This is a genomic window from Enterobacter cloacae complex sp. Mu1197, from assembly GCF_040059225.1.
Taxonomy (GTDB): Bacteria; Pseudomonadota; Gammaproteobacteria; order Enterobacterales; family Enterobacteriaceae; genus Enterobacter; species Enterobacter quasiroggenkampii.
Window position 1 is genome coordinate 4,288,836 of record NZ_CP157375.1, and the last position, 55,579, is coordinate 4,344,414.

Annotated in this window: 59 protein-coding genes (2 of these 59 only partly in view); 19 read left to right on the top strand and 40 right to left on the bottom strand. The window is 57.3% G+C overall.

Translation table 11 applies throughout. From position 1 onward, the window contains the following. The 8 genes from fusA to fkpA all read right to left on the bottom strand — a co-directional run. On the bottom strand, window positions 1-432 hold the start of the coding sequence (gene fusA, locus ABFV38_RS20255) for an elongation factor G (RefSeq protein ID WP_008503004.1). It extends 1,683 nt beyond the left edge of the window; 432 of the gene's 2,115 nt are visible here — the first part of the coding sequence; the start codon lies at window positions 430-432; its stop codon lies off the left edge, out of view. Window positions 433-528: 96 nt separating this feature from the next. Beyond that, window positions 529-999 carry a 30S ribosomal protein S7 gene (gene rpsG, locus ABFV38_RS20260; RefSeq protein ID WP_004106370.1) on the bottom strand — a complete coding sequence of 157 codons (471 nt, stop codon included), beginning with the start codon at window positions 997-999 and terminating at the stop codon, window positions 529-531. A 96-nt stretch (window positions 1,000-1,095) separates the two neighbouring features. Then, complete coding sequence (gene rpsL, locus ABFV38_RS20265; RefSeq protein ID WP_000246815.1) at window positions 1,096-1,470, bottom strand: 30S ribosomal protein S12; 375 nt, start codon at window positions 1,468-1,470, stop codon at window positions 1,096-1,098. Between the two features lie 124 nt (window positions 1,471-1,594). Beyond that, entirely contained in the window at window positions 1,595-1,882 is a 288-nt protein-coding gene (tusB, locus tag ABFV38_RS20270; protein ID WP_045909310.1) for a sulfurtransferase complex subunit TusB, read from the bottom strand. A gap of 7 nt (window positions 1,883-1,889) precedes the next feature. Then, a complete protein-coding gene (tusC, locus tag ABFV38_RS20275; protein WP_235403451.1) occupies window positions 1,890-2,249 on the bottom strand; it encodes a sulfurtransferase complex subunit TusC in 360 nt (119 codons plus the stop codon). Beyond that, entirely contained in the window at window positions 2,249-2,635 is a 387-nt protein-coding gene (gene tusD / locus ABFV38_RS20280) for a sulfurtransferase complex subunit TusD (RefSeq protein ID WP_023294706.1), read from the bottom strand. Before tusD ends, tusC begins: the two co-directional genes overlap by 1 nt. Further along, window positions 2,635-3,357, bottom strand: coding sequence for a transcriptional regulator (locus ABFV38_RS20285; RefSeq protein ID WP_045330517.1), 723 nt, complete (start codon window positions 3,355-3,357; stop codon window positions 2,635-2,637). Before ABFV38_RS20285 ends, tusD begins: the two co-directional genes overlap by 1 nt. Window positions 3,358-3,523: 166 nt before the next feature. Beyond that, entirely contained in the window at window positions 3,524-4,342 is an 819-nt protein-coding gene (fkpA, locus tag ABFV38_RS20290) for an FKBP-type peptidyl-prolyl cis-trans isomerase (protein ID WP_008503008.1), read from the bottom strand. 238 nt (window positions 4,343-4,580) lie between these two features. Here fkpA and ABFV38_RS20295 point away from each other — a divergent pair, with 238 nt between their 5' ends. Next, window positions 4,581-4,799 (top strand): protein SlyX, encoded by a 219-nt coding sequence (locus ABFV38_RS20295; protein ID WP_008503009.1) that lies wholly within the window; start codon window positions 4,581-4,583, stop codon window positions 4,797-4,799. A 51-nt stretch (window positions 4,800-4,850) separates the two neighbouring features. On the opposite strand, the gene slyD is transcribed toward ABFV38_RS20295, so the two are convergent. From slyD to kefG, 4 genes are all read right to left on the bottom strand, one after another. Beyond that, entirely contained in the window at window positions 4,851-5,441 is a 591-nt protein-coding gene (gene slyD / locus ABFV38_RS20300; RefSeq protein WP_008503010.1) for a peptidylprolyl isomerase, read from the bottom strand. Between the two features lie 94 nt (window positions 5,442-5,535). Next, complete coding sequence (locus ABFV38_RS20305) at window positions 5,536-5,736, bottom strand: YheV family putative zinc ribbon protein (protein WP_010436300.1); 201 nt, start codon at window positions 5,734-5,736, stop codon at window positions 5,536-5,538. A 13-nt stretch (window positions 5,737-5,749) separates the two neighbouring features. Continuing rightward, on the bottom strand, window positions 5,750-7,555 hold the full coding sequence (gene kefB, locus ABFV38_RS20310) for a glutathione-regulated potassium-efflux system protein KefB (protein WP_348957909.1): 1,806 nt from the start codon (window positions 7,553-7,555) through the stop codon (window positions 5,750-5,752). After that, window positions 7,555-8,109: a glutathione-regulated potassium-efflux system ancillary protein KefG gene (gene kefG / locus ABFV38_RS20315; protein WP_021242220.1), complete on the bottom strand. Its 555-nt coding sequence runs from the start codon at window positions 8,107-8,109 to the stop codon at window positions 7,555-7,557. The genes kefB and kefG overlap by 1 nt, the downstream gene beginning before the upstream one ends. A gap of 135 nt (window positions 8,110-8,244) precedes the next feature. On the opposite strand from kefG, the gene ABFV38_RS20320 reads away from it, so the two are divergent. Both ABFV38_RS20320 and ABFV38_RS20325 read left to right on the top strand, forming a co-directional pair. Further along, a complete protein-coding gene (locus ABFV38_RS20320) occupies window positions 8,245-10,149 on the top strand; it encodes an ABC transporter ATP-binding protein (RefSeq protein WP_348957911.1) in 1,905 nt (634 codons plus the stop codon). Window positions 10,150-10,164: 15 nt separating this feature from the next. Next, window positions 10,165-11,097 carry a LysR family transcriptional regulator gene (locus ABFV38_RS20325; protein WP_348957913.1) on the top strand — a complete coding sequence of 311 codons (933 nt, stop codon included), beginning with the start codon at window positions 10,165-10,167 and terminating at the stop codon, window positions 11,095-11,097. A 93-nt stretch (window positions 11,098-11,190) separates the two neighbouring features. On the opposite strand, the gene mdcH is transcribed toward ABFV38_RS20325, so the two are convergent. The 8 genes from mdcH to mdcA form a co-directional block, all read right to left on the bottom strand. Continuing rightward, window positions 11,191-12,087, bottom strand: a complete 897-nt coding sequence (gene mdcH / locus ABFV38_RS20330) for a malonate decarboxylase subunit epsilon (protein WP_348957914.1) — start codon at window positions 12,085-12,087, stop codon at window positions 11,191-11,193. Next, window positions 12,087-12,704: a malonate decarboxylase holo-ACP synthase gene (locus ABFV38_RS20335; protein ID WP_069720580.1), complete on the bottom strand. Its 618-nt coding sequence runs from the start codon at window positions 12,702-12,704 to the stop codon at window positions 12,087-12,089. Before ABFV38_RS20335 ends, mdcH begins: the two co-directional genes overlap by 1 nt. 2 nt (window positions 12,705-12,706) lie before the next feature. Then, the gene (locus ABFV38_RS20340; protein ID WP_021242215.1) at window positions 12,707-13,666 is read right to left on the bottom strand and encodes an AEC family transporter; all 960 of its coding nucleotides are present in this window, start codon (window positions 13,664-13,666) and stop codon (window positions 12,707-12,709) included. A 122-nt stretch (window positions 13,667-13,788) separates the two neighbouring features. Next, entirely contained in the window at window positions 13,789-14,589 is an 801-nt protein-coding gene (gene mdcE / locus ABFV38_RS20345) for a biotin-independent malonate decarboxylase subunit gamma (RefSeq protein ID WP_348959438.1), read from the bottom strand. Beyond that, entirely contained in the window at window positions 14,589-15,422 is an 834-nt protein-coding gene (locus ABFV38_RS20350) for a biotin-independent malonate decarboxylase subunit beta (RefSeq protein ID WP_021242213.1), read from the bottom strand. Before ABFV38_RS20350 ends, mdcE begins: the two co-directional genes overlap by 1 nt. Next, on the bottom strand, window positions 15,415-15,714 hold the full coding sequence (gene mdcC, locus ABFV38_RS20355; protein ID WP_196353018.1) for a malonate decarboxylase acyl carrier protein: 300 nt from the start codon (window positions 15,712-15,714) through the stop codon (window positions 15,415-15,417). Before mdcC ends, ABFV38_RS20350 begins: the two co-directional genes overlap by 8 nt. Before the next feature lie 9 nt (window positions 15,715-15,723). Continuing rightward, entirely contained in the window at window positions 15,724-16,581 is an 858-nt protein-coding gene (locus tag ABFV38_RS20360; RefSeq protein WP_348957917.1) for a triphosphoribosyl-dephospho-CoA synthase, read from the bottom strand. After that, window positions 16,581-18,236 carry a malonate decarboxylase subunit alpha gene (gene mdcA, locus ABFV38_RS20365; RefSeq protein WP_348957919.1) on the bottom strand — a complete coding sequence of 552 codons (1,656 nt, stop codon included), beginning with the start codon at window positions 18,234-18,236 and terminating at the stop codon, window positions 16,581-16,583. Before mdcA ends, ABFV38_RS20360 begins: the two co-directional genes overlap by 1 nt. A gap of 228 nt (window positions 18,237-18,464) precedes the next feature. Between mdcA and ABFV38_RS20370 the strand changes: the two genes are divergently transcribed. From ABFV38_RS20370 to ABFV38_RS20380, 3 genes are read left to right on the top strand one after another with little or no spacing between them, the layout of a single operon-like run. Further along, window positions 18,465-19,487, top strand: coding sequence for a hydrolase (locus ABFV38_RS20370; RefSeq protein ID WP_348957921.1), 1,023 nt, complete (start codon window positions 18,465-18,467; stop codon window positions 19,485-19,487). After that, entirely contained in the window at window positions 19,484-19,702 is a 219-nt protein-coding gene (locus tag ABFV38_RS20375; protein WP_008503016.1) for a YheU family protein, read from the top strand. The genes ABFV38_RS20370 and ABFV38_RS20375 overlap by 4 nt, the downstream gene beginning before the upstream one ends. A 30-nt stretch (window positions 19,703-19,732) precedes the next feature. Continuing rightward, entirely contained in the window at window positions 19,733-20,602 is an 870-nt protein-coding gene (locus ABFV38_RS20380; RefSeq protein ID WP_008503017.1) for a phosphoribulokinase, read from the top strand. Window positions 20,603-20,688: 86 nt separating this feature from the next. Here ABFV38_RS20380 and ABFV38_RS20385 read toward each other — a convergent pair whose 3' ends face one another. Next, window positions 20,689-21,093, bottom strand: a complete 405-nt coding sequence (locus ABFV38_RS20385; protein ID WP_014885509.1) for an OsmC family protein — start codon at window positions 21,091-21,093, stop codon at window positions 20,689-20,691. A gap of 311 nt (window positions 21,094-21,404) precedes the next feature. Here ABFV38_RS20385 and crp point away from each other — a divergent pair, with 311 nt between their 5' ends. Continuing rightward, the gene (gene crp, locus ABFV38_RS20390; RefSeq protein ID WP_000242758.1) at window positions 21,405-22,037 is read left to right on the top strand and encodes a cAMP-activated global transcriptional regulator CRP; all 633 of its coding nucleotides are present in this window, start codon (window positions 21,405-21,407) and stop codon (window positions 22,035-22,037) included. Between the two features lie 57 nt (window positions 22,038-22,094). Next, a complete protein-coding gene (locus tag ABFV38_RS20395) occupies window positions 22,095-24,182 on the top strand; it encodes a YccS/YhfK family putative transporter (RefSeq protein WP_348959439.1) in 2,088 nt (695 codons plus the stop codon). Here ABFV38_RS20395 and ABFV38_RS20400 read toward each other — a convergent pair. The 4 genes from ABFV38_RS20400 to ppiA form a co-directional block, all read right to left on the bottom strand. After that, window positions 24,179-25,402 (bottom strand): aspartate aminotransferase family protein, encoded by a 1,224-nt coding sequence (locus ABFV38_RS20400; protein WP_348957923.1) that lies wholly within the window; start codon window positions 25,400-25,402, stop codon window positions 24,179-24,181. The genes ABFV38_RS20395 and ABFV38_RS20400 overlap by 4 nt on opposite strands. Window positions 25,403-25,488: 86 nt before the next feature. Then, window positions 25,489-26,052 (bottom strand): aminodeoxychorismate synthase component 2, encoded by a 564-nt coding sequence (gene pabA / locus ABFV38_RS20405; protein ID WP_045909324.1) that lies wholly within the window; start codon window positions 26,050-26,052, stop codon window positions 25,489-25,491. A 30-nt stretch (window positions 26,053-26,082) separates the two neighbouring features. After that, entirely contained in the window at window positions 26,083-26,667 is a 585-nt protein-coding gene (locus ABFV38_RS20410) for a putative adenosine monophosphate-protein transferase Fic (protein WP_048027677.1), read from the bottom strand. 106 nt (window positions 26,668-26,773) lie between these two features. Further along, on the bottom strand, window positions 26,774-27,346 hold the full coding sequence (ppiA, locus tag ABFV38_RS20415) for a peptidylprolyl isomerase A (protein ID WP_014885514.1): 573 nt from the start codon (window positions 27,344-27,346) through the stop codon (window positions 26,774-26,776). Between the two features lie 278 nt (window positions 27,347-27,624). Between ppiA and tsgA the strand changes: the two genes are divergently transcribed. Continuing rightward, complete coding sequence (gene tsgA, locus ABFV38_RS20420; protein WP_021242206.1) at window positions 27,625-28,809, top strand: MFS transporter TsgA; 1,185 nt, start codon at window positions 27,625-27,627, stop codon at window positions 28,807-28,809. An 18-nt stretch (window positions 28,810-28,827) separates the two neighbouring features. Here tsgA and ABFV38_RS20425 read toward each other — a convergent pair whose 3' ends face one another. Then, window positions 28,828-30,129 (bottom strand): cytosine deaminase, encoded by a 1,302-nt coding sequence (locus tag ABFV38_RS20425; RefSeq protein ID WP_348957926.1) that lies wholly within the window; start codon window positions 30,127-30,129, stop codon window positions 28,828-28,830. Between the two features lie 239 nt (window positions 30,130-30,368). Here ABFV38_RS20425 and nirB point away from each other — a divergent pair, with 239 nt between their 5' ends. The 4 genes from nirB (at window position 30,369) to ABFV38_RS20445 (ending at window position 35,045) form a co-directional block, all read left to right on the top strand. Beyond that, window positions 30,369-32,912, top strand: a complete 2,544-nt coding sequence (gene nirB, locus ABFV38_RS20430; RefSeq protein WP_233396107.1) for a nitrite reductase large subunit NirB — start codon at window positions 30,369-30,371, stop codon at window positions 32,910-32,912. Continuing rightward, window positions 32,909-33,235 (top strand): nitrite reductase small subunit NirD, encoded by a 327-nt coding sequence (gene nirD, locus ABFV38_RS20435; protein ID WP_045909328.1) that lies wholly within the window; start codon window positions 32,909-32,911, stop codon window positions 33,233-33,235. The genes nirB and nirD overlap by 4 nt, the downstream gene beginning before the upstream one ends. Before the next feature lie 134 nt (window positions 33,236-33,369). After that, window positions 33,370-34,737: a siroheme synthase CysG gene (cysG, locus tag ABFV38_RS20440; RefSeq protein WP_348957928.1), complete on the top strand. Its 1,368-nt coding sequence runs from the start codon at window positions 33,370-33,372 to the stop codon at window positions 34,735-34,737. Window positions 34,738-34,874: 137 nt separating this feature from the next. Then, window positions 34,875-35,045: a YhfL family protein gene (locus tag ABFV38_RS20445; protein WP_008503029.1), complete on the top strand. Its 171-nt coding sequence runs from the start codon at window positions 34,875-34,877 to the stop codon at window positions 35,043-35,045. Window positions 35,046-35,188: 143 nt separating this feature from the next. Here ABFV38_RS20445 and trpS read toward each other — a convergent pair whose 3' ends face one another. The 12 genes from trpS to pilM all read right to left on the bottom strand — a co-directional run bounded on the left by trpS (window position 35,189) and on the right by pilM (window position 45,157). Then, window positions 35,189-36,193 (bottom strand): tryptophan--tRNA ligase, encoded by a 1,005-nt coding sequence (gene trpS, locus ABFV38_RS20450; RefSeq protein ID WP_024907925.1) that lies wholly within the window; start codon window positions 36,191-36,193, stop codon window positions 35,189-35,191. Further along, entirely contained in the window at window positions 36,186-36,947 is a 762-nt protein-coding gene (gene gph / locus ABFV38_RS20455; RefSeq protein WP_167214943.1) for a phosphoglycolate phosphatase, read from the bottom strand. Before gph ends, trpS begins: the two co-directional genes overlap by 8 nt. Then, window positions 36,940-37,617 (bottom strand): ribulose-phosphate 3-epimerase, encoded by a 678-nt coding sequence (rpe, locus tag ABFV38_RS20460; protein ID WP_008503032.1) that lies wholly within the window; start codon window positions 37,615-37,617, stop codon window positions 36,940-36,942. The genes gph and rpe overlap by 8 nt, the downstream gene beginning before the upstream one ends. A 41-nt stretch (window positions 37,618-37,658) precedes the next feature. Then, the gene (gene dam, locus ABFV38_RS20465) at window positions 37,659-38,471 is read right to left on the bottom strand and encodes an adenine-specific DNA-methyltransferase (protein WP_045909331.1); all 813 of its coding nucleotides are present in this window, start codon (window positions 38,469-38,471) and stop codon (window positions 37,659-37,661) included. A 67-nt stretch (window positions 38,472-38,538) separates the two neighbouring features. Continuing rightward, window positions 38,539-39,840 (bottom strand): cell division protein DamX, encoded by a 1,302-nt coding sequence (damX, locus tag ABFV38_RS20470; protein WP_348957931.1) that lies wholly within the window; start codon window positions 39,838-39,840, stop codon window positions 38,539-38,541. 92 nt (window positions 39,841-39,932) lie between these two features. Beyond that, window positions 39,933-41,021, bottom strand: a complete 1,089-nt coding sequence (aroB, locus tag ABFV38_RS20475; protein WP_024907920.1) for a 3-dehydroquinate synthase — start codon at window positions 41,019-41,021, stop codon at window positions 39,933-39,935. A 57-nt stretch (window positions 41,022-41,078) separates the two neighbouring features. After that, a complete protein-coding gene (aroK, locus tag ABFV38_RS20480) occupies window positions 41,079-41,600 on the bottom strand; it encodes a shikimate kinase AroK (RefSeq protein ID WP_003861630.1) in 522 nt (173 codons plus the stop codon). 286 nt (window positions 41,601-41,886) lie between these two features. Further along, the gene (gene hofQ / locus ABFV38_RS20485; RefSeq protein ID WP_348957933.1) at window positions 41,887-43,125 is read right to left on the bottom strand and encodes a DNA uptake porin HofQ; all 1,239 of its coding nucleotides are present in this window, start codon (window positions 43,123-43,125) and stop codon (window positions 41,887-41,889) included. Continuing rightward, window positions 43,037-43,441 carry a HofP DNA utilization family protein gene (locus tag ABFV38_RS20490; protein ID WP_348957935.1) on the bottom strand — a complete coding sequence of 135 codons (405 nt, stop codon included), beginning with the start codon at window positions 43,439-43,441 and terminating at the stop codon, window positions 43,037-43,039. Before ABFV38_RS20490 ends, hofQ begins: the two co-directional genes overlap by 89 nt. Then, window positions 43,431-43,886, bottom strand: a complete 456-nt coding sequence (locus ABFV38_RS20495; RefSeq protein ID WP_348957937.1) for a HofO — start codon at window positions 43,884-43,886, stop codon at window positions 43,431-43,433. The genes ABFV38_RS20490 and ABFV38_RS20495 overlap by 11 nt, the downstream gene beginning before the upstream one ends. Before the next feature lie 3 nt (window positions 43,887-43,889). Then, window positions 43,890-44,384, bottom strand: coding sequence for a PilN domain-containing protein (locus ABFV38_RS20500; protein WP_348957939.1), 495 nt, complete (start codon window positions 44,382-44,384; stop codon window positions 43,890-43,892). Next, a complete protein-coding gene (pilM, locus tag ABFV38_RS20505; RefSeq protein WP_348957941.1) occupies window positions 44,381-45,157 on the bottom strand; it encodes a pilus assembly protein PilM in 777 nt (258 codons plus the stop codon). Before pilM ends, ABFV38_RS20500 begins: the two co-directional genes overlap by 4 nt. 120 nt (window positions 45,158-45,277) lie before the next feature. Here pilM and mrcA point away from each other — a divergent pair, with 120 nt between their 5' ends. Beyond that, complete coding sequence (mrcA, locus tag ABFV38_RS20510; RefSeq protein WP_045909338.1) at window positions 45,278-47,830, top strand: peptidoglycan glycosyltransferase/peptidoglycan DD-transpeptidase MrcA; 2,553 nt, start codon at window positions 45,278-45,280, stop codon at window positions 47,828-47,830. Window positions 47,831-47,910: 80 nt separating this feature from the next. Here the strand turns inward: mrcA and nudE are convergent, their stop codons facing one another. After that, entirely contained in the window at window positions 47,911-48,471 is a 561-nt protein-coding gene (gene nudE, locus ABFV38_RS20515; RefSeq protein WP_008503041.1) for an ADP compounds hydrolase NudE, read from the bottom strand. Between the two features lie 324 nt (window positions 48,472-48,795). On the opposite strand from nudE, the gene ABFV38_RS20520 reads away from it, so the two are divergent. The 5 genes from ABFV38_RS20520 to pckA all read left to right on the top strand — a co-directional run bounded on the left by ABFV38_RS20520 (window position 48,796) and on the right by pckA (window position 54,962). After that, window positions 48,796-50,931: an intracellular growth attenuator family protein gene (locus ABFV38_RS20520; RefSeq protein ID WP_045909339.1), complete on the top strand. Its 2,136-nt coding sequence runs from the start codon at window positions 48,796-48,798 to the stop codon at window positions 50,929-50,931. Window positions 50,932-50,997: 66 nt separating this feature from the next. Continuing rightward, on the top strand, window positions 50,998-51,681 hold the full coding sequence (gene yrfG / locus ABFV38_RS20525; protein ID WP_048226362.1) for a GMP/IMP nucleotidase: 684 nt from the start codon (window positions 50,998-51,000) through the stop codon (window positions 51,679-51,681). Continuing rightward, the gene (gene hslR / locus ABFV38_RS20530) at window positions 51,678-52,079 is read left to right on the top strand and encodes a ribosome-associated heat shock protein Hsp15 (protein ID WP_348957944.1); all 402 of its coding nucleotides are present in this window, start codon (window positions 51,678-51,680) and stop codon (window positions 52,077-52,079) included. The genes yrfG and hslR overlap by 4 nt, the downstream gene beginning before the upstream one ends. Window positions 52,080-52,103: 24 nt before the next feature. Beyond that, window positions 52,104-52,982 (top strand): Hsp33 family molecular chaperone HslO, encoded by an 879-nt coding sequence (hslO, locus tag ABFV38_RS20535; protein ID WP_023309492.1) that lies wholly within the window; start codon window positions 52,104-52,106, stop codon window positions 52,980-52,982. Between the two features lie 360 nt (window positions 52,983-53,342). Next, on the top strand, window positions 53,343-54,962 hold the full coding sequence (gene pckA / locus ABFV38_RS20540) for a phosphoenolpyruvate carboxykinase (ATP) (protein ID WP_196365619.1): 1,620 nt from the start codon (window positions 53,343-53,345) through the stop codon (window positions 54,960-54,962). A gap of 66 nt (window positions 54,963-55,028) precedes the next feature. Here pckA and envZ read toward each other — a convergent pair whose 3' ends face one another. Further along, a protein-coding gene (gene envZ, locus ABFV38_RS20545; RefSeq protein ID WP_008503047.1) for a two-component system sensor histidine kinase EnvZ crosses the window boundary here: on the bottom strand, window positions 55,029-55,579 show its end. Its footprint extends 796 nt past the window's final position; the window shows 551 of its 1,347 coding nt (coding positions 797-1,347); the start codon falls outside the window, past its right edge; its stop codon occupies window positions 55,029-55,031.

A 55,579-nucleotide genomic window follows, 5' to 3' on the forward strand; every position in this document is an offset into this window, starting at 1 on the left:
CATTTTGTTAACGAACGCGATGCGTGGAACTTTATATTTGTTCGCCTGACGCCATACGGTTTCAGACTGTGGCTGAACACCACCAACTGCGCAATAAACCATTACCGCGCCGTCAAGAACACGCATGGAACGTTCTACTTCGATGGTGAAGTCAACGTGCCCTGGGGTGTCGATGATGTTTACGCGATGCGGTTCGTACTGCTTAGCCATACCTGACCAGAATGCAGTAGTCGCTGCGGAGGTGATAGTGATACCACGCTCCTGCTCCTGTTCCATCCAGTCCATGGTGGCTGCGCCGTCATGAACTTCACCGATTTTGTGGTTTACACCGGTGTAGAACAGAATACGTTCGGTAGTAGTGGTTTTACCGGCGTCGATGTGCGCACTGATACCGATGTTACGGTAGCGTGCGATGGGTGTTGTACGAGCCATTTGATTCCTCGTTTATATCTTTAGGCGTTCAGTTAAGTTACCCAGAGCGGGCGGCTTCTCTGAAGCGCCCGCCTGGTGACTAAGACTCCGAAGGGATTACCAACGGTAGTGTGCGAACGCCTTGTTGGCTTCTGCCATACGGTGAACGTCTTCACGTTTCTTAACTGCAGTACCTTTGTTGTCTGCAGCATCAGAAAGTTCGTTCGCCAGACGCAGAGCCATGGATTTATCACCGCGTTTACGAGCAGCTTCAACGATCCAACGCATTGCCAGGGCATTACGACGAACCGGACGAACTTCAACTGGAACCTGATAAGTAGAACCACCAACGCGGCGGGACTTAACTTCTACAGTTGGGCGAACGTTGTCGAGAGCGACTTCGAAAGCTTCCAGTTCATTTTTACCAGAACGCTGAGCCAGGGTCTCAAGCGCGCTGTATACGATTGCTTCTGCAGTAGATTTTTTACCATCTACCATCAGGATATTGACAAATTTTGCCAGCAGTTCTGATCCGAATTTCGGATCTGGAAGAATTTTACGCTGACCAATGACGCGACGACGTGGCATGGGAATACTCCGTTGTTAATTCAGGATTGTCCAAAACTCAAAGAGTTTAGTGTGACATTAAGATAAATCAGTTTGGCCTTACTTAACGGAGAACCATTAAGCCTTAGGACGCTTCACGCCGTACTTGGAGCGAGCCTGCTTACGGTCTTTAACACCTGAGCAGTCCAGCGCACCACGAACGGTGTGGTAACGAACACCCGGAAGGTCTTTAACACGACCGCCACGGATCAGGATCACGGAGTGCTCCTGCAGGTTGTGACCTTCACCACCGATGTAGGAAGTCACTTCGAAACCGTTAGTCAAACGCACACGGCATACTTTACGCAGTGCGGAGTTTGGTTTTTTAGGAGTGGTGGTATATACACGAGTACATACACCACGTTTCTGCGGGCAGGCTTCCAGCGCAGGCACGTTGCTTTTCGCAACTTTGCGTGCACGTGGTTTGCGTACCAGCTGGTTAACTGTTGCCATTAAATAGCTCCTGGTTTTAGCTTTTGCTTCGTAAACACGTAATAAAACGACCTCATACAATATGAGGACGCGAAATTTTAGGGCTACGTCGAAAAGGTGTCAAGAAATATACAGCGATCTCAAATCACCAGTTCATTTGACTGGCGTGCGTCACAGTAAGATTGACGAAATCAGTATAGCCAACCACGTCAATTTTGGCTGAAATTTGACCAGAAAGACCCCGCGCATCCAGATCGTCTTTCAGCGCAGAGACTGTTATGGGGGCATTAGTGAGAATTTCAACGAAACGACTGCCTTCAAGTGCGGCAAGCACGCCGTCCTGAATCAGCAGCAGATCATCACCGTCGCGCAGCATACTCAGTAACGCGTCGATGTCACATTGCCATGGTGAATGGCTCAGAGTATGGAGCATGGCAGCCTCAGAAAGTCAGAACGGTGTCGTAGTGGGAAAAGTGTTCGCGCAATGCCGCAGAAGACAGGACGGTCACATCCAGCACGAAAGGCGTCTTCTCATCCAAACCGCGAGCGGCCAGCGAGTCGGCGCAGACATACAGGGTTTCAATGTCGTACAGCGGCAACACTTTGAAGGTCGCGATGTAATCCCGCGCCAGAATGGCCTGTGGCTGCTGACCCGCCAGAAGCTGAAACACCCCGTCCCCCAAAAAGAAGACGCCGATATCTTCGGTCAGCGCGGACGTCGCAAGTAACGCATCCAGCCCTTCGCGGCCGGAAGCGCTGCCGTGCGGCGCAGACGTAAACACAAATGCCACGCGCTTCATCAGAATTGCACCACTCTGTCGCAGGTTAACGCCGCCTGTGCCAGCGCACCCAGGCCACTTAACGAAAAACCGGGCTGCAGGTTAGAACCCGATAAACCAAGACGCGCGGCTTCGGTTGCATCTGTCACGCCGCGGCGCAGTGCTGCCGCGACGCAGATATGCAGTTCTACGCCCTGCTTTTCGTTTAGTGCCTGCCAGCCGCGCACCACGTCAAACTCATCGCTCGCCGGTGACGTAAACTGGTTCGCGTTATACACCCCTTCCCGATAGAAGAAGACACTCGCCAGCTCATGTCCGGCTGCCAGCAGCGCATGCGCAAACTGCAGCGCGCTGCTGGCCTGCTGAGTCCCGTACGCCGGGCCGGTCACCATTAACGCAAAACGCATTACTTGTCTTGTCCCAGGAAATCACCGCTTTTGAACTGGCGAATATAGAGATAGACCGTGTGCTTGGAGATGTTCAGACGATCGGCCACCTGGTTGATGGCGTCTTTAATATCAAAAATCCCTTTTTCATAGAGATTGAGCACGATCTGACGATTCTTGGCGTTGTTCGAGACGTTGCGGTCGGCATTCACCTCTTCAATAGTGAACTCCAGCGTCTGCGTCACAAGATCTTCGACGGAAGAGGCAAAGTTAACAGAAGAGCCAACATCCGGCGTTTCGGGTGGAACAAAGGTGCTCATGATCTGCGAGAATGGCACATCAAGGTTCATGTTGATGCACAGCAGCCCAATCACGCGATGCTCGCGGTTTCGAATCGCGATGGTTTCTGACTTCATCAGCACGCCGCTTTTGGCGCGGGTGAAATAGCATTTGGAGACGCTGCTGTCCGCGCCGGTCATGTCATGCAACATACGCAATGCAAGGTCGGTAATTGGCGAACCAATTTTACGGCCAGTATGCTCACCATTCGCAATGCGGATGGCGGAACACTTCAGATCTTGCAGGGAGTGCAATACGATTTCGCAGTGGGAGCCAATGAGCATCGCTAACCCGTCCACTACCGCTTCATAGGATTTCAGAATATCGAAGTCGGTCTGATCGAAAGGACGTTGATCCAGTAAATCAAGTTCACTGGTTTCGTTGGTTAAAAGCGACCTGGACATGAAAAAAACACTCCTTTTCAGGAGCCTGTCGTTAGGTTTTCAGGGCAGGCTCATTATCTACACGGACAACTAAATTAATACAGCGTGCCTAACGCTTTCCAGTGTTAATTATACCTGCCCCACAATAAAAAACCGCCGCCTTAAAGGCGGCGGTTTTTTTTCAGCATTACTTCTTAGCGGCAGCGGCTTTATCGTCAGCCGGTGCGTCTGCCTTGGCATCCGCTTTCGGTGCCGGTTTGATGTCCAGCAGCTCTACGTCAAAGACCAGGGTAGAGTTGGCAGGGATACCTGGAACGCCGGTTTTGCCATAGGCCAGATCCGGTGGAATAACCATCTTGATCTTGCCGCCTTTCTTGATGTTTTTCAGGCCTTCAGTCCAGCCCGGGATCACACCGTCCAGACGGAAGGAGAGTGGCTCACCACGGGTGTAAGAGTTATCAAACTCTTTACCGTCGATCAGCGTACCTTTGTAGTTCACGACAACGGTGTCGCTGTCTTTAGGCGCATCGCCGGTGCCTTCTTTCTCAACTTTGTACACCAGGCCAGTCGAAGAGGTTTTCACACCCTTCTCTTTAGCAAAGGCATCGCGGTAGGCTTTGCCTTTCGCTTCGTTGTCTTTAGCGTCCGCGTCCATCTTGGTCTGCGCGGCGCCCTTCACACGCGCTTCGAACGCCTGCAGAGTCTGTTCAATTTCCTGGTCAGACAGCTTGCTCTTATCGGCAAATGCGTCCTGAACGCCCGCGATCAGCTGAGCTTTATCCAGTTTGATGCCCAGTTTCTCTTGTTCTTTCAGAGAGTTTTCCATGTAACGACCCAGAGATGCGCCCAGTGCGTAGGCGGATTTCTGGTCGTCATTTTTGAACGCCGCTTTGCTGTCTGCAGTGGCAGCAGGCTTCGCAGCAGTATCAGCAGCGAATGACAGCGGCGCGTTCAGCGCAACAGCCATCGTCGTCGCCAGCAGCGTTACTTTAAACAGTGATTTCATCCATATCTCCAGGGCCTGGGGACTCTCACCCCAGCGTTAAACGTAAATGAGTGACGTACTATAAAACGTTGCAGAAGAAATCTACAGACAGACACGTCCAATTCTCGCCACTTTTCAGACTATTTTTGTTTAAATAAGTTTCTTGCCAGAGGGATGCGAACTGTACTTAAGGATAAACTCAGTTAAACTGCGCCGCCGCTGGGCCATTATGGCGAATCTGAAATAAACGAGGTGAATGATGAAGGATACAACGATAGAAGCGAGAATGGCTGAGCTTGAAAGCCGCCTGGCTTTTCAGGACATCACCATCGAAGAGCTAAACCAGACCGTGACCGCACATGAGCTCGAAATGGCGAAACTGCGGGATCATATGCGCCTGCTGACGGAAAAGCTGAAGGCTACGCAGCCGTCGAACATTGCCTCTCAGTCGGAAGAGACGCCACCTCCTCATTATTGAGGCGTAAAAAAAGCGGGATTATCCCGCTTTTTTATTTTCCGCATGACGGAATTAGTGGCAGCCGCAACCGCCGTTACCGCAACCACCTTTACCGTGGCCGTGGTCATGACCATGGTCGTGGCCGTGACCACCGCAGCAGCCATCGTGGCCGTGATCGTGGTCATGGTCATGACCGTGCGCACCGTGAACGTGGCCATGAGCCAGCTCTTCTTCGGTCGCTTCACGGATCGCAACAACTTCTACGTTGAACTTCAGGTTCTGGCCAGCCAGCATGTGGTTGCCGTCAACCACGACGTGGTCATCTTCCACTTCGGTGATTTCAACTGGAACCGGGCCCTGGTCGGTTTCTGCCAGGAAGCGCATGCCAACCTGCAGTTCGTCAACGCCCATGAACACGTCTTTAGGAACGCGCTGAACCAGGTTGTCGTCATACTGACCGTAAGCGTCGTTCGCGCCTACAGCAACGTCAAATTTGTCGCCAACTTCATGACCTTCCAGCGCGTTTTCCAGGCCGGAAATCAGGGAACCGTGACCATGCAGGTAGTCAAGCGGCGCACTCACCGGAGACTCATCAACCAACACACCGTCTTCTGTACGTACCTGATAGGCCAGGCTGACCACCAGGTCTTTTGCTACTTTCATGATATCTCCTGAGCGTGGGAAAATTGCTGGCGCAGATTGTAGCGGAAATCTGCACCTGTGTACCCTTTAGCTTAAAAAAACTCAGGGCATATCGCTAGTCCGGATGAAAAATCCCGATAACTTGCTCTTCTTTGCGAACGTGATCGCGGGCCTCTTTGTCGGCCTCACGCATCTGGTGACCGCACTTAACACACTCAACAACATCAATATTATTTTCCCGCCACATCGCCAGGGTATCTTGCGCCTGGCAGGTCGGGCATTTTGCACCCGCGATAAAGCGTTTACGTACAGCCATCTTTCGTTACCCTTTATTCAAATTCATCCCAGCCATCGAGCTGGCGTCGTTCCTGCTGCATCTCGCGCTGGAAGATCTCCTCCAGCTCGCGACGCGCTTCCCGCACGCGGGAGATCTGCGCCGTATCGGTATGTACCGGCATCAGCTCGCGCAGCATCCGCATATCCAGCCGGCGGAAGTGCATCTGAGCACGCTGCGCCTGATGCGGATGCATGCCAAGCGAGATCAGCGCCTTGCGCCCCAGCTCCAGCGCACTGGAGAACGTCTCACGGGAGAAGTGTTTCACACCCGCCTGCAATAATTCGTGAGCTTCAACACGTCCCCGCGCACGCGCCAGAATATGCAGATGCGGGAAATGCTGCTGGCAGAGATCTACCAGCTTCATCGTGTCTTCCGGATCGTTACAGGTAATGACGATGGACTCTGCCGCCTCTGCCCCCGCCGAGCGCAGTAGCTCGAGCTGGGTCGCATCGCCGTAGTAAACTTTGTAGCCGTATTTGCGCATCAGGTTGACCGCGCTGATATCCCGCTCCAGCACCGTAATGCGCATTTTGTTCGCCATCAGCAAACGTCCGATCACCTGTCCAAAGCGGCCAAAGCCCACCACGATCACCTGGGGCTTATCATCCTCCACCCACGGCGCTTCGTCTTCATCGTCTGTCGGATTCAGGCGGCGCGACAGCAGTTTATCCACCAACTTCATCAACAGCGGCGTGGTCATCATTGACAGCGTGACCGTCACCAGCAAAAGCGCCATCTGATCGTCTTTAAACAGCTTCTGGGACGAGGCGGTAGAGAACAGCACAAACGCGAACTCGCCTCCCTGACTCAACACGCTGGCAAACTGCATGCGTTCCGAACTGCGCAAGCCGTAAATGCGCGCCATGACGTACAGCACCAGCGTTTTCACCGCCACCAGGATGGCCACGCTCACCACAACCCACAGCAGATGGGTATAGAGCACGCCAAGGTTGAGCGCCATCCCCACCGAAATAAAGAACAGGCCTAACAGCAGCCCTTTAAAGGGATCGATGGCAATTTCCAGCTCGTGCCGGTATTCACTTTCCGCCAGCAGCACCCCGGCGATAAAGGTCCCAAGCGCCATCGACAGCCCCAGCGCGTCCATAAACAATGCCGACCCCAGCACCAGCAGCAGCGTCGCGGCGGTAAACACCTCGCGCACACCGGACGCGGCAATAAAGCGGAACACCGGACGTAACAGGAAACGTCCGCCAATCAGCATCCCCGCGAAGGCCAGCACCTTCATCGCGACTTTCGCCCAGTCGAAGTGGTCGTCGCCGGAGCCCGCCAGCAGCGGCACCAGCGCCAGCGCCGGGATGACCGCCAAATCCTGGAACAGCAGCACCGAAAAACCCAGCTGACCGGCTTCGTTGCGGTTCATCCCCTTGTCGCGCATCAGCTGCAGGGCCATCGCCGTCGACGACATCGCAAGGCCTATCCCGCCTATCACCGCCGCCTGCCAGGAGAAATTCGTCAGCATTAACAGGCCCCCCAGAATCGCGGCGCTGAACACCACCTGCGCGGCACCCACGCCAAAGATGGAGCGTCGGAGCTGCCACAATTTAGAAGGGTTGAGCTCAAGGCCGATGATGAACATCAGGAACACCACGCCCAGTTCGGAGAAATGAAGAATTTCATCTACATCGCTGATGAATCCCAGTCCCCAGGGGCCAATCGCGATCCCCGCCAGCAGATACCCCAGTACCGCACCGATACCAATACGCGCAGCAAGCGGCACCGCGACGACGGCCGCAAATAAAAACAGCACCCCGGCGAGGAGCAAATTCGATCCTTCCATTAACGACCTCCTGCCGGAATCGGTGACGCCAGCCATTCACCATAGGCTCTGGCGTGGCTGGCCAGTTCTTTCGGATCCTGACGTCGGGCCCAGTAGACAATAATCGGGCTCATCCAGTGCATACGGCACATTGCCGCCGTCAGTTCGAAAGGCCGCAGAATGTCGCTCATCGGATAGCGGTTCAGCCCGTCGTGGCGGTAAGCGCTTTCGGGTTCACCGGTCGTAATCACGCTACGCCAGTACTTTCCCGCCAGCTGGTTGCCCCCCACCCCACTGGAGAAGCCCCGGCTCAGCACGCGGTCCAGCCACTCTTTGAGCAGCGCCGGACAGCTGTAGGTATAAAGCGGATGCTGGAACACAATCACGTCATGCTGACGCAGCAGTTCCTGCTCGTAAGGAATATCAATAAAGAAATCAGGATAGTGCGCGTAGAGATCGTGCACCGTCACGTTACTGAGCTGTGTGGCCGGCTTAAGCAGCACCCGGTTTGCCACCGAGTCCTGAGATTCCGGATGGGCATACAGCAGCAGCACTTTTGCTGTCTGAGACATCATTCCCCTCCCGGTCTTGTTTCTGTTTTTGTGTATCGTTGTTGTTTTGGGCTACCATGGCGGCCCGGTGCGGAAAATGGCCCACACCTTACATTATCATAATGACAAATTAACATAGTCGGAACATACGGCGCTTCTATGATTGTTTTCTCCTCGTTACAAATTCGTCGCGGCGTGCGCGTCCTGCTGGATAACGCCACTGCTACCATCAACCCAGGCCAAAAAGTGGGTCTGGTCGGCAAAAACGGCTGTGGTAAATCCACGCTGCTGGCGTTGCTGAAAAACGAGATTAGCGCGGATGGCGGTAACTTCACCTTCCCGGGGAACTGGCAGCTCGCCTGGGTGAACCAGGAGACGCCAGCCCTGAGCGAACCGGCACTCGACTATGTTATTGACGGCGACCGGGAATACCGCAAGCTCGAGGCGGAACTTAACGCCGCTAACGAGCGCAACGACGGCCACGCCATCGCCACCGTTCACGGCAAGCTGGACGCCATTGACGCGTGGACCATTCGCTCCCGCGCCTCCAGCCTGCTTCACGGCCTGGGCTTCAGCAACGAACAGCTGGAACGTCCGGTCAGTGACTTCTCCGGTGGCTGGCGCATGCGCCTCAACCTGGCGCAGGCGCTGATCTGCCGCTCTGACCTGCTGCTGCTCGATGAACCGACTAACCACCTCGATCTCGATGCGGTTATTTGGCTGGAGAAGTGGCTCAAGAGCTATCAGGGCACTCTGATTCTGATCTCCCACGACCGAGACTTCCTCGACCCGGTGGTGGATAAAATCATTCATATCGAACAGCAAACGATGTTCGAGTACACCGGCAACTACAGCTCCTTCGAGCGCCAGCGCGCGACGCGTCTTGCCCAGCAGCAGTCCATGTACGAAAGCCAGCAGCAGCGCGTGGCGCACCTGCAGAGCTTTGTGGATCGCTTCAAGGCCAAAGCGTCAAAAGCAAAGCAGGCCCAGAGCCGCATCAAGATGCTGGAGCGCATGGAGATGATCGCCCCGGCGCACGTCGACAACCCGTTCCACTTCAGCTTCCGCGCTCCGGAAAGCCTGCCAAATCCGCTGCTGAAAATGGAAAAAGTCAGTGCGGGCTATGCCGACCGCATTATTCTCGACTCCATCAAGCTCAACCTGGTGCCGGGTTCACGTATTGGTTTGCTGGGACGCAACGGTGCCGGTAAATCGACGCTAATCAAACTGCTGGCGGGCGAGCTTAACCCGGTCAAGGGTGAAATCGGCCTGGCGAAGGGCATCAAGCTGGGTTACTTCGCCCAGCATCAGCTGGAATTTTTACGCGCGGATGAATCCCCGATTCAGCATCTCGCGCGTCTGGCGCCGCAGGAGATGGAGCAGAAGCTGCGCGACTACCTCGGCGGCTTCGGCTTCCAGGGCGATAAGGTCACCGAAAACACCGAGCGTTTCTCAGGTGGTGAAAAAGCCCGTCTGGTGCTGGCGCTGATCGTCTGGCAGAGACCCAACCTGCTGCTGCTCGATGAACCGACCAACCACCTGGATCTCGATATGCGTCAGGCGCTGACCGAAGCGCTGATTGAGTTCGAAGGCGCACTGGTGGTGGTTTCGCACGACCGTCACCTGATCCGCTCCACCACGGACGATCTCTACTTAGTGCACGATGGCAAAGTCGAACCGTTCGACGGCGATCTGGAAGACTACCAGCAGTGGCTGACGGACGTGCAGAAGCAGGAGAACCAGCCGGAGGAGTCGGCGAAAGACAACGCCAACAGCGCGCAGGCACGTAAAGACCAGAAGCGCCGTGAAGCGGAGCTGCGCACTCAGACGCAGCCGCTGCGTAAAGAGATTGCCCGTCTCGAAAAAGAGATGGAAAAGCTCAACGCCACGCTGGCTACCGTTGAAGAGAAGCTGGGCGACAGCGAGCTGTACGACCAGAGCCGCAAAGCGGAACTGACCGACTGTCTGCAAACCCAGGCGAAAACCAAATCCAGCCTCGAAGAGTGCGAAATGGCGTGGCTGGACGCACAGGAACAGCTGGAAGCCATGCTTCAGGCCGACTAAACCATCGGGAGGGTTATGCGTTTCGATACCACGAGCGATATTACATTCCGCAAGCTCAGCATCTTCATGACGTTTATGGAGAAGGGGAATATCGCGCGTACCGCCGAAACGCTGGGCCTGAGCGGCGTCAGCGTTCACCGTGCGCTGCACACGCTGGAAGAGAACGTGCGCTGCCCGCTCTTTACCCATAAGGGGCGCAACCTGATTGCTCTCCCTTCCGCCTGGACCTTGCTGGAATATTGCCAGGAAGTGATGCAGGTGATGGAGCGCGGGCTGGAAGCGTCGCGCAAAATTGCCGGGATCGGCCAGGGGCGGCTGCGAGTCGGAACGCTCTACTCGCTCACCCTGGAAACCGTGCCGCGCCTGATTATGGGCATGAAGCTGCGTCGTCCGGATCTGGAAATGGATCTGACGATGGGCTCCAACGAAACCCTGCTGCACATGCTGGATGAAGGCTCGCTGGACGCCATTCTTATCTCCATTTCCGAGAGCGATATCGACCGTAACAGCCTCGAAGTGTTGCCCCTGTTCCATGACGACATCTTTCTTGCCGCACCGGCCTCCGCGACGCTCAATACCCGCGGCCCGGCCGATTTGCGCGACTATAAAGATCGGAAATTTGTCTCTCTTGCGGAAGGGTTCGCCACCTATGCAGGCTTCCAGGAGGCGTTTCATATCGCCGGGTTCGAGCCGGAGATTGTTACCCGGGTGAATGACATTTTCTCCATGCTCAGTCTGGTGCAGGCGGGAGTGGGCTTTACGCTGATGCCGGGGAGGATGAAAAAGGTCTATGAGAATTCCGTGCAGCTCCTGAAGCTTGCCGAGCCATACCAGATGCAACAGCTGATTGCCATCGTCTTTGCCCGCAACCGCGAGCAGGATCCAAGCCTGCGGGCGCTGGCCGCCGAAGGGCGGATGTATGCCCGCAGTTTGCAGGACGGAGCCTGAGGTCGTGCCGGGTGACGACGCGTCGCGTCTTACCCGGCCTACGTTCGTGCAGTTGTAGGCCCGGTAAGGCGCAGCCGCCACCGGGCTAAACCATCACGCACGGAGTCGCTTCGCCAGATGTACCGCCACATCAACTCCGCTGCGCTCCAGCGAAATGGTCTCTCCTTCCCACGGCGCCTGACGCGTCAGGCAGGTCAGTACGCCGCCGGGGGGCATCTCGATCGCCAGCCGGGCTTCGCGTTCATTCGCTGAAATCATCGCCTCCTGCCAGCGCACCGTACGCGCCATGTTCATCGCCAGATCGTCGGCGATCTTTTCCGGCTGCCACAGCACGCGCCCGCTGCTGCCGCTCAGGTAGGCGCAGCGTGGGCGTGAAAGCGTGACCGATTCAAACGCCGTTGCCAGCTTTTGCGCGGGTGCTGTCAGCAGTTCGCAGTGCGACGGCACGCTGACCGCCAGCCGTTTGGCCTTGCTCGCCCCTTTCGCCAGCGCGCGCGACGCCGCCTCCGCCATCCCTTCATCGGTTCCGGCAATCACGATCTGCGTTTCGGCATTCAGGTTGGCAATGTAGGTCCCGGTGCCCTGGATAAGGTCTTCCACCTGCGGCAGAGTGAGCCCCATAATTGCCGTCAGGCCGTAGCCGTGCGGATACGCCTGCTCCATCAGATCGCCACGCAGCGCCACCAGCTTCAGCGCATCCGTAAAGTCCAGCGCGCCTGCGATGACCGCCGCCGGATAAGCGCCGATGGACAGCCCGCTGACGATATCCGGCGTCACGCCGCGCCGTTCCAGCTCGCGCGCCCAGGCCACGCCTGCAATTAGCAGGCAAAGCTGAACCGCGCGGGTGTGGGTTAACGCGTCTGCGCTATCCAGCGTATCCACTTCGGCGCCAAGCACCTCACGCGCCTGAGCCAGTTCCGTTCCCGGCAGGTTTTGCAGCATGCCTTCGTGCTGCGTACCCTGCCCCGGAAAGGTAAACACTATTTTCATCACTCCTCCCTGCGCCACGGATCCGCCACCAGGCGCGGTCCACGGCGGGTTTTCAGCAGCGTTTTGCCGTCGCGCAGCCACTCCGCCAGCGCGAAACCGCCCTCGGGCGTATCCACCTGCGTATCGGCACGACACAGCGCACGGCTTAGCCGGGACTGCCACGTCGTCAGGGCGTCCGGTGAGATCGGCAGCGGAGCGCGGATAAGCAGATCGAGATCGCTATCGGCATGGATCACCGGGATGCCGGTCGCCAGCGCGTAGCCGGTACTGCCGGTAATGCCCCACGTCCACGGCCACGCCTGCTGAGAAAGCTGAAGCGCCACCTGAACGGGTGGCTGAGTCACAAAGGGCGAGCGCAGCAGTTCGGCCGCAACGCTCAGGTCTTCCGGTGAAACCACGCGTAGCACGTTTTCGGGCTTCACCCATCCGGCCGCCCGCTGGTCGCGACGTAAACCGCGCACGCCAACGGGGATCCGGCCTTCGCTATCCACATCACGCCGCACCACCACCGGCAGGCCGGTATGCCAGGCGGCCTCCACCCAGGATTCAGTGATGCCTTCCAGCGCATCGCGGGCAGTAAGCCAGATAAGGTCGTGCGGGCGTAATGGGGTAGTCATGGTTACATTCCTGAAGTCAGCGAGATAAACAGCGGCAGCGACAGGATACACAGGACGGAGCTTAACAGCAGCACGGCTTCTGCATCCGGCGACTGCACGCCAAAGCGGTTACCGAACACGACGCCGAAGAAACCCGCAGACAGCGCAATCATCAGGATAGCGGTGATCGCCACGGAGCCGTGCAGACCAAAGATCAAGACGATACCCCAGGCGATGGCTGGCTGAATCAGCAGCTTGGCGATCGTGGAGGTGATGACCATGGTATTAATCTGCAGCTTACGGGCAGAGAGGATCACCCCGGTCAGGAACAGCGCCGCAGCGGTCGCGGACAGTCCCAGCGGTTTGATGGCCGCCAGCACCAGCTCCGGCATTTTGATGCCGATGGCGGACAAAATCACGCCCAGCAGCGGGCCCATCACGATCGGTTTTTTAATGGAGCGCCACATCAGCACCGGCAGCATTGAGAGCGTTGAGCCGGAGCTATTGCCCTCAGCGCGCGCTTTTTCACGTTCCAGAATGAGCAGGCAGAACGGGGTCATCAGCACCGAACCGCAGGCGATGGAGACCGCGACGGAGAGCGACGTAGAGGAACCTTCGCCCAGCACGCTGCCCAGAATCGGCAGACCCAGCGCTGCATAGTTGGGCAGCGCGACGGTGAGCGTCAGCACGGCCGCATCCTGTGGCGATTTCTTAAAGACGCCGGTGGCGAGGAAGTAGATGACCGCATAGGTGATCCACATCGCCAAGGTCAGCACCAGGATCAGCGGCGACTGGGCAACGATGCCGGTCCACGGGGTTTGCACGGTGGCGCTGAACAGCGCTGCAGGGAGTGCAAAATCCATTACGAAGATATTAAGCAGGGAAACATTTTTGTTATCGACCATCTTTGCCTTGCCGGCCCAGAATCCCAGCAGCATGATGACGAAAATCGGTGCAAGAGCATGAACAATTACGTAAGTCATAAATCACCTGTAGTAAAAAAGTTTAAGCACTGGCGCGATGATTATTATTTTCAGGATGCAGGTTCCCGCGTGGGCGCTGTCACGCGCCCACGGGTTGATGCATCTGGCAGGTCTCTTTTTACTTACCAGCTGGCTCGCATACGTTCGCGTACGAGCGCCGAGCTGCGGCGATTGTCAGCACCCAGACGGTTTTTCAACGTGGTGTCCTGACGAGCGTCACTGATGGCCTGTTGCAGGGTGGATTTCACCAGCGTCAGATCGTTAACGGAGGGGGCATCCGGGTTGCTGATATCCAGCAGGTTAGAGAGCAGCCCCAGCGTGGCGTAGTTGCTGATGTCGTACGCCATGGGCGGAATGGTCGCCGCCAGTTTTTCCAGCGCCTCGACGGTACGCAGCGTGATGCGCGCCGCAGACTCTTTGCCCATCGCGTGGATCAGCACGCCTTTGTCGTTAAAGGCGATCAGACGGTTGGCCTGGTAGCCGTGCGCCAGGAACGCGCCGGACATCGCCTTGCCGACGATAAGCCCAATCACCGGGTGACCGGCCAGACGCGCGTTAGCATACGCGGCAGCGGCTCCCGCCAGCGCCTGATGAATACCAAACGCCTCTTCGCGTCGGCCATAGGCCTGGCTTGGGACGTCGATCACCGCCACAATCGGGCGCTTCACGGCTTTATCGGCATCCGCCGCGACGGTTTCGCTGACCACTTTCGCCAGGGTCCAGCCTTCCAGCAGCCCCACTTCCCCTTTCGCCGCTCGCGGGAAGTGGTTGTTGGCATCCGGCACCACGGCAACAAAACGTACCGCCTCGCCGTTTAACTCACCGTCTGCCGCCTGGACGGACGGGCATAGCCCCTCGATACGTTTGGCGTTCGGGGCGAGGATGTCCAGCCAGCGTTCGCCACGGCTTATTGCGTTACTCATCATTTCACCTCCCGGGCAAAAAGCGCGTTAATCTGTTCGGCATCAGCCTGTTTGCGGGTGTCGAAATTCGTCAGACGGTTCAGGTAATCGTCGTAGTTATCGGTGCGATGTTTCGCGGGAACGCCTTTAGCAATCGCGTCGTTCATCGCCTGTTTCACCGCGTTGATACCGTCGCCGACGAGCGCATCCACCAGCCCGCTTTGATAGCGCACTTCACCGCCGGTCATGCTCCAGATAAACGGACGATCGCGGGAGTCGTACTCCTCAATGCCCGCCTCCTGCTCGATAACCTGCGGGCCGTTGAGGCCAAGACGCGCTTCGCGGGTCACGATCAGGTAGCTGCACAGCGCCGCCGCGATGGACATCCCGCCGAAGCAGCCCACGGTTCCGGCCACAATGCCAATAACCGGCGTGTAGCGACGCAGGTCCACAATTGCCGCGTGGATATCGGCAATCGCCGCCAGGCCGAGGTTCGCCTCCTGCAGACGCACGCCGCCGGTTTCGAGACACAGCACCGCCTGAGTCGGAATGCCGTTGCGGTTATCTTCCGCCGCCAGCTCCAGCGCCGCCGCCATTTTGGCGCCGGACACTTCGCCCATGCTGCCGCCCTGGAACGCGCCTTCAATCGCCACGACGACGGCAGGCTTGCCGTTGATGGTGCCTTTCGCCACCACCATGCCGTCGTCCGCCTGCGGCACAATGCCCTGTGGCCCAAGCCACGGAGAGATAATGCCTTCAAACGGATCCAGCAGTTCGCGGTAGCTGCCCTCGTCGAGCAGGGCCTGCGCGCGCTGGCGCGCTTTCAGTTCGATAAAGCTGCTGTCATCACGCATGGCTCGCCCCCTCAAAAACCTGTTCGATACGAATGCGCGCCACGCCCGGCGTCGCGCCGAAGTCGTGGATGGTCAGTTTGCCTGCCGGCAGGCTGCTGACGGTTTGCAGACGGTTGAACAGCGCCTCCCAGCGCCCCCGGCTGTTGTCCACGGAGGTGGTGATATCAATGGTTAACGTCTGACCCGGTTCGGCGGTGAAGAGCACCTCCATATCCCCGGAACCGACTACCCCTGCCAGCGCCCTGCCGCTTAACGTGCGGCTGGCTGGCACGGTCAATGTGATTTTTTCCATAACATCCTCTTAATGCTTTGAATTTGGCGTTTCGACGCGGTCGAGAAACAGCGTGGCGGCAAGCAGGTCGGCAGCGCCGCCCGGTGAGGCGTTGAGCGCCAGCATCTGACGGTCTAACCTCGCCAGCGCCTGCTGGCCCGCAGGCGTTGCGCTGCCGCCGGCATTCAGCACCGCACGGGCGCCGTCTTGCATGGCATCAAGCCCTTCCATTCCGGCACGTGACAGCACGCAGGTGTCGGTGAGTGAGGTCATGATGGCCATCAGCGCGTCGAGCCTGGCGTGCGTTTCACTGCTACCGTTGAGGCGGCTCAGGCGAAGCTGCGGCAGCGCGCGCTGCATAACGTGCGGGAACGCCTGCTGCGCCTCTTCACGCGCGCCCGGCACGCGGTAACGGTGCGTGGCGCGCAGGCCTTTACTGAACACCTTCGGTGCCGCGTCGTCCGGCAGTCTCGCCAGCTGTGCGGCGGTGCGGGCGACGTCTTGCGCCCTGGCATCACCGCCCAGCATCGCCACCGCGCTGACCAACAGCCCCAGCGCCCAAATCGCGCCGCGATGGGTGTTTACGCCACCGGTTGCGGACATCATCTGCTGCTCGCCTTCGCGACCGAGTCGCCCGACGGTTTGCCGAAGTGCGATATCTGCTGGGCGCTGCCAGCTTTGCAGCGCCAGCGCCTGAAACGTGGAGGTCAGGCTGTGCGCCGAGCGCTCCATCAGCGCAAGGGATAAATCGTGGTGCGCGCCGTTCCCCCGACTGTCCACCAGACCGGGTTTCGGGCTTAAACGTGCTTCGTCAATCAGACACTGCGTGGCGGTTCGCGCCAGCCATTCGGCACCGCCTTCAACCTGAATCTGGGGGAGAAGTTTCATTACCAGCTCCGGAATTTCGCAGGTGGGTTATAGAGACCGCCGGACCATTCCACGAGATCAGACACGCTGCCTGCCGCCAGCAGAGAGCGGGTGGCATCAGTGCGGCGAATCCCCATATCTTCCGGATAGAGCACCTTGCCGCTCTGACGCAGTTCCGCCACGCGTTTGGCATCCACGCCCAGACCGATGTCGGTGATCCCCGCGACGGCGGCGACCATGGCACGACGCTCTTCCAGATCTTTCGCCCGATAGAGGTAGGCAATTCCCTCTTCCGTCAGCACGTGGGTGACGTCATCGCCGTAGATCATCACCGGCGCCAGCGGCATACCGGAGGCTTTCGCCACGTCAACGGCATCGAGTTTTTCCACGAAGGTCGGCTTCACGCCCGCCTGGAAGGTTTCCACCATCTGCACGACCAGTTTTTTACCGCGCTGCATTGGGTCAGGTTCGGTGATCATGTTCAGCCAGGCTGGCGTGGCGTGGCGACGACCGTGCGGGTCGTGACCCATGTTTGGCGCACCGCCGAAGCCGGACAGACGACCACGGGTCACGGTTGAGGAGTTGGCGTAGCCGTCCACCTGCAGCGTAGAGCCGATGAACATATCCACCGCGTACTGACCTGCCAGCTGGCAGAACGCGCGGTTGGAGCGCATGGAGCCGTCGGCACCGGTAAAGAAGACGTCCGGACGCGCGCGGATGTACTCTTCCATCCCCAGCTCGCCGCCGAAGCAGTGCACGCTCTCGACCCAGCCGCTTTCAATAGCCGGGATCAGCGTCGGATGCGGGTTCAGCGTCCAGTGTTTACAGATTTTGCCTTTGAGCCCGAGCTGTTCACCGTAGGTAGGCAGCAGCAGCTCGATCGCCGCGGTGTTAAAGCCGATCCCGTGGTTCAGGGACTGCACCTGGTGTTCCGCATAAATACCCTTGATGGCCATCATCGCCATCAGGATGTGTTCCTGTTTAATCAGACGCGGGTCGCGAGTAAACAGCGGTTCGATAAAGAACGGCTTATCGGCCACCACCACGAAGTCAATCCACGAGCCCGGAATGTCCACGCGCGGCAGGTCACACTCGTCATCCACCAGCTCGTTCACCTGCGCGATGACGATGCCGTCGTGGAACGCGGCGGCTTCCACCAGCGCCGGGGTATCTTCGGTGCTCGCCCCGGTATAGAGGTTGCCTTTGCGGTCGGCTTTAAAGCCGGCAATCAGCGCCACGTTGGGCGACAGGTCGACGTAGAGACGGGAGTAGAGTTCGATATAGGTGTGAATCGCGCCGATTTCGAGCTGACCATCCTCCAGCAACTGGGAGATGCGCAGGCTCTGCGTCCCGGAGAAGGAGAAATCCAGCTTGCGGGCGATGCCTTTCTCAAAGATATCCAGATGTTCGCTACGGCCAACGCTCGGCATGATCATATGCAGGTCGTGGACGATCTGCGGGTTCACTTCGGCCAGCGAGCGGGAAAGGAAATCGGCCTGCTTCTGGTTGTTACCTTCCAGCACGACCTTGTCGCCTGGCGCGATCAGTTTTTCCAGCATGGCGATGAGATCGCCGGTTGGCAGTACCTTGCCCTGCACCGGTACGGAGGCCAGACGACGCGCTTTTTCGCTGCGTCGCGTGTTCCATTGCCGGGTGGGTGTTTGCCCAGATAACATTATTAACCTCCTGATTCAGCTAATCATTTTGATTTGCTTAACGTTGAGTAAAGTGTGCGCTCTGGTGAGAAAGGCATCAATTAAGCGTAGAGCTGAATCATTAGCCTGAGAGTAATAATCAAGGTAAATATTTGTGATCGGGATCAGTTCATGTTTCGGAAAACCAGGCTAAACGGGGTACAATTCGGAAAGTATCGTTAATTTCCGACAAGAATCAGCATCGCGCTTATGACCCAAATCATTCCATCAGGCTTCGAGATTGCAGCCGAAGACAGCACTGAGTTCGTGCCTATGCGCGGCGTCGCCAATCGCCATTTGCAGACCATGCTGCCGCGGCTGATCCGCCGCAAGGTGCAATTCACCCCACACTGGCAGCGGCTAGACCTGCCAGACGGTGACTTTCTGGATCTCGCCTGGAGCGAAGCGCCGGAACAGGCTCGCCATAAGCCGCGGCTGGTGGTTTTTCACGGTCTGGAAGGCAGCCTGCACAGCCCGTATGCGCACGGGTTAATTGAGGCGGCCAAAGCGCGCGGCTGGCTCGGCGTGGTGATGCATTTTCGCGGCTGCAGCGGCGAACCGAATCGTCAGAAACGCATCTATCACTCGGGTGAAACCGAAGACGGCACGTGGTTTTTACACTGGCTGCGGGACAACTTCGGTACCATGCCCACCGCGGCCGTAGGCTACTCGCTGGGCGGCAATATGCTGGCCTGCCTGCTGGCCAAAGAGGGTGAAAGCGTCCCGCTGGATGCCGCCGTCATTGTCTCCGCGCCGTTTATGCTGGAACAGTGCAGCTACCACATGGATAAAGGCTTTTCCCGCGTCTATCAGCGCTACCTGCTCAACCTGCTGAAGGCCAACGCGGCGCGTAAGCTGAAGGCCTACCCGGACACCCTCCCGGTCAGCCTGCGCCAGCTGAAAAAAGTGCGCCGCATTCGCGAATTCGACGATCTGATCACCGCGAAAATTCACGGCTTCGCCGATGCGATTGACTATTATCGTCAGTGCAGCGCCATGCCGCTGCTCAGCAAGATCACGCAGCCGACGCTGATCATTCATGCCAAAGATGACCCATTTATGGATCATCACTCGATTCCCGCTCAGGAATTCCTGCCCGACAACGTTCACTATCAGTTGACCGAGCACGGCGGCCACGTCGGGTTTATCGGCGGCACGCTGCGCCGCCCGAAAATGTGGCTTGAGACGCGTATTCCTGACTGGCTAACCCCTTATCTGGACGGTGCAACATGATTATTCCCTGGCAGGATCTGGCTCCCGAAACGCTCGATAATCTGATTGAAAGCTTTGTATTACGCGAAGGCACCGATTATGGTGAACAGGAACGCTCGCTTGAGCAAAAGGTCAACGATGTAAAGCGCCAGCTGAAAAGCGGCGACGTGGTGCTGGTGTGGTCAGAACTGCATGAGACGGTCAATATCATGCCCCGCAACGCGTTTCACGGCTGATCTTCCACCCTTTTCAGTCAGGGAGTTGCTATGTCTGCCAGACATCCGGTTATTGCCGTTACGGGGTCGAGTGGTGCCGGAACCACCACCACCAGCCTCGCATTTCGCAAGATTTTCGCTCAGCTGAATCTCCGTGCGGCGGAGGTCGAAGGCGACAGCTTTCACCGCTACACGCGTCCGGAGATGGACATGGCCATCCGTAAGGCGCGCGATCTGGGAAAACACATCAGCTACTTCGGTCCGGAAGCCAATGACTTCGGCCTGCTGGAACAAACCTTTATTGAGTACGGTCAGAGCGGCAAAGGGCAGTCCCGCAAGTATCTGCATACCTATGATGAAGCCGTTCCCTGGAATCAGGTGCCGGGTACCTTTACCCCCTGGCAGCCCCTGCCGGAACCCACCGACGTGCTGTTTTACGAAGGATTACACGGCGGCGTGGTCACGCCGCAACACGACGTGGCGCGCCACGTGGACCTGCTGGTTGGCGTGGTGCCTATCGTTAACCTGGAGTGGATCCAGAAGCTGACGCGTGACATGAGCGAGCGCGGCCATTCGCGAGAGGCGGTGATGGACTCGGTGGTGCGCTCCATGGAAGATTACATCAACTTCCTGACGCCGCAGTTCTCCCGCACCCATATCAACTTCCAGCGCGTGCCGACGGTGGATACCTCCAACCCGTTCGCGGCCAAAAGTATCCCATCCCTGGATGAGAGCTTTGTGGTGATCCATTTCCGCAATCTCGAAGGCATTGATTACCCCTGGCTGCTGGCGATGCTGCAGGGCTCATTTATTTCTCACATGAATACATTGGTCGTACCGGGCGGAAAAATGGGGCTGGCGATGGAGCTCATCATGACGCCGCTGGTGGAGCGGTTGATGGAGGGAAAGCAGATTGCGTGACGTCTGTTGCCGGATGGCGCTTCGCTTATCCGGCCTACGTTCGTGCAGTTGTAGGGCGGGTTAGCGAAGCGCCACCCGCCAAAAGATTAAGCCTCGATCACTTCATACGAATGGGTGATTTTTACCGCTTTCTCCAGCATTAACGCCACAGAGCAGTACTTCTCGGCAGACAGGTCCACCGCACGTGACACCGCCGCGTCTTTCAGCGCTTTACCGGTGACCACAAAGTGCAGATTAATGTGGGTGAACAGGCGTGGCGCCTCTTCGCGACGTTCTGACGTCAGTTTCACCTCACAATCCGTCACGTCATGACGGCCTTTTTGCAGAATCGACACCACGTCAATGGCGCTGCATCCCCCTGCTGCCATCAGCACCATTTCCATTGGGCTGGGCGCTTTATCGCCGGAGTTACCGTCCATTAAAATCTGGTGCCCTGACGCGGATTCGCCCAGGAACGTTAAACCTTCAACCCACTTCACGCGCGCTTGCATATTCTTAAACTCCAACGTTGCATTTTTGGTGACAGATTACGCGTGCGTTACATTTCTCGCAATGGAAGGCGACCTGCATCATGCTGAAGCGAGACACCAGGAGACACGCGGCGAAAGCTATGCTAAAACACTCAGGATGCTACAGTAATACATTGACGTTACACATGTATGCAGAGGACATCAAACTTTACTGGCTGCGAAACGTTACGGTAGCCGACTTCCCAGGGTATGGGTAAGAATTCGATTGCAACCCCAGAGTCCGGATGCATCTGATGACTCTGGTGACAGCTTATAACAGAGGATAACAGCGCATGGTGCTTGGCAAACCGCAAACAGACCCGACTCTCGAATGGTTCTTGTCTCATTGCCACATTCATAAGTACCCATCGAAGAGCACGCTGATTCACCAGGGTGAAAAAGCGGAAACGTTGTATTACATCGTTAAAGGCTCGGTGGCAGTGCTGATCAAAGATGAAGAAGGGAAAGAGATGATCCTTTCTTATCTGAACCAGGGCGATTTCATCGGTGAACTGGGCCTGTTTGAAGAGGGCCAGGAACGTAGCGCCTGGGTTCGTGCAAAGACAGCATGTGAAGTGGCTGAAATTTCTTACAAGAAGTTCCGTCAGTTGATTCAGGTTAACCCTGACATCCTGATGCGTCTTTCTTCCCAGATGGCGCGCCGTCTGCAGGTCACCTCAGAGAAAGTGGGCAACCTCGCCTTCCTGGACGTGACGGGCCGCATCGCACAAACTCTGCTGAACCTGGCGAAACAGCCGGACGCCATGACCCACCCGGACGGCATGCAAATTAAAATTACCCGTCAGGAAATTGGTCAGATCGTCGGTTGCTCCCGTGAAACGGTGGGCCGTATCCTGAAAATGCTGGAAGATCAAAACCTGATCTCTGCCCACGGTAAAACCATCGTGGTCTACGGAACGCGTTAATTCCGCTTAAACGGCGTGCCATCGCAAGATGTCACGCCGTTTTTGTCTCTACTCCCCATGTGGCGCAGGCTGATCTATCACCCGGAAGTTAACTACGCACTGCGACAAACGCTGGTGTTGTGTCTACCCGTGGCCATAGGCCTGATCCTCGGACATCTTCAGCAAGGCCTGCTGTTTTCCCTCGTGCCCGCCTGCTGCAACATCGCCGGTCTGGACACGCCGCATAAGCGCTTTGTAAAACGCTTGATTATTGGTGGCTGCCTGTTTGCCGGCTGTAGCCTCGCCGTACAGCTGTTACTGGCTCGTGATATCCCGCTGCCGCTGATCCTGACCGTGCTGGCGATGACGCTCGGCGTCACGGCGGAAATCAGTTCGCTGCACGCCCGCCTGCTTCCCGCTTCGCTGATTGCGGCCATTTTCACGCTGAGCCTCGCCGGGAATATGCCGGTGTGGGAGCCGCTGCTGATCTACGCCCTGGGGACACTGTGGTACGGGCTGTTCAACTGGTTCTGGTTCTGGCTGTGGCGGGAACAGCCGCTGCGCGAATCCCTGAGCCTGCTCTATGTGCAGCTAGCAGAGTACTGCGAAGCCAAATACACCCTGCTGACCCAGCATACCGATCCGGAAAAAGCCTTACCGCCACTGCTGACGCGCCAGCAGAAGGTGGTGGATCTGATAAGCCAGTGCTATCAGCAGCTGCATATGCTCGCCGCCAACAAGAACCACGAGTACAAACGGCTGCTGCGCACCTTCCAGGTCGGGCTGGATCTGCAGGAGCATATCTCCGTGAGCCTGCACCATCCGCAGGAGGTGCAAAAGCTGGTCGAGCGCAGTCACGCCGAAGCGGTGATCCGCTGGAACGCGCAGACCGTCTCGGCACGACTGCGGGTGCTGGCAGACGATATTCTTTACCACCGCTACCCCACGCGCTTTAACATGGAAAAACAGCTCGGCGCGCTGGAGAAAATCGCCCGTCAGCATCCGGATAACCCGGTCGGCCAGTTTGCCGCCTGGCACTTCAGCCGCATCGCCCGCGTGCTGCGCACCCAGCGCCCGCTCTATCCGCGCGACCTGATGGCGGATAAGCAAAAACGGCTGCCGTTATTGCCCGCGCTCAGGAGCTATCTGTCGCTTAAATCGTCCGCCCTGCGCAACGCCGCACGAATTAGCGTGATGCTCAGTACCGCCAGCCTGATGGGCATGGCGCTGCATCTGCCGAAACCCTACTGGATCTTAATGACCGTGCTGTTTGTCACCCAGAACGGCTACGGCGCCACGCGGGTGCGTATTCTGCATCGCGCGGGTGGCACCATGGCCGGGCTGATCATTGCGGGCGTGACGCTGCACTTCCACGTGCCGGAAGGCTACACCCTGGCAGGGATGCTGGCGATCACGCTGGTGAGTTACCTGATTATCCGCAAAAACTACGGCTGGGCGATGGTGGGCTTCACGGTGACGGCGGTATACACCCTGCAGCTACTCACGCTCAATGGCGAACAGTTTATTGTCGCCAGGCTGATCGATACCCTGATCGGCTGCCTGATTGCCTTCGGCGGTATGGTCTGGCTGTGGCCGCAGTGGCAAAGCGGACTGCTCAGGCAGAACGCCCACGACGCGCTGGAAGCCGACCAGCAGGCCATTCGCCTGATCCTGAGCGACGACCCGCAGCCCTCCCCGCTGGCGTATCAGCGCATGAAGGTCAACCAGGCGCACAACGCCCTGTTTAACTCGCTTAATCAGGCGATGCAGGAGCCGGGCTTTAACTCGCACTATCTGGCCGATATGAAGCTCTGGGTGACGCACAGCCAGTTTATCGTCGAGCACATTAACGCCATGACCACGCTGGCGCGCGAGCACACGATGCTCACGCCGGATCTGGCGCAGCGCTATTTGCAGTCGTGTGAAATTGCGTTGCAGCGGTGTCAGCAGCGTCTGGAGTATGACTCGCCGGGTGAGTCGGGGGATTCAAATATTCTGGAAGCGCCGGAAACGCTGACCCACGGCCCAATGAGCACCCTGGAACAGCATTTACAGCGCGTGCTGGGGCATCTGAACACCATGCACACCATTTCGTCGGTGGCATGGCGTCAGCGTCCGCATCATGGGGTTTGGTTAACGCGCGTACTGAAACGAACGCCGTACTAATTCTGCTGGACGATCTTCGCAACCGCCGCGCCAAAGCGGGTTAATCCGTCTTCAATATCCTTATCTTCCACCACCAGCGACGGCGCAAAGCGCATCACGTCCGGCCCGGCGTTGAGCACCATCACCCCTTCGCAAGCGGCGGCGTGCAGGAAATCACGCGCGCGGCCCTTGTACTGTGGCTTCAGCTCAGCGCCAATCAGCAGCCCCATCCCACGGATCTCGCTGAACACGTCGAACTGCTCATCAATCTTTTTCAGGTGTTTCACAAACAGCTCGCGCTTCGCGCTAACGCCGTTCAACACCTCTGGCGTGTTGATTATGTCGAACGCGGCACCCGCCACGGCGCTCGCCAGCGGGTTACCGCCGTAGGTTGAGCCGTGAGAACCGACGTGGAACGCGGAGGCGATCTCCTGCGTCGTCAGGACCGCACTTACCGGGAATCCACCGCCGAGCGCTTTCGCGCTGGTCAGAATATCCGGCGTCACGCCGTAGTGCATATAGGCAAACAGGTCCCCGGTACGTCCCATCCCGCACTGCACTTCATCAAACACCAGCAGCGCCTGATGTTCGTCGCACAGCGCGCGCAACCCTTTCAGGAATTCCGGGGTTGCCGCGGTCACGCCACCTTCCCCCTGAATAGGTTCCACCACCACCGCGCAGGTGTGGTCGTCCATCACCGCTTTTACCGCGTGCAGATCGTTAAACGGCACGTGGACGATGTCGGCCGGTTTCGGGCCAAACCCGTCGGAATACTTCGGCTGGCCGCCAACGGAGACGGTAAAGAAGGAGCGCCCGTGGAAAGCGTTATGGAAGGCGATGATTTTGGTTTTATACGGGCTATGGCGCGTAGTCGCGTAGTAGCGCGCCAGCTTAAAGGCGGTTTCGTTGGCTTCGGTGCCGGAGTTCATAAACAGCACGCGCTCGGCAAACGTGGCATCAATGATCTTGCGGCCCAGGCGCAGCGCCGGTTCGTTGGTGAAGACGTTGCTGGTGTGCCACAGGGTTTCGCCCTGGGTTTTCAGCGCCTCCACCAGCGCGGGATGGCAATGACCCAGCGCCGTGACCGCAATTCCGCCCGCGAAATCCACATACTCTTTACCCTGCTGATCCCAGACGCGGCTGCCTTTCCCCTTCACCGGGATAAACTCAGCCGGTGCATAAATCGGCAGGATCACTTCATCAAATGTTGCGCGGGTAATTGCTGGTTGTTCAGTTGCCATGTCATGCCCATCCATTTTATGTCACATTGATTGTGAAAATATAATCACAAAATATGCATAAAAAATCATAGCAAGGCAACAGATATTCAGCGATGGAGGAAATTTGCCAGCAGCGCGTGCCCCTGCTCGCTGAGGATACTTTCCGGATGGAACTGCACGCCTTCGAGATCCCATTCGCGGTGGCGAATCCCCATGATCTCCTGCGTATCGCTCCATGCGGTCACCTCAAAGCCGTCAGGCAGCGTCGGCGGGTCAATCACCAGCGAGTGGTAGCGCGTCACGGTTAACGGATTATTGAGCCCCGTAAACACCCCGGTGCCCGCGTGCGTGACCGGCGAGGTTTTTCCGTGCATCACTTTGGCGGCCCGCACGATGGTGGCGCCAAACGCCTGGGCAATCGCCTGATGACCCAGGCAGACGCCCAGGATCGGCAGCCTGCCGGCATAGTGCTGGATAACCTCCAGCGAAATACCCGATTCCGACGGCGTGCAGGGGCCGGGTGAAATCACGATTTTCTGCGGAGCCAGCGTCTCGATATCGGCGAGCTCGATCTCGTCGTTGCGACGAACAACCACCTCTGCACCCAGTTCGCAAAAATACTGGTAAAGGTTCCAGGTGAAGGAATCGTAGTTATCAATCAGCAGAATCATGGCGGCTCCCGAAAAAAATGCCGCCCTATTCTACTCAGATTCCCGCGCTTCGCTCACTACTTTGGCAAAGATAGCGTTTAGCGCGGTCAAATCCCCCGTTGCGCCGCTGCGGTTAGCGGTCACCCACTGCTCAGGATCGATATCGCGCCAGTCCAGCGCGTAACCCGCGTGAAGCGCCAGCTGCTCGAAGAACACCCGTTGGGCAATGCCATTGCCGCGCATAAACGGGTGCAGCATGTTGATTTCGCAGTAATAGTGGCTAACCCGGTCAACAAACGCCGCTTTCTCAAGGCCCACAAGATACTTTTCGCTTTCCAGCGCCGCCATCAGTTCATTCCCCATCTTCTCGATGTATTCGAAATGGCAGAAGGGAATATCCCCCTTGAAAATATCGTCGGTACGGAACTCCCCTGCCCGCTTCATCTCTCTGCGGTAGAGATGGCGGTGAATAAGGCACAGATGGGGTAACCCGGGCGCGGAAGGCCCAAGCTCCAGGGTCTCAATGTCGGGCTCCGATGGACCATTACCTTTCTCAAGGAGACAACTGGCCTGAAAGTTGACGCTACGCTGCTGCTCCCAGAGACGGGATTTTTGCTTGTCGGTGAGTTTTTTCACTTAACGCCTCCCTGAATAGTCCGTTTGCCACAAGTATAAGCAGCAAAACGCGCTTTCGCAGGGAGGGCGACATCACGCGGGCAGGAGAAGCCCGCGTTCAGAAGAATTACGGCAGAACTTTTGCGGAGAGGATCACGACAGGTTTTGACGGCACATTCTGGTACGGACCGACGTCATGAGTAGGCACCTGAGAAATCTTGTCGGCGACGTCCATCCCTTTCACAATTTTACCGAACACCGCATAGCCGAAGTCACGCTGACCGTGGTCGAGGAAGGCGTTATCCGCCACGTTGAGGAAGAACTGGCTGGTCGCGCTGTCTTTGTCCGCGGTACGCGCCATAGAGATCGTGCCGCGCTTGTTCAGCAGGCCGTTATCCGCTTCGTTTTTGATTGGCGGGTTTGGCTGTTTCTGCTGCATCTGCTCGTTGAAGCCACCGCCCTGAATCATGAAGCCTGGGATCACGCGGTGGAAGGTGGTGTTGTTGTAGAAGCCGCTGTTCACATAGTCGAGGAAGTTTTTCACAGAAACCGGAGCTTTCTGGCTATTCAGTTCCAGCTCAATATTCCCGGCGGAGGTGGTCAGCAGAACGTGAGGGTCCCCTTTTGCTGCCAGCGCAGCAGGGGAAACGGCAGAAAGAGCAAACACAGCTGCGACAGCCGCCAGTGTTGATTTGAGCATGAGAATTCCTTAACAAAGCGCAGTATAAAAAGCGAATGGCTTGATTCTAAAGAGCAGTATGAACGGAGACCAGCCTTTTACCTAATTTTACGAAATTGAAACAGTTGTAACCACGCAAACGATTGGTTTTATCGCCTTTTTATGTGATCGCGATCACATAAAAACCTGCAATGAACTTCTAATTTCTCTTAAAAGATATGAATAGATCACTTTAATGTCTAAAATCTGCCCGCTCTCAGCGCCCGATGGGCGCTTTTCTTTTTCTGAACAGGCCAGACATGACTAACAGCAATCGCATCAAGCTCACATGGATCAGCTTCTTCTCCTACGCCCTGACCGGCGCGTTGGTGATCGTCACCGGGATGGTGATGGGGAATATCGCAGACTACTTCCAGCTGCCCGTTTCCAGCATGAGTAACACCTTCACCTTCCTCAACGCGGGGATCCTGATCTCTATCTTCCTGAATGCCTGGCTGATGGAAATCGTGCCGCTGAAAACCCAGCTTCGCTTCGGCTTTGTGCTGATGGTCGCCGCCGTGGCGGGGCTGATGCTGAGCCACAGCATCGCCCTGTTCTCTGCCGCCATGTTCGTGCTCGGCCTGGTTAGCGGGATCACCATGTCGATCGGTACGTTCCTGATTACCCATATGTATGAAGGCCGCCAGCGCGGCGCGCGCCTGCTGTTTACCGACTCCTTCTTCAGCATGGCCGGCATGATCTTCCCGATGGTCGCGGCCGTTCTGCTGGCCCGCAGCATTGAATGGTACTGGGTCTATGCCTGCATTGGTCTGGTCTACGTGGCGATCTTTATTCTGACCTTCGGCTGCGAGTTCCCGGTACTGGGCAAGAAAGCGCAAACCACGGCAGAGCCTGTGGCGAAAGAGAAATGGGGTATCGGCGTGCTGTTCCTCTCCATCGCCGCCCTGTGCTACATCCTGGGCCAGCTGGGCTTTATCTCCTGGGTACCGGAATACGCCAAAGGTCTGGGCATGAGCCTGAACGACGCGGGCAAACTGGTGAGCGATTTCTGGATGTCTTACATGTTCGGCATGTGGGCGTTTAGCTTCATCCTGCGCTTCTTCGACCTGCAGCGCATTCTGACCGTGCTGGCAGGTCTGGCGACCGTGCTGATGTATCTGTTCATCAACGGTTCCCCGGAACATATGCCGTGGTTCATTCTGACCCTGGGCTTCTTCTCCAGCGCGATCTACACCTCGATCATCACCCTGGGCTCCCTGCAGACCAAAGTGGCCTCGCCGAAGCTGGTTAACTTCGTTCTGACCTGCGGCACCATCGGCACCATGCTGACCTTCGTGGTGACGGGCCCGATCGTTGCCCACAGCGGCCCGCTGGCCGCGCTGCACACCGCGAACGGTCTGTACGCCGTGGTGTTCATCATGTGCTTCATCCTGGGCTTTGTGACCCGCCACCGCCAGCACAACGCGGCAGCGGCATCGCACTAAACCCTGCGCCCCTTTGCATTATGCAGAGGGGCTGTTTCTGGCGAAACTGACCTCTTCTCCTCCGGTATCCATCTGGATCCAGGTCTGCGCCAGCTGCGTGGTGGCGATAATCCGCCCCTGACGAATCGACCAGCGCACCGGCACCTGACAGCGCACCGCTTCAAACCCGCTCTCCGCAGGCAAAATAATCAGATTTGCCGGATTTCCCGTTTCAATACCGTAATCGCTCAGGCCGAAGGTACGGGCGCTGTTATGGGTGATCAGGTTCAGGCCGCTGTCGATTTGCGGATAGCCCATCATCTGGCAGACGTGTAGCCCCATATGCAGCACCTGCAGCATGTTGCCGGTGCCGAGCGGGTACCACGGGTCGAAGACGTCGTCGTGACCGAAGCAGACGTTAATGCCCGCCTCCTGCAGTTCTTTCACGCGGGTGATACCGCGACGCTTCGGATAGTCATCAAAGCGCCCCTGCAGGTGGATGTTGACCAGCGGGTTAGCAACGAAGTTAATCCCCGACATCTTCAGCAGGCGGAAAAGCCGCGAGGTGTAAGCGCCGTTGTAGGAGTGCATGGCGGTGGTGTGGCTGGCCGTCACGCGCGGGCCGATGCCAGCCTCATACGCCAGCGTGGCCACCGTCTCGACAAACCTCGACTGTTCGTCGTCAATTTCATCGCAGTGGATATCCAGCGGTCGGTCATACTTCTTCGCCAGTTCAAAAGCGATGTGCAGCGACTGGACGCCATATTCCCGGGTAAATTCGAAGTGCGGGATCGCCCCGACCACGTCGGCCCCCAGTTTTAACGCCTCTTCCAGCAGCGCCGCGCCGTTCGGGTAAGAGAGAATACCTTCCTGCGGAAACGCGACGATTTGCAGCGTTACCCACGGCGCCACCTCCTGTTTCACCTCCAGCATCGCCTTCAGGGCGGTGAGCGTCGGGTCAGAGACATCCACATGGGTACGAACAAACTGGATGCCGTTGGCGATTTGCCACTTCAGCGTTTTCCAGGCGCGGGCTTTCACATCCTCATGGCTGAGCAGCGCCTTGCGCTCCGCCCAGCGTTCAATGCCTTCGAACAGCGTGCCGGACTGGTTCCAGTTCGGCTCCCCCGCCGTCTGGGTGGTATCAAGATGAATATGCGGCTCGATGAACGGCGGGAGAGCAAGCCCACCGCGCGCGTTCAGTACCTCATAACTTTCGGCGTGGGTATCGTCCATGAGGGTGATGTCACCAAATCGCCCGTTCTCGATGGCAAGTTGCCACAGCCCATCCCGACCCGGTAAACGTACATTCTGAACAAGCCATAACGGTGATGTAGACATACCTTTCCCCTCATAAACGCAGCTGATATTCAGGCGTATCGATTTTTGCAAAACCGCCCCTGAGTTGTACACAAATTCAACGAACACGAAAAGCCTGCGATTTCCGCCACTTATAAAAATCCTGACAAATCAGCCATATACCACCTAAGGAGTAGGCGAAGACGTATTTGATTTGCATCAATAAGCGCCACTGCTGAATCGTTAAGGTAGGCAATAATAGAAAAGAAATCGAGGCAATAATGAGCAAAGTCAGACTCGCTATCATCGGTAACGGTATGGTCGGCCACCGCTTTATTGAGGATCTTCTCGATAAGGCCGATGCTGAGCAGTTCGATATTACCGTGTTCTGTGAAGAACCCCGCAAGGCGTACGATCGTGTGCACTTGTCTTCCTACTTCTCCCATCATACCGCCGAAGAGCTCTCTCTGGTGCGCGAAGGTTTCTACGAGAAGCATGGCGTAAAAGTGCTGGTGGGCGAACGCGCTATCACCATCAACCGTCAGGAAAAAGTGATCCACTCCAGTGCTGGCCGTACGGTTTTTTACGACAAGCTGATCATGGCGACAGGCTCGTACCCGTGGATCCCGCCAATTAAAGGCTCGGAAACACAGGATTGCTTCGTTTACCGTACCATTGAAGATCTCAACGCCATCGAATCCTGTGCGCGTAGAAGCAAACGCGGCGCAGTTGTCGGCGGCGGCCTGCTGGGTCTGGAAGCGGCAGGCGCGCTGAAAAACCTCGGCGTGGAAACCCACGTCATCGAATTTGCCCCGATGCTGATGGCCGAACAGCTCGACCACATGGGCGGTGACCAGCTGCGTCGTAAAATCGAAAGCATGGGCGTGAAGGTTCACACCAGCAAGAACACCAAAGAGATCGTTCAGGAAGGGACTGAAGCGCGCAAAACCATGCGCTTTGCCGACGGCAGCGAGCTGGAGGTGGACTTCATCGTCTTCTCCACCGGTATTCGTCCGCGCGACAAGCTGGCGACCCAGTGCGGTCTGGCCGTCGCGCAGCGCGGCGGGATCATGATTAACGACACCTGCCAGACCTCCGATCCGGATATCTACGCCATCGGCGAATGCGCCAGCTGGAACAACCGCGTATACGGCCTGGTGGCGCCGGGCTACAAAATGGCGCAGGTCGCCGTGGATCATATCCTCGGCAGCGAAAACGCCTTCACCGGCGCAGACATGAGCGCCAAGCTGAAGCTGCTGGGCGTGGATGTAGGCGGTATTGGCGATGCGCACGGCCGCACCCCGAATTCCCGCAGCTACGTCTATCTGGACGAAAGCAAAGAGGTCTACAAACGACTCATCGTCAGCCAGGACAACAAAACCCTGCTCGGCGCGGTGCTGGTGGGCGACACCAGCGACTTCGGTAACCTGCTCCAGCTGGTGCTCAACGCCATCGAGCTGCCGGAAAACCCGGATGCGCTGATCCTCCCGGCGCACGCCTCCAGCGGCAAGCCGTCCATCGGCGTGGATAAACTGCCGGACAGCGCGCAGATTTGCTCCTGCTTCGACGTGACCAAAGGCATGCTGATCTCCGCGATCAACAAAGGGTGTCACACCGTTGCGGCGCTGAAAGCGGAAACCAAAGCCGGTACCGGCTGCGGCGGCTGTATTCCGCTGGTCACTCAGGTGCTAAACGCCGAACTGGCGAAACAGGGCATCGAAGTGAACAATAACCTGTGCGAGCACTTCGCGTATTCTCGCCAGGAGCTGTATCACCTGATCCGCGTGGAAGGCATTAAGTCCTTCGACGAACTGCTGGCGAAGCACGGCCAGGGCTACGGCTGTGAAGTGTGTAAACCGACCGTCGGCTCCCTGCTGGCCTCCTGCTGGAACGAGTACGTGCTCAAGCCCGAGCATACGCCGCTGCAGGATACCAACGACAACTTCCTGGCCAACATCCAGAAAGACGGCACCTACTCCGTGATTCCACGCTCGGCCGGTGGTGAAATCACGCCGGAAGGGCTGGTCGCGGTGGGCCGTATCGCACGTGAATTTAACCTCTACACCAAAATTACCGGCTCCCAGCGTATCGGCCTGTTTGGCGCGCAGAAGGACGACCTGCCGGAAATCTGGCGTCAGCTGATTGAAGCGGGCTTCGAAACCGGCCACGCGTACGCCAAAGCGCTGCGCATGGCGAAAACCTGCGTGGGCAGCACCTGGTGTCGCTACGGCGTCGGCGACAGCGTGGGCTTCGGCGTTGAGCTGGAAAACCGCTACAAAGGCATCCGTACCCCGCACAAAATGAAGTTCGGCGTCTCCGGCTGCACCCGCGAATGTGCGGAAGCGCAGGGTAAAGACGTGGGTATTATTGCCACCGAGAAAGGCTGGAACCTGTATGTGTGCGGCAACGGCGGGATGAAACCGCGCCATGCGGACCTGCTGGCGGCGGATCTCGATCGTGACACGCTGATTCAGTATCTCGACCGCTTCATGATGTTCTACATCCGTACCGCCGATAAGCTGACTCGTACCGCCTCCTGGCTCGATAACCTCGAGGGCGGCATCGATTACCTTAAATCGGTCATCATCGACGACAAGCTGGGCCTGAACGAACATCTTGAAGCGGAGATGGCGCGCCTGCGCGAGGCGGTGATCTGCGAGTGGACGGAAACCGTCAACACCCCGGCGGCGCAGACGCGCTTCAAACACTTTATCAACAGCACCCAGCGCGACCCGAACGTACAGGTTGTACCGGAGCGCGAACAGCATCGTCCGGCGACACCGTATGAACGTATTCCGGTCACGCTGGTGGAGGAAAACGCATGAGCCAGTGGGTAAACATCTGCAATATTAACGACATTCTCCCCGCCACCGGCGTCTGTGCGCTGCTGGGCAGCGAGCAGGTGGCGATTTTCCGCCCTCGCCACGATGAACAGGTTTTTGCCATCAGCAATATCGACCCGTTCTTTGAGGCCAGCGTGCTCTCCCGCGGCCTGATTGCCGAGCACCAGGGTGAACTGTGGGTCGCCAGCCCGTTGAAAAAGCAGCGTTTCCGCTTAACCGACGGACTCTGCATGGAAGATGAAAGCTTCTCGGTCAAACACTACGACGTCCGCGTGAAGGACGGCGAGGTGCAGCTGAAAGCGTAACCCCTCGCCTTTTCAATAGGAAAGGCTTATGACCCCTTATGGGTAACGGCAGGAAAAACCGTATGTTCTGTACGATTCCTGCTGTTATCCTGACGTCAATTCTTCCCCCGCCATGAATGCTGTGAGGTAACGTCGTGGATCACCTGCCGATTTTTTGTCAATTACGCAACCGCGACTGCCTGCTCGTGGGCGGCGGCGACGTGGCCGAGCGCAAAGCGCGCCTGCTGTTAGAGGCTGGCGCCCGCCTGACCGTGAATGCCCTGTCCTTCGCCCCCCAGTTTGAGGTTTGGGCTCAGGAAGGGATGCTCACGCTGGAACAGGGCGCGTTTAATGAATCCCTGCTGGATACCTGCTGGCTGACCATTGCCGCGACGGATGACGATGAAGTGAACCAGCGCGTGAGCGACGCCTGCGAAGCGCGCCGTATCTTCTGCAACGTGGTGGATGCGCCGAAAGAGGCCAGCTTTATCATGCCGTCGATTATCGACCGCTCGCCGCTGATGATTGCGGTCTCCTCCGGGGGACGTTCGCCGGTTCTCGCGCGTCTGCTGCGGGAAAAACTGGAAGCCCTGTTGCCCCAGCATCTTGGCCAGATTGCGCATTATGCCGGGCAGCTGCGTTCACGCGTGAAGCAAACCTTCGCGACCGTGGGCGAGCGCCGTCGCTTCTGGGAAAAATTCTTTGTGAACGACAGGCTGGCGCAGTCGCTGGCGAATCAGGACACCAAAGCCGTTGAAGAAACGACCGAACAGCTGCTGAGCGAACCGCTGGACCATCGCGGCGAAGTGGTGCTGGTGGGCGCAGGCCCCGGTGATGCGGGCTTGCTGACGCTGAAAGGGCTACAGCAGATCCAGCAGGCGGATATCGTGGTGTACGACCGTCTGGTGTCCGATGACATCATGAATCTGGTCCGTCGCGATGCCGACCGCGTCTTCGTGGGCAAACGGGCGGGCTACCACTGCGTGCCGCAGGAGGAGATCAACCAGATCCTGCTGCGCGAGGCGCAGAAAGGTAAACGCGTAGTGCGCCTTAAGGGCGGCGATCCGTTTATCTGCGGCGGCGAAGAGCTGGAAACCCTGTGCGACGCGGGTATTCCGTTCTCTGTCGTGCCCGGCATTACGGCGGCGTCCGGCTGTTCAGCATACTCTGGCATTCCGCTGACCCACCGGGATTACGCCCAGAGCGTACGTCTGGTGACGGGGCACCTGAAGACCGGCAGCGAGCTGGACTGGCATAACCTGGCCGCTGAAAAGCAGACGCTGGTGTTCTACATGGGGCTCAATCAGGCCGCCACGATTCAGGCGAAGCTGCTGGAGCACGGTATGAATGCGGATATGCCCGTCGCGCTGGTCGAAAACGGCACCGCCATTACGCAGCGCGTGGTGGATGGCGTACTGACGCAGCTCGGTGAGCTGGCGCAGCAGGTTGAAAGCCCGGCGCTGATTGTGGTGGGCCGCGTGGTTGAACTGCGCGACAGGCTGAACTGGTTCTCGAATCACTAACGCATATTCTCCCTTCCTGGAGTAGTCCTTAAGCGGACTACTCCCCTCTTACGCCTACCGATAACATACCGCCCGCATAGTGGAACTTTTCCATTTATTCCCTCGTATTACATCCATTTTTTAGACAAGGAATGCATATGTTCAAACTGGCAAAAGCCGCCGTTCTGGTTGGCCTGTTATCGACGCTGACGGCCTGCACCGGTCACGTACAGAACACCAAAAATAATTGCAGCTACGATTATCTGCTGCACCCGGCGATCTCCATTTCGAAAATCATCGGTGGTTGCGGCCCGGCAGCGCAGCAGTAAGCGTTTTACAGGCGTAAAAAAACCGGGATGTCCCGGTTTTTTTGTTGATGCGGAGCGTTTTTTTGTCGGGTGGCGCTGACGCTTACCCGACCTACACGGTCCCGTAGGCCGGGTAAGGCGAAGCCGTCACCCGGCAAAGCGGCTTAAGGCTTCGCCACAAACCCAATCGCTTCATACACCGCTTTCAGGGTTTCGGACGCGCGCGCGCTGGCTTTTTCCGCGCCCTCTTTCATCACTTTCTGCAGGAAAGCTTCGTCGTTACGGTAGCGGTGATAACGCTCCTGCAGCTCGGTCAGCATGCCGGAAACGGCATCTGCCACTTCGCCTTTCAGGTGGCCGTACATCTTGCCTTCGAAGTGTTTTTCCAGCTCAGGGATGCTCTGGCCGGTGACGCCGGAGAGGATATCCAGCAGGTTGGAGACGCCCGCTTTGTTCTGCACGTCGTAGCGCACTACAGGCGGCTCGTCGGAATCGGTCACCGCGCGCTTGAGTTTTTTCACCACCGATTTCGGATCTTCCAGCAGGCCGATAACGTTGTTACGGTTATCGTCAGACTTGGACATCTTCTTGGTCGGCTCCAGCAGCGACATCACGCGCGCGCCGGACTTCGGAATGAAAGGCTCAGGCACTTTAAACACATCGCCGTAGATCGCATTAAAGCGCTGGGCGATATCGCGGCTCAGCTCCAGGTGCTGCTTCTGGTCTTCACCCACCGGGACCTGGTTAGTCTGGTACAGCAGAATATCTGCCGCCATCAGCACCGGATAGTCAAACAGACCGGCGTTGATGTTTTCTGAGTAGCGCGCGGATTTATCCTTGAACTGCGTCATGCGGCTCAGCTCGCCGAAATAGGTGTAGCAGTTCAGCGCCCAGCCCAGCTGCGCGTGCTCCGGCACGTGAGACTGAACGAAGATGGTGCTCTTCTCTGGATCAATACCGCAGGCCAGATACAGCGCCAGGGTGTCCAGCGTGGCTTTACGCAGCTTCTCAGGATCCTGACGCGCGGTAATCGCATGGAGATCGACGATGCAGTAAATGCAATGGTAGTCATCCTGCATGCTGACCCACTGACGTAACGCACCCATGTAGTTACCAATGGTCAATTCACCTGAAGGCTGTGCGCCACTAAAAACGATGGGCTTAGTCATTATTCAATTCCTGATGTTCACTGTGCGAAAGCCCGAGTGCGGGCAACAAATCTTTGAAGTGGTCGAAAACGACGTCCGGCTCACTCAGCGTGATGGCTTCACCGTAGTTGTAGCCATAGGTTAACCCCACGGAAGGACACCCGGCCGCGCGGGCAGCCAGAATATCATTGCGGGAATCGCCGACAAAGAGCAGCTCCGCAGGCGTTAAGGATAATTTTCCTGCCACCAGCAGCAGCGGTTCCGGATGAGGCTTTTTGTTTTGCACATCGTCGCCGCCCACAATCACGGAGAAATACTTCGCGATATCGAGCGCGTCGAGCAGAGGCGCAACGAAAGGGGTTGGCTTGTTGGTCACCAGACCCAGCGGGATGCCCTTCGCGTGCAGCGCACTCAGCGTTTCCTGAACGTCCGGGAACAGGAAACTGCCCTCCTCGACGGTCTCTTCATAGAAACGATCGAACAGTTTGCGCAGAATACGCAGCTGCTCTTCCTGCGGGATGTCCGCGTGATCGACGCTCGGTTTCCCCTGGGCGGAACGCTGCGACGCACGCTCCTGACGCGCCCACGTCAACGCGCGCTCCATCAGAACATCGGCGCCGTTGCCAATCCACGTGACGACACGCTCTTCACCCGCAACGGGGAGTTCAAGTGCATACAGCGCCTGGTCAACGGCGCTCGTTAAGCCCGGCGCGCTGTCAACCAGCGTGCCGTCGAGGTCGAATGCCACACCCCGAATAGCCTGTAATTTATCCATGACTTACCTTCGCCAGCTCGCGGCGCATTTCATCGATGACTTTTTTGTAATCTGGTTGGTCGAAAATGGCTGAACCGGCAACGAACATATCCGCGCCTGCCGCCGCAATTTCACCAATGTTATTCACTTTCACGCCGCCGTCCACTTCCAGACGAATATCGTAGCCTGACTCGTCAATACGACGGCGGACTTCACGCAGCTTATCCAGCGTGTGAGGGATGAATGACTGGCCGCCAAAGCCCGGGTTAACGGACATCAGCAGGATCACGTCCAGCTTGTCCATGACATAGTCGAGATAGCTCAGCGGCGTGGCCGGGTTAAACACCAGCCCCGCTTTACAGCCGTTCTCTTTGATCAGCTGCAGCGTGCGATCCACATGTTCAGAGGCTTCCGGATGGAAGGTGATGATGCTGGCACCCGCCGCGGCGAAGTCAGGCACGATGCGATCAACCGGTTTCACCATCAGGTGAACGTCGATCGGGGCGGTAATGCCATAGTTACGCAGCGCCTTGAGCACCATCGGACCGATGGTCAGGTTTGGAACGTAGTGGTTATCCATCACGTCGAAATGGACGACATCCGCGCCAGCCGCCAGTGCGTTGGCAGTGTCTTCACCCAGGCGGGCAAAATCGGCCGACAGAATTGAGGGAGCAATCAAAAACTGTTTCATCCGCTTCTCCTTGAAATGTGTTTACCGGCGGGCAAAACGGCTCAGGGGCGATAAAGAGCCAGGAGTTCGTCCACCTTTTTACGTGTGCCGCCGTTGCTGCTAATGCTACGCCGCACCTTAACCTGAAAATGCTTCGCGGCTTTGTACCATTCGCGCGTATCAGGCGTATCGTGATTCGAAATTAACACCGGAATTCTTTTGCTGACCAGCTTTTCCGCCATCTCCGCCAGGCGCGCCTGCTCGGCAGGGCTGAAGCTGTTAGTGTGATAAGCGGTGAAGTTCGCCGTCGCAGACAGCGGCGCGTATGGCGGGTCACAGTAAACCACCGAATTTACGCCAGCCAGCTCCATACACTCTTCATAGGAGAGGCAATGGAACTCCGCGTTCTGCGCTTTTTCGGCAAAGTGATACAGCTCGTCCTGTGGGAAATACGGGCGCTTATAGCGGCCAAACGGCACGTTAAATTCCCCACGAAGATTATACCGGCACAGGCCGTTGTAACCATGCCGGTTGAGATAGAGGAACAGCAGGGCTCTGCGGAACGGATCCTGGCTCTGGTTAAACTCCGCGCGGAACTGGTAGTAAACGTCCGGGTTGTTGTTCTCGGGCGTAAACAGTTTGCGCGCCTCGGCGACATACTCATCGGTACGCAGCTTAACGATGTTATAGAGGCTGATAAGGTCGCTGTTGATATCCGCCAGGATATAACGAGAAAAATCGGTGTTGAGAAACACCGACCCCGCACCCACGAAAGGTTCGATAAGGCACTCGCCTTTAGGCAGGTGCTTTTTAATATCATCGAGCAGGGGGTATTTCCCCCCTGCCCATTTCAGAAAAGCGCGATTTTTTTTCATGCTGACTAACTGATTACACCTTCTCCGGCTGTGGAGAAAGCTCCGACAGCATCCTGCGCTTTAAACATTACTTCAGATCGGCCTGAACCTGATGAATCGGCTTCGCCCATGGGTTCTTCGCCTGAACGTCAGCTGGCAGCGCCGCTACGGCACGTTTTGCTTCATCTTTGGACGAATAAACACCGCTCACCAGCACATACCACGGCTGACCGTTACGGGTCGTCTGATAAACAACGTAGTTTTTCAGATTTGATTTCTTCGCCCAGCTGTTGAGGTTGTCATAGTTAGACGAACTGCTCAGCTGCAGCGTGTAGTTGCTGGATGGCGCAGATTTCAGCGATCCAACGTTGCCAGCCGTTTTACCTGCCGCGCTGCTGGAGGCTGTTGCCGTCGCTGCTGGCGCCGCTGTGGCAGCCGGTGCTGTGGTGGTCGCCGTGGCTTTCGGCGCAGTCTGCGTGACGGGCGCTTTAGCAGGCTCGCTCACCGCAGCCGTTTCAGTGTGTTTCGGCTGCGCCGGAACAGCTTTCACTTCAGGCGCCTTCACCACTGCCTGAGGTTTGGTTTCACGCTTAGGCTCAATCACCGCCTGCTTACGTTCAGGACGTGTCGCAGTCTGCGTCTGGCGCGGCTTGGTTTCCGTCGCAGCCGTTTGCGGCTGAGCGTTACCACCGCGAACCGGGGCAACGGTTGCAGGTTCAGTTGGCAGCGTAGAGTTAACCACGACGTTATCAACCTGCTGCTGGTTCTGCGGCTGCGTCAGCGCATTGTTCAGGTCTCCCTGAACTTCCACACGCTGCTGACCTTCAGGCGCAGCAGGTGCCTGACCCTGAGCAGGGGTTGAAGAAACAGGCGGCAGAGAAACATCCTGCGGCGCTGTGGTGTTCCCTGCGGTCTGCTCAGCAGAAGTGGCACCCGGCGCTGGCTGTGCACCATTCGCCTGGTCGGACGCATCGTTACCGGAAAGGTTGATGCTCTTCTCAGCGGAAGCCGTTTGCTCGGTTGAGTTCGTTGACGGTGCTTTAAGCGCGGAGCCAATGCCGACAATCAGCAGCACAAGCACCAGAACGCCAAGCCCCATCATAATATACTGGCGGGAAGCCGGTTTTGGCGCAGCGGCTTTTTTACGTTTACGCGGGCGACGCTCTACAGGCTGTTCGTCCATTGAATCTTCTTCGGACTCATAATCCTCTTCTGCTCGCTCTTCGTGCGCGTTGCGGCTGCGCGAAGGACGACGATCGTCTGCATCCAGATCAACATCGTCAAAGTTGATCTGCGGCTCGTTATCACGTTCTGAAGATTGACGAGAACGACCAGTACGACGATCGCTGGGATCGGGTTTCAGCTCGTCTTCTGGTTTGAATTCATCCATTTAACACCCCACTCAAAGGCTTATGCCAACGACTTTGCATTTCACCTGAAGCTAAACGACCACCTGCGACAGTGGCCTGACCTTTCTAGTTGTTACGCCTGCTGACAGTCAGCGATAGCGCCAAGAACGACATCGTGCGGCACTCCGCCGCGTACTTCACTCTTCCCTATTGCAAGCGGGAGTACAAGACGCATCTCACCTGCCAATACTTTTTTATCGCGCATCATGTGGGGTAAATACGCTTGCGCCGACATCTCCTGCGGCCCGGTCACCGGCAAACCAGCACGCTCAAGCAGCGCAATGATACGTGCCGTCTCTTCCGGTTTGAACTGTCCGAGACGTTCAGAGGTGCGGGCAGCCATCACCATGCCGGCCGCGACGGCTTCACCGTGCAGCCAGTTGCCGTAGCCCATTTCGGCTTCAATCGCGTGACCAAACGTATGCCCAAGATTCAGTAAAGCACGTAAGCCCGTTTCACGCTCGTCTGCGGCAACAACTTCTGCTTTCAGCTCACAGCAACGACGAATGCAGTATGCCAGTTTTGCCTCATCGAGGCCCAGCAACGCATCCATATTCTCTTCAAGCCAGCTAAAGAACTCACCGTCCAGAATAATGCCGTATTTGATCACTTCCGCCAGACCCGAAGCCAGTTCGCGCTTCGGCAGCGTTTTCAGACAGTCGAGATCCACCACCACCGATGCGGGCTGGTAGAACGCGCCAATCATGTTTTTACCGAGCGGATGGTTCACTGCCGTTTTGCCACCGACAGAGGAGTCGACCTGGGACAGCAACGTGGTTGGGATTTGAATAAAACGGACGCCACGCTGATAGCTTGCGGCCGCAAAGCCGGTCAGATCGCCCACAACACCGCCGCCCAGGGCAAGCAGTGTTGTATCGCGACCATGCGGTTTTTGCAGCAATGCGGTAAAGACGGTATCCAGTACCGTCAGGCTTTTATACTGCTCGCCATCGGGGAGAATCACACTGTCGACTTTTACGCCCGCCTGCTCAAGCAGGTGGCGCACACGGTCGAGATAAAGCGGAGCCAGCGTCTCATTGGTGACCAGCATCGCCTGATCACCCGCTTTCAGTGGTAAAAAGGAAGCTGGGTCGTTAAACAAACCAGCCGCGATGGTGATAGGGTAACTACGTTCCCCGAGAGTAACTGTAATCCTCTCCATGACGCGACATCCACCTTTAATGCTATTACCCGCAGGCGAGTGTATATAAAGCCAGAATCAGTTGCTTTCCAGCATATGAATAATCTGGTTTGCAACCACTTTAGCGCTCTGGTCGTCAGTACGAATGGTCACATCAGCAATCTCTTCATACAGCGGATTGCGTTCATCGGCCAACGCTTCCAGAACTTCGCGTGGTGGCGTTTCAACCTGCAGCAGCGGGCGCTTTTTATCGCGCTGCGTACGTGCCAGCTGTTTCTCAATGGTCGTCTCAAGATAGACCACTACGCCACGGGCGGAGAGACGGTTGCGGGTTTCGCGAGATTTCACAGAGCCGCCGCCTGTTGCCAGAACGATGCCTTGTTTTTCCGTGAGTTCGTTGATCACTTTTTCTTCTCGGTCACGGAAACCTTCTTCGCCTTCTACGTCGAAAACCCAGCCCACATCAGCTCCGGTTCGTTTCTCAATCTCTTGATCAGAATCGTAAAATTCCATATTGAGTTGTTGAGCTAACTGACGCCCAATAGTGCTTTTGCCGGCACCCATAGGCCCAACCAGAAAGATATTGCGTTTCTCTGCCATTTTATCGGTACTACTAAGACTATTCGTTAATGGTAATCCCCGCTTCGCAGACACCCGGCGTAGCAGGACATGAACTGAAACCTCATATGCAATAGAGCGAGAGTCAGACTAAAAATTATCTCAATACTCCGGCTTGTTTGGCAACTGATTAAATCACCGCGCCGGGCGCATAAGGTAATAAGACGTAAGTCCAACTCAAATCGGTACTCCTTGTATGCTAATTCATGCCCCACGTCAAACATCTGCAACAAACTGAATGCAAAATCATTGCGGGGATCGTTACCCGTCAGCGAATACCGACCAGACGTGGTGTAATAAACACCACTAATTCACGCCGTTCGTTGTCTTTCCCGTCATGACGAAAAAGCGACCCAATCCAGGGGATGCTTCCCAGACCGGGTACGCTGTCACTGCCGGTTTTGTTCTTCTGGGAAAAAATTCCGCCCAACGCCAGCGTTTCTCCACTTTTTACCTCCACCTGGGTTTCTATCTCCTGCTTGTCGATAGCCAGCGTTTCGCCATCGGCCTGCTGCAGAACCTGTCCCGGCATATTTTCGCTGATGTGTAGTTTCAGGCGCACGCGTCCCCCCGGTAAGACCACCGGTGTGACCTCCATTCCGAGTACCGCCTCTTTAAACTCAACGGAGGTGGCGCCGCTTTCCCCGCTTGAGACCTGATACGGAATTTCGCTGCCCTGCTTGATACTGGCCGGTTGCCCGTGCGAGGCCAGCAGCCGCGGGCTGGCGATGATATCGACCTGCTGTTTTTGCTCCAGCGCTGAGAGCTCCAGATCCAGCAGTCGACCATTGATCCTCCCGATATTAAAACCCACGTGGCTGGTGGCGCTGGCGACGGAAAGATCGCTGCCCAGCGTCGTCAGCTGTCCAACCTTGCCCGCGTCGGTCGCGTCGGCGAGATTCCACTTCACCCCAAGCTCACGCAGGCTTTTTTCGTTAATGGTCACAATATGCGCCGCCAGTTCGACCTGCTCGATGGGAATATCCATCTGGGCGGCCCAGCGCTGCAGCGTTTCCACCACCGTCTGGTTATCGCGGATCAGCAGACGGTTGGTACGCGTGTCGACAGACAAACTCCCCTTTGGGCTCAGGAGTTTTTCCGCGGCTTTTTGCAGCTCCCCGGCGTTGGCATAGGAAAAGGGAATGCCCTGAGTGACCAGCGGGGCATCAAGCTGCCGACGCGCCTGTTCCTGCTCTGAACGCTCCCGCTGCTCACGCTGCCAGGCCGCGGTATGCACATAAAAAATGCCGCCTTCCTCGCGCAAGACGAGTCCGGCACTGGTGACAACCGTCCGTAACGCCTGCCGCCAGGGGACGCGCGTCAGGTTAAGCGAAAGCGTGCCGCTGACATCAGGCGATACCACCAGATTACGGTTCTCCTGTGCGACCAGGGCCTGTAACACCTGAACCACAGGAACGTCATCCACCACCAGCGTGACCGGTTTTGGCTCGACGGCCCACAGGGGATGGCTGAACGCCAGCAGCCACAGCATTATCCGTAAATTCATTTTTGTCCGTTCCTTCTCGTTGCCACGTCCATTTTCCCGGGTCACAGGTGTCACCCACATCAACTGCCAGCTCCGCTGCATTGATGGCTGTTATCCTCCAGCCTGCCGGGAAGCGCTCATGCGTTTTCAGCCGATACCAGCGCTTTTGCCCATCCTGTAAAATGCCGATAGTCTCCAGCCCTTCCACCATGCCGCGAAAGTGCCACTGCGCCAGCTCGCCAATGGCACAAGGATCGTCCGGGGGACGAAACGGATCGCGCATACCGGTTAATAGCAGCACTGAGCAAACCAGCAAAAATCGCGCGCTATTTCGCATGTTCCAGCTCCAGCCGCAGGCGTAACGCCGAACCTTGTGGCGAAATCGTGAAAGCCGCGATCTGCACATCCTGCTGTGCCAGCCGGGAAAAAAGTTCCGGAATGGCCTGCCACTCCGCATCCAGCGCCAGCTCCCCTCCATTTTGCAGCGGCTTCCAGTGAACCAGCGTCGTGTTATCGCCCTGAAAATCGAGGGGGGAGAACGGCGTCAGCGCCCGTGCTTTTACAGCGTCCGGACGAAACGGCATCTTTCTGACGGCAGGCCATAACGCCGCGTTCGTCCTCACATCTTCAATCAGCTGGCGTTGTTGTTCAGCACACTGCTTGTCTACCGGTCTGAGCAACGCCCCCCACGCGACCAGTCCTGCCAGGAGACTCCCCAGGCACCAGCAGAGTACCCGATGCCGGGAACGGCTTTCGCACCAGCGTTCTACCAGGGTATTCACGCCTTACTCCTCGCTTTTGAGATGAAGCGTAAACAGCCAGTGCCCCCGGCTATCCTGTCGAAGCTCACCCGCCGTCCCGGACGTAAAGCCCGCGAGTTGTCCCACCCCATCGCGCAGGGCAGAGAGGGCCGGCAGGGTGAGGGCATAACCGGTCAATATCAGCGCAGGCGGCTGATAGCGCAGCTCTGTCAGCCAGACCTGTGAAGGAATGGCGCTGGAAAGGGATTCCAGCACCGGTTGCCATGCGCGTCGTTGCAGGGTCTGCACGGGCATTTGCGCCTGTGCGGTCAGTCTTTGCCGGGCGACAAGCGCGTGCTGCACGGACTGCATTCCCGTCAGATCCGTTTGCAGCGCGCGCAGCCTCACGAGATGGTTCATCCGCAGACAGAAACAGACCACGAACAGCAACAGCACTGTGCCGACACACATTGCGCCCCAGAAACGCAGGCATCGTGCGCGCCGCTGCTGTCGCCAGGGCAGAAAGTTCAGGATGCTCATTCGGGCACCTCGCTCATGGCCAACGCCAGCGCGACGGTATAATCAGCGCCACATTCCGGCAGCGGAGCCTGGCAACGCGCCAGGATTTCCCACGGGTCACGTTGGCGATCAAACAGCGCGATGTCATTTGGCCCCAGAGCCAGCAGCGCCGCCAGTTCGGCCACGTTTTCTGCTTCGGTAGTTAAGCGGCGTCCCCACTGGTGGCGCATCGCCCAGAGCCACTGCCGATCGTCCCGCCAGGCGACGCACTGCGCCGGTGCCAGCGCAGGAAGAAGATTCGTCAGCGCGCTGGCATCCGGGGTAATGGTCACCAGCCGCAAACGCAGCGTTTTCGCCAGCGCCAGAAGGGTGTCGACCTCGTTGTTTTGTGCGGCCGTCACGTGAAAGGTATTGCTGAAAGTATCCTGCGCGTAATCGAAACAGAGCGTATCGGCAGACATCTCCAGTTCGCGGGCGAGCGCGGCGCCAAGCCATGAGAGCTGCTCGCTGTCGCGCAGCGCAACGGTCGGACGGGGAAGCGACCGCTGCAGGGTGCGTGCTGCCGGGAAAGAGAGGAACACCCGATGGGCATGCGGCAGCGTTTTTCGCCAGTCGCGTAACGCATCAACCAGCTGTTCTGACTGACAAATTTTGCCGTCACGAATGATGTCTTTGGCCAGTGGGATTACCCACCAGCGCCTCAGGCGCCAGCCGGTCTTCTCCCGGGCCAGCGCCACGATCAGCACCCTATCCTGTTGAATATGAACGCCCGTTTGCCATGTTTTGAAGGCCATGCTTCACGATCTCCTTATCGCCCGTCGCCCTGACGGCTATATCAATGAATCAGGCTTGCCTTTATACTACCGCGCGATTGTTTAGAAACTGCCCAAGTGAAACCAAATGGGAAATCTCCGGTGAAGTTCGTAAAGTATTTATTCATCCTTGCAGTCTGTTGCATTCTGCTGGGAGCAGGCTCGATTTACGGTTTGTACAAATATATTGAGCCACAGCTACCTGATGTCGCCACGCTTCGCGATGTGCGACTCCAGATCCCGATGCAGGTCTATAGCGCCGATGGCGAGCTCATGGCGCAGTATGGCGAGAAGCGTCGTATTCCGTTGACCTTAAACCAAATCCCCCCCGTGATGGTGAAAGCCTTTATCGCCACGGAGGACAGCCGTTTTTACGAGCACCACGGTGTCGATCCGGTGGGGATTTTCCGTGCCGCGAGCATTGCGCTGTTCTCTGGTCACGCCTCTCAGGGGGCGAGCACCATTACGCAGCAGCTGGCGCGTAACTTCTTCCTCAGCCCTGAAAAGACGCTGACCCGTAAGATCAAAGAGGTGTTCCTTGCGATCCGTATTGAGCAGCTGCTGAGCAAAGACGAGATCCTTGAGCTGTACCTCAACAAAATCTACCTGGGCTACCGTGCCTATGGCGTGGGGGCGGCCGCGCAGGTGTACTTCGGTAAGCCTGTTGAGCAACTCACCTTAAGCGAAATGGCCACCATCGCCGGTTTGCCAAAAGCGCCGTCCACGTTTAACCCGCTCTACTCGCTCGACCGCGCCACTGCCCGTCGTAACGTCGTTCTGTCACGTATGCTGAGCGAAGGCTATATCAGCCAGAGCGAGTATGACCAGGCGCGCAACGACGTCATTGACGCTAACTACCACGCCCCGGAGATCGCCTTCTCTGCGCCTTACCTGACCGAAATGGTTCGCCAGGAGATGGTGAATCGCTATGGCGACAAGGCCTATGAAGATGGCTATCGCGTGTACACCACCGTCACCCGTAAAGTGCAGCAGGCGGCGCAGGAAGCGGTACGCAACAACGTGATGGACTACGATATGCGTCACGGCTATCGCGGCCCGTCCAACGTGCTCTGGAAGGTGGGCGAAAGCGCGTGGGACAGCAAAAAAATCACCAGTACGCTGAGAGCGCTGCCTACCTACGGTCCGCTCCTTCCTGCGGTGGTGACGCAGGCCGATCCTCAGGAAGCCGTTGCAACGCTCGCGGACGGTACGTCCGTCTCCCTGCGCATGGACGGTATCCGTTGGGCGCGTCCGTACCGTTCGGATACCCTGCAGGGCGCCACGCCGCGTAAAGTGACCGATGCGGTACAGACCGGGCAGCAAATCTGGGTGCGCAAGGTCGGCGAATCCTGGTGGCTGGCGCAGGTGCCGGACGTCAACTCGGCCCTGGTTTCTATCAATCCGCAGAACGGCGCTGTACTGGCCCTGGTCGGCGGGTTCGATTTCAACCAGAGCAAATTTAACCGCGCCACCCAGGCGCTGCGTCAGGTCGGTTCCAATATCAAACCGTTCCTCTACACGGCCGCGATGGATAAGGGGCTGACCCTCGCCAGCATCCTCAACGACGTGCCGATCTCCCGCTGGGATGCGGGTGCGGGTTCCGACTGGCAGCCGAAGAATTCCCCTGCGGAGTATGCCGGCCCGATTCGCCTTCGTCAGGGTCTGGGACAGTCGAAAAACGTGGTGATGGTGCGTGCCATGCGCGCGATGGGCGTCGACTATGCCGCAGAGTATCTGCAGCGCTTCGGTTTCCCGGCGCAGAACATCGTTCGCACCGAATCGCTGGCGTTAGGCTCAGCCTCCTTTACGCCGCTTCAGGTCGCGCGCGGATACTCGGTGATGGCCAACGGCGGCTTCCTGATTGACCCGTACTTCATCAGCAAGATCGAGAACGATCAGGGCGGCGTGCTGTTCGAGGCGAAGCCGAAAATTGCCTGCCCTGACTGCGATATTCCGGTCATTTATGGCAATACGCCGAAATCCGAGGTGCTTGAGAATAAGGACATGGAAGACCCTGCCGTGTCGCAGGAGCAGCAGAACGGCGTGGTGCCGCAGCCGCAGCTCGAGCAGGCGAACCAGGCGCTGGTCGCGCAGACCGGCGCGCAGGAGTACGCCCCGCATGTGATCAACACGCCGCTGTCGTTCCTGATCAAGAGCGCGCTGAACACCAATATCTTCGGTGAGCCAGGCTGGCAGGGTACCGGCTGGCGCGCAGGGCGCGATCTGCAGCGCCATGATATCGGCGGTAAAACGGGGACAACCAACAGCTCGAAAGACGCGTGGTTCTCCGGTTACGGTCCCGGCGTGGTGACCTCGGTCTGGATCGGCTTCGACGATCACCGCCGCGATTTAGGGCGTACCACGGCATCCGGCGCGATTAAAGATCAGATTTCCGGCTACGAAGGCGGCGCGAAGAGCGCGCAACCGGCCTGGGACGCCTACATGAAGTCCGTTCTTGAAGGCGTGCCGGAGCAGCCGCTGACGCCACCGCCGGGCGTGGTGACGGTCAATATCGACCGCAGCACGGGCCAGCTCGCCAACGGCGGTAACAGTCGCGAAGAGTATTTCATTGAGGGCACGCAGCCAACCACACAGGCGGTGCACGAGGTGGGTACAGAGATCATCGATAACGGCGAAACGCACGAGCTGTTCTAAAAATAAAAATGCCCGGTAAAAACCGGGCAAAGCATCGTAGGCCGGGTAAGGCGAAGCCGCCACCCGGCTTTTTTTATGGCCTACAGTCGCCCCTGCCCCTTCAACCACTCCCGTACCAGGAACAGTGCGCTCACGTTGCGAGCCTCATTAAAGTCAGGGTCTTCCAGCAGATCCATCAGGTGCGCCAGCGGCCAGCGAACCTGCGGCAGCGGCTCCGGCTCATCCCCTTCCAGCGATTCAGGATAGAGATCTTCCGCCACCACGATATTCATTTTGCTGGAAAAATAGGACGGCGCCATGCTCAGTTTTTTCAGGAATGAAAGCTCATTCGCCCCGAAGCCCACCTCTTCTTTCAGCTCGCGGTTGGCGGCTTCAAAGACGGTTTCACCCGGGTCGATGAGCCCTTTCGAGAACCCAAGCTCGTAAGATTCCGTTCCCACCGCGTATTCGCGGATCAAAATCAGATGATCGTCGACAATCGGCACAATCATCACCGCTTCGCGCGACGAGGGGCGCATACGTTCATAAACGCGACGCACACCGTTGCTGAACTCCAGATCCACACTTTCGACATTAAACAGGCGCGATTTGGCGACAGTTTCAACATTCAGAATGGTGGGTTTTTGTAGTGGTTTGCTCATCTTGATGGGTCTTAGCAGTGAGAACTGGGGTTATTGTGCGATACGCCGCACGGTTTCGGCAATGTCAATTGTTCTTTATTTACATTTATGCAACGTATTTGGGATCAATCCTCAATTCAAAACAAATGTCAAGAGGTTGAAATGTTTCCAGGAATTTGCTGATATCGCGCCATAACAGGCTTTGCTATCATCACCGGTCACTGGGATGCGCTTCAGAATGCTCAAGTTCGACTCCATACTTGCCGATAGCCAACCACAGACACTCATTCAATGTAAAGGTGCTACTGACTACACCTGTAAGAAGATAAGTAAGATGGGGAAAGCATGAGCACCATTTTGATTGTTCTCGCTGCTATGCTGGCCGGCGCATTGGTTGCAGGGTGGTTGTACAGGCGTCGCGTACAGCGACGTTATCGTCTGCCCTTTTTAAATGCATTTGCGGGCGCGACCACGCGTAAACTCACGCAAGAAGAGCGCGATGCAGTTGAAAACTATCTCGAAATCCTGAACCGTTCTCAGCTCACGCCTGGGCCAACGGGAGCCACCACTGCGCCCGTCGCGCTAAAGCTTAATGCGCAAAGTGACACCGTGCTCTGCGTGACGCGTTCCATTACGCGCTACGGCATTACCACTGATGACCCCAACAAATGGCGCTATTACCTGGATTCCGTCGAAGTGCATCTGCCTCCGTCATGGGAGCAATACATTAATGACGAAAACAGCGTTGAGCTGATTCACACCGATTCGTTGCCTCTGGTTATCTCGCTTAACGGCCACACGCTGAATGAATATCTTCAGGAAGCCCCACGTTTTGCGCTGGAACGCGCCAGTTCAACGCAGGCCTCCATTCGTGGCGAAGAGACAGAGCAGATTGAACTGCTGAATATTCGCCAGGAAACCCATGAAGAGTACGCCCTGAGCCGCCCGGACGGCATTCGTGAAGCTCTGCTGATCGTCGCCGCTTTCCTGCTCTTTTTTATCTGCCTGCTGACGCCGGATGTGTTTGTCCCCTGGCTGGCGGGCGGTGCGGTGCTGCTGCTGGCGGGCGGACTTTGGGGGCTCTTTGCTCCACCGGCCAAAACCTCGTTGCGCGAGATCCACTGCCTGCGCGGTACGCCAAAGCGCTGGGGTCTGTTCGGTGAAAACGATCAGGAACATCTCAACAATATTTCGCTCGGAATTATTGACCTGATCTACCCGCGCCACTGGCAACCGTGGATTGCGCAGGATCTGGGCCAGAAAACCGATATTGATATCTACCTTGACCGCCACGTTGTGCGTCAGGGGCGCTTCTTATCCCTGCATGATGAAGTGAAAAATTTCCCGCTTCAGCACTGGCTTCGCAGCACGGTCATTGCCGGAGGCGCGGCGCTGGTCTTAGTCATGCTGCTGCTCTTTGTGCCGCTGGATATGCCCATCAAATTCACCCTGTCGTGGATCAAAGGGGCACAAACCATTGAAGCGACCAGCGTCAACAAGCTGGATGAAGCCGGTGTCCGCGTGGGGGACACGCTGCGCCTGAAGGGAACCGGGATGTGTAATATTCACACGCCGGGGGCGTGGAACACGCGCCAGAACTCACCGTTCATGCCGTTCGATTGCTCGCAAATTATCTGGAACGACGCACCGCCGCTGCCGCTGCCGGAATCCGAAGTGGTGAATAAAGCCACGGCCCTCACCCAGACGGTTAACCGCCAACTGCACCCGAAACCGGACGATGATTCGCGCGTCAGCCCCGCGCTGCGCTCGGCCATTCAAAAGTCAGGCATGGTTCTGCTGGATGATTTTGGTGACATCGTTCTCAAAACGCAGGATCTCTGTTCTTCGCAGGATGAGTGCATACGTCTTAAAAATGCCCTGGTAAACCTGGGGAACAGTAAAGACTGGGACTCGCTGGTGAAACGCGCCGAAGCGGGACGGCTGGATGGCGTCAACGTGCTGCTGCGTCCGGTGAGCGCTGAATCGCTGGATAACCTGGTCGCCACCTCCACGTCGCCGTTCATGATGCGTGAGACCACCCGAGCGGCTCAGGCGCTGAACAGCCCGGCACCGGGCGGGTTTGTGATTGTCAGCGATGAGGGCAGCGACCTGGTCGATCAGCCTTACCCGCAGGTTGCGCTTTACGACTACCCGGCGCAGGAGCAGTGGAGCCAATTCCAGCGCCTGGCGCAGATGCTGATGCAAACGCCGTTCAGTGCCGAAGGAATCGTCACAAGCCTCTACACCGACGCCAACGGCACTCGCCATATCGGCCTCCACCGGATGCCGGATAGCGCAGGGCTATGGCGTTACATCGGCACCTCTCTGCTGATGACCGCAATGCTGATCGCCATTTTCTGGAACGGCTTTATGGCCCTGCGCCGCTACCAGCGCTCGCGCACCCGGCTTGCCGAGATCCAGCAATATTACGAAAACTGCCTCAATCCTAAGCTGATCCCCTCCTCTGAGAGCCTGATCTGATAACGTCGTTGCGCGGCAAGATGTGCTACCCTGTCGCGCACGTTTCTTCTGGCTGGAGTTCCTCTTATGCATCTTGATATCACCTGGCAGGAGGTTGATACCGTTCTGTTGGATATGGACGGCACGCTGCTCGATCTCGCCTTTGATAACTATTTCTGGCAAACGCTGGTTCCAGAAACCTATGGCGAGCAGCAGGGGATCTCCCCGGCAGAAGCGCAGGCATTCATTCGTTCGCAATATAGTGCCGTGCAACATACGCTAAACTGGTACTGTCTTGACTACTGGAGCGAGCGCCTCGGTCTGGATATTTGTGCCATGACCACCGCCCAGGGTCCACGCGCCGTGCTGCGCGAGGATACGGTTCCGTTCCTGGACGCGCTGAAAGCAAGCGGCAAGCGCCGCATTTTGCTGACCAACGCGCATCCCCATAACCTGGCCGTGAAGCTGGAGCATACGGGTCTGGCATCACACCTTGATTTATTACTTTCCACCCACACATTTGGTTATCCGAAAGAGGATCAGCGGTTGTGGCATGCGGTGAAGGAAGAGACGGGTTTGCAGCCGGAACGCACGCTGTTCATTGATGACAGCGAACCCATTCTGGATTCCGCGGCTAAGTTTGGCATTCGCTATTGTCTGGGCGTCACCAATCCTGACTCTGGCCTGGCTGAAAAAAGCTATCTGCGCCATCCGGGACTGAACGACTATCGCCAGATGATCCCCTCACTGACCGTGAAGGAGAGGCCATGAAAGAAAAACCCTCTGACGGGGTAAGACTGGATAAATGGCTGTGGGCGGCGCGTTTTTATAAGACGCGCGCCCTTGCCCGCGAGATGATTGACGGCGGAAAAGTGCATTACAACGGCCAGCGCAGCAAACCAAGCAAGCTGGTTGAGCTGAATGCCACCTTAACGCTGCGTCAGGGCAACGATGCACGTACGGTAGTGATTAAAGCCATTACCGAACAACGACGGCCGGCAGCCGAAGCCGTACTGCTTTATGAAGAGACGGCGGAAAGCATAGAAAAGCGCGAGAAGACCGCGCTGGCGCGCAAAATGAATGCGCTGACCATGCCCCACCCGGACCGGCGACCGGACAAAAAAGAGCGCCGCGATCTGATGAAATTTAAACACGGTGAGACCGAGTAACCCTCACCTGCACGAGAGACTATTATGGCCCAACACGACCAATTACACCGCTATCTGTTTGAACAATTCGCCGTGCGCGGCGAGCTGGTCACCGTATCCGAAACCTGGAAACAGATTCTGGAAAACCACAACTACCCGCTGCCGGTGAAGACCCTGTTGGGCGAACTGCTGGTTGCCACCAGCCTGCTGACGGCGACGCTGAAATTTGCCGGTGATATCACCGTGCAGCTGCAGGGTGACGGCCCGATGACGCTGGCGGTCATCAACGGCAATAACCAGCAGCAGATGCGCGGCGTGGCGCGCGTTCAGGGCGACGTGCCTGAGAATGCTGACCTCAAAACGCTGGTGGGTAATGGCTACCTGGTGATCACCATCTCCCCAGAGGAAGGTGAGCGCTATCAGGGCGTGGTGGGTCTGGAAGGCGATACCCTCGCAGCCTGCCTGGAAGATTACTTCATGCGTTCTGAACAGTTGCCGACGCGCCTGTTCATCCGCACCGGTGAAGTGGACGGCCAGCCTGCTGCGGGCGGGATGCTGCTGCAGGTTCTGCCTGCGCAGGACGCGCAGACCAATGATTTTGAGCACCTGGCGACGCTGACCGAAACCATCAAAGCGGAAGAGCTGTTCAACCTGTCGGCGACCGACGTGCTGTGGCGTCTGTACCACGAAGAAGAAGTGACCGTTTACGACCCGCAGTCTGTGGAGTTTAAGTGCACCTGCTCCCGCGAGCGCTGCGCTGGCGCACTGAAAACCCTGCCGGATGAAGAGATCGACAGCATCATGGCGGAAGACGGCGAAATTGATATGCACTGTGACTACTGCGGTACGCACTATGTGTTCAATTCGATGGATATCGCTGAGATCCGCAATAACGCCTCCCCGGCGGATCCGCAGGTCCACTAAACCTCTCTTCCCCTCACCTTAACCTTCTCCCCAAAGGGGAGAGGGCTGGGCTGAGGGGCAAAAAACTCCACCCAAGCTGAATCGTTTTCCCAATGTAACTCTTACGTAATTTTCTTACGTGTATGCGATTACATTCACATTCTCTCCGATAAAATCACCAGCCTTTAACCTTTTCGGAACATTTTCCCCAACCAAAAAGCGATTCCTGCGATAATCCGCCTGCGCTGTGACTGGAGTCGCAGCGTTTTCCGTTAGTAAGGGTTTTGTCCAGATGCGTGAATCTATGAGCCCCGTCGCGGTAAACAACCTCAGAAAAACCCTACAATTTCAGGCAGTACATATTGGCTAAGGAGCAGTGATATGCGTGTTACTGGTTTAACCCCGCAAGATCTCAAGGCTTATGGTATTCACGACGTCCAGGAAGTCGTCTACAACCCCGACTACGATACGCTGTATCAGGAAGAGCTCAATCCAGCACTGGAAGGATACGAGCGCGGTGTGTTGACGAATCTTGGTGCTATCGCCGTCGATACCGGTATCTTTACCGGTCGTTCGCCGAAAGATAAGTATATCGTCCGAGACGAAACCACCCGCGATACGCTGTGGTGGGCTGACAAGGGCAAAGGGAAGAACGACAACAAACCGCTCTCTCCGGAAACCTGGCAGCACCTGAAAGGGCTCGTCACCCATCAACTTTCCGGCAAGCGTTTGTTTATTGTCGACGCTTTCTGCGGCGCTAACGCCGACACCCGTCTCTCCGTACGTTTTATCACCGAAGTGGCCTGGCAGGCGCATTTCGTGAAAAACATGTTTATTCGTCCAACCGACGAAGAACTGCAGGACTTCACCCCTGATTTCATCGTGATGAACGGCGCGAAATGCACCAACCCACAGTGGAAAGAGCAGGGTCTGAACTCCGAAAACTTTATTGCCTTCAACCTGACCGAGCGTATCCAGCTGATCGGCGGTACCTGGTACGGCGGCGAAATGAAGAAAGGGATGTTCTCGGTCATGAACTACCTGCTGCCGCTGCGGGGCATCGCCTCCATGCACTGCTCGGCTAACGTCGGTGAAAAAGGCGACGTGGCGGTCTTCTTCGGCCTTTCCGGCACCGGGAAAACCACCCTGTCTACCGATCCAAAACGTCGTCTGATTGGTGATGACGAACACGGCTGGGATGACGACGGCGTATTCAACTTTGAAGGCGGCTGCTACGCGAAGACCATTCGCCTGTCTGAAGAGGCCGAGCCGGATATCTTCCACGCGATCCGTCGCGATGCGCTGCTGGAAAACGTCACCGTGCGTGCCGACGGCTCCATCGACTTCGACGATGCGTCGAAAACGGAAAACACCCGCGTCTCTTATCCGATCTACCACATCGACAATATCGTGAAGCCGGTGTCTAAAGCGGGTCATGCCACGAAGGTTATTTTCCTGACGGCGGATGCGTTCGGCGTGCTGCCTCCGGTGTCTCGCCTGACGGCCAGCCAGACGCAGTACCACTTCCTTTCCGGTTTCACCGCCAAGCTGGCGGGTACCGAGCGCGGCGTGACGGAGCCAACCCCAACCTTCTCCGCCTGCTTCGGCGCAGCCTTCCTGTCGCTGCACCCGACGCAGTATGCTGAAGTGCTGGTGAAACGCATGCAGGCATCCGGCGCGCAGGCATACCTGGTGAACACCGGCTGGAACGGCACCGGCAAACGTATCTCCATCAAAGATACCCGCGCCATTATCGACGCCATTCTGGATGGTTCTCTGGACGACGCCGAAACCTTCACGCTGCCGATGTTTGACCTGGCGATCCCAACGTCGCTGCCGGGTGTGGATACGCATATCCTCGACCCGCGCAATACGTACGGTTCGCCGGAGCAGTGGCGTGAGAAAGCGGAATCGCTGGCGAAGCTGTTTATCGAGAACTTCGAGAAGTATACCGATACCCCGGCGGGTGCTGCGCTGGTGAGTGCGGGTCCAAAACTGTAGTCCATGTCGGGTGGCGGCTTCGCCTTACCCGACCTACAAAAAAGGGTGGCTCGTGCCACCCTTTTTTCAACTCTCTTTCACCTGCCCCCGCGTCACCGGAACCGGCAACCAGGCGCGAATGCTCAACCCACCCCGCTCGCTGGTACCAATCTCCAGCAACCCGTTATGGTTATCCACAATACGCTGCACAATCGCCAGGCCTAAGCCCGTACCGCTGGTGCTGCGCGCGCTGTCGCCGCGCACAAACGGCTGGAACAGATGCTTACGCTGCTCGGGCTTGATGCCCGGACCGTCGTCTTCCACCTGGAACCAGGCGCGGTTGAGCTCAGAGCCGCTGCTGACCTTAATCCAGCCATTGCCATAGCGCGCCGCGTTAACCACCATGTTGGCCACCGCGCGCTTAATGGAGAGCGGGTGCATGCGTACCTGGATCTCGCCCGCCTGAAGGTCGGTATCAATTTCACGCTCGTAGCCGCTTTCCGCCGCCACTACTTCGCCCAGCACCGCGTTCAGATCCGCCATCTCCATCGGCATCTCCTGACCGGTGCGCAGGTAGTCGATGAACTGCTCGATGATGGCGTTGCACTCTTCGATATCCTTGTTGATGGACTCGGCGA

Bases quoted from the DNA above. Each gene is read 5' to 3' on its own strand.
- fkpA (WP_008503008.1), bottom strand. From the start codon at position 4,342: ATGAAATCACTGTTTAAAGTAACGCTGCTGGCGACGACGATGGCTGTT.
- ABFV38_RS20375 (WP_008503016.1), top strand. From the start codon at position 19,484: ATGATTATTCCCTGGCAGGATCTGGCTCCCGAAACGCTCGATAATCTG.
- aroK (WP_003861630.1), bottom strand. From the start codon at position 41,600: ATGGCAGAGAAACGCAATATCTTTCTGGTTGGGCCTATGGGTGCCGGC.
- ABFV38_RS20295 (WP_008503009.1), top strand. From the start codon at position 4,581: ATGAAGGATACAACGATAGAAGCGAGAATGGCTGAGCTTGAAAGCCGC.
- nirB (WP_233396107.1), top strand. From the start codon at position 30,369: ATGAGCAAAGTCAGACTCGCTATCATCGGTAACGGTATGGTCGGCCAC.
- aroB (WP_024907920.1), bottom strand. From the start codon at position 41,021: ATGGAGAGGATTACAGTTACTCTCGGGGAACGTAGTTACCCTATCACC.
- kefG (WP_021242220.1), bottom strand. From the start codon at position 8,109: ATGATGTCTCAGACAGCAAAAGTGCTGCTGCTGTATGCCCATCCGGAA.
- ABFV38_RS20340 (WP_021242215.1), bottom strand. From the start codon at position 13,666: ATGACTTACGTAATTGTTCATGCTCTTGCACCGATTTTCGTCATCATG.
- mdcE (WP_348959438.1), bottom strand. From the start codon at position 14,589: ATGAGTAACGCAATAAGCCGTGGCGAACGCTGGCTGGACATCCTCGCC.
- slyD (WP_008503010.1), bottom strand. From the start codon at position 5,441: ATGAAAGTAGCAAAAGACCTGGTGGTCAGCCTGGCCTATCAGGTACGT.
- hslR (WP_348957944.1), top strand. From the start codon at position 51,678: ATGAAAGAAAAACCCTCTGACGGGGTAAGACTGGATAAATGGCTGTGG.
- ABFV38_RS20335 (WP_069720580.1), bottom strand. From the start codon at position 12,704: ATGACTACCCCATTACGCCCGCACGACCTTATCTGGCTTACTGCCCGC.
- ABFV38_RS20305 (WP_010436300.1), bottom strand. From the start codon at position 5,736: ATGGCTGTACGTAAACGCTTTATCGCGGGTGCAAAATGCCCGACCTGC.
- ABFV38_RS20385 (WP_014885509.1), bottom strand. From the start codon at position 21,093: ATGCAAGCGCGCGTGAAGTGGGTTGAAGGTTTAACGTTCCTGGGCGAA.
- rpsL (WP_000246815.1), bottom strand. From the start codon at position 1,470: ATGGCAACAGTTAACCAGCTGGTACGCAAACCACGTGCACGCAAAGTT.
- ABFV38_RS20500 (WP_348957939.1), bottom strand. From the start codon at position 44,384: ATGAGCATCCTGAACTTTCTGCCCTGGCGACAGCAGCGGCGCGCACGA.
- pilM (WP_348957941.1), bottom strand. From the start codon at position 45,157: ATGGCCTTCAAAACATGGCAAACGGGCGTTCATATTCAACAGGATAGG.
- ABFV38_RS20490 (WP_348957935.1), bottom strand. From the start codon at position 43,441: ATGCGAAATAGCGCGCGATTTTTGCTGGTTTGCTCAGTGCTGCTATTA.
- rpe (WP_008503032.1), bottom strand. From the start codon at position 37,617: ATGAAACAGTTTTTGATTGCTCCCTCAATTCTGTCGGCCGATTTTGCC.
- tusD (WP_023294706.1), bottom strand. From the start codon at position 2,635: ATGCGTTTTGCGTTAATGGTGACCGGCCCGGCGTACGGGACTCAGCAG.
- hofQ (WP_348957933.1), bottom strand. From the start codon at position 43,125: ATGAATTTACGGATAATGCTGTGGCTGCTGGCGTTCAGCCATCCCCTG.
- ABFV38_RS20325 (WP_348957913.1), top strand. From the start codon at position 10,165: ATGCGTTTCGATACCACGAGCGATATTACATTCCGCAAGCTCAGCATC.
- mdcA (WP_348957919.1), bottom strand. From the start codon at position 18,236: ATGTTATCTGGGCAAACACCCACCCGGCAATGGAACACGCGACGCAGC.
- tusB (WP_045909310.1), bottom strand. From the start codon at position 1,882: ATGCTCCATACTCTGAGCCATTCACCATGGCAATGTGACATCGACGCG.
- ABFV38_RS20380 (WP_008503017.1), top strand. From the start codon at position 19,733: ATGTCTGCCAGACATCCGGTTATTGCCGTTACGGGGTCGAGTGGTGCC.
- ABFV38_RS20445 (WP_008503029.1), top strand. From the start codon at position 34,875: ATGTTCAAACTGGCAAAAGCCGCCGTTCTGGTTGGCCTGTTATCGACG.
- rpsG (WP_004106370.1), bottom strand. From the start codon at position 999: ATGCCACGTCGTCGCGTCATTGGTCAGCGTAAAATTCTTCCAGATCCG.
- pckA (WP_196365619.1), top strand. From the start codon at position 53,343: ATGCGTGTTACTGGTTTAACCCCGCAAGATCTCAAGGCTTATGGTATT.
- ABFV38_RS20320 (WP_348957911.1), top strand. From the start codon at position 8,245: ATGATTGTTTTCTCCTCGTTACAAATTCGTCGCGGCGTGCGCGTCCTG.
- yrfG (WP_048226362.1), top strand. From the start codon at position 50,998: ATGCATCTTGATATCACCTGGCAGGAGGTTGATACCGTTCTGTTGGAT.
- trpS (WP_024907925.1), bottom strand. From the start codon at position 36,193: ATGACTAAGCCCATCGTTTTTAGTGGCGCACAGCCTTCAGGTGAATTG.
- ppiA (WP_014885514.1), bottom strand. From the start codon at position 27,346: ATGCTCAAATCAACACTGGCGGCTGTCGCAGCTGTGTTTGCTCTTTCT.
- ABFV38_RS20400 (WP_348957923.1), bottom strand. From the start codon at position 25,402: ATGGCAACTGAACAACCAGCAATTACCCGCGCAACATTTGATGAAGTG.
- tusC (WP_235403451.1), bottom strand. From the start codon at position 2,249: ATGAAGCGCGTGGCATTTGTGTTTACGTCTGCGCCGCACGGCAGCGCT.
- ABFV38_RS20370 (WP_348957921.1), top strand. From the start codon at position 18,465: ATGACCCAAATCATTCCATCAGGCTTCGAGATTGCAGCCGAAGACAGC.
- dam (WP_045909331.1), bottom strand. From the start codon at position 38,471: ATGAAAAAAAATCGCGCTTTTCTGAAATGGGCAGGGGGGAAATACCCC.
- mdcH (WP_348957914.1), bottom strand. From the start codon at position 12,087: ATGAAAATAGTGTTTACCTTTCCGGGGCAGGGTACGCAGCACGAAGGC.
- ABFV38_RS20350 (WP_021242213.1), bottom strand. From the start codon at position 15,422: ATGCGTGATGACAGCAGCTTTATCGAACTGAAAGCGCGCCAGCGCGCG.
- ABFV38_RS20395 (WP_348959439.1), top strand. From the start codon at position 22,095: ATGTGGCGCAGGCTGATCTATCACCCGGAAGTTAACTACGCACTGCGA.
- nirD (WP_045909328.1), top strand. From the start codon at position 32,909: ATGAGCCAGTGGGTAAACATCTGCAATATTAACGACATTCTCCCCGCC.
- kefB (WP_348957909.1), bottom strand. From the start codon at position 7,555: ATGGAAGGATCGAATTTGCTCCTCGCCGGGGTGCTGTTTTTATTTGCG.
- gph (WP_167214943.1), bottom strand. From the start codon at position 36,947: ATGGATAAATTACAGGCTATTCGGGGTGTGGCATTCGACCTCGACGGC.
- crp (WP_000242758.1), top strand. From the start codon at position 21,405: ATGGTGCTTGGCAAACCGCAAACAGACCCGACTCTCGAATGGTTCTTG.
- nudE (WP_008503041.1), bottom strand. From the start codon at position 48,471: ATGAGCAAACCACTACAAAAACCCACCATTCTGAATGTTGAAACTGTC.
- mdcC (WP_196353018.1), bottom strand. From the start codon at position 15,714: ATGGAAAAAATCACATTGACCGTGCCAGCCAGCCGCACGTTAAGCGGC.
- ABFV38_RS20520 (WP_045909339.1), top strand. From the start codon at position 48,796: ATGAGCACCATTTTGATTGTTCTCGCTGCTATGCTGGCCGGCGCATTG.
- ABFV38_RS20285 (WP_045330517.1), bottom strand. From the start codon at position 3,357: ATGTCCAGGTCGCTTTTAACCAACGAAACCAGTGAACTTGATTTACTG.
- ABFV38_RS20360 (WP_348957917.1), bottom strand. From the start codon at position 16,581: ATGAAACTTCTCCCCCAGATTCAGGTTGAAGGCGGTGCCGAATGGCTG.
- damX (WP_348957931.1), bottom strand. From the start codon at position 39,840: ATGGATGAATTCAAACCAGAAGACGAGCTGAAACCCGATCCCAGCGAT.
- tsgA (WP_021242206.1), top strand. From the start codon at position 27,625: ATGACTAACAGCAATCGCATCAAGCTCACATGGATCAGCTTCTTCTCC.
- hslO (WP_023309492.1), top strand. From the start codon at position 52,104: ATGGCCCAACACGACCAATTACACCGCTATCTGTTTGAACAATTCGCC.
- pabA (WP_045909324.1), bottom strand. From the start codon at position 26,052: ATGATTCTGCTGATTGATAACTACGATTCCTTCACCTGGAACCTTTAC.
- ABFV38_RS20425 (WP_348957926.1), bottom strand. From the start codon at position 30,129: ATGTCTACATCACCGTTATGGCTTGTTCAGAATGTACGTTTACCGGGT.